This is a genomic window from Streptomyces sp. NPDC051963, assembly GCF_044593495.1.
Classification (GTDB): domain Bacteria; phylum Actinomycetota; class Actinomycetes; order Streptomycetales; family Streptomycetaceae; genus Streptomyces.
The window spans coordinates 1,367,675-1,424,492 of the sequence record NZ_JBIUCC010000001.1; the positions used below are offsets into that span (position 1 = coordinate 1,367,675).

Annotated in this window: 48 protein-coding genes and 1 pseudogene (2 of these 49 cut by a window edge); 18 read left to right on the forward strand and 31 right to left on the reverse strand. The window is 70.7% G+C overall.

Annotated elements, in window-relative coordinates; translation table 11 throughout:
- The 5 genes from ACIHFB_RS05875 to ACIHFB_RS05895 form a co-directional block, all read right to left on the reverse strand.
- Positions 1-852 carry the 5' portion of a low temperature requirement protein A gene (locus ACIHFB_RS05875; RefSeq protein ID WP_400125437.1) on the reverse strand. The gene continues 360 nt to the left of window position 1, outside the view, so 852 of the gene's 1,212 nt are visible here — the first part of the coding sequence; it begins with the start codon at positions 850-852; its stop codon lies beyond the left edge, outside the window.
- A gap of 17 nt (positions 853-869) precedes the next feature.
- The gene (locus ACIHFB_RS05880; protein ID WP_400125439.1) at positions 870-1,826 is read right to left on the reverse strand and encodes an SDR family NAD(P)-dependent oxidoreductase; all 957 of its coding nucleotides are present in this window, start codon (positions 1,824-1,826) and stop codon (positions 870-872) included.
- Positions 1,827-1,991: 165 nt separating this feature from the next.
- Positions 1,992-2,444, reverse strand: coding sequence for a MarR family transcriptional regulator (locus tag ACIHFB_RS05885; RefSeq protein WP_365270658.1), 453 nt, complete (start codon positions 2,442-2,444; stop codon positions 1,992-1,994).
- 32 nt (positions 2,445-2,476) lie between these two features.
- Positions 2,477-3,781 (reverse strand): glycosyltransferase, encoded by a 1,305-nt coding sequence (locus tag ACIHFB_RS05890; protein WP_400125441.1) that lies wholly within the window; start codon positions 3,779-3,781, stop codon positions 2,477-2,479.
- 142 nt (positions 3,782-3,923) lie between these two features.
- Complete coding sequence (locus tag ACIHFB_RS05895) at positions 3,924-5,351, reverse strand: aldehyde dehydrogenase family protein (RefSeq protein ID WP_400125443.1); 1,428 nt, start codon at positions 5,349-5,351, stop codon at positions 3,924-3,926.
- Between the two features lie 104 nt (positions 5,352-5,455).
- On the opposite strand from ACIHFB_RS05895, the gene ACIHFB_RS05900 reads away from it, so the two are divergent.
- A complete protein-coding gene (locus tag ACIHFB_RS05900) occupies positions 5,456-6,079 on the forward strand; it encodes a TetR/AcrR family transcriptional regulator (protein ID WP_400125444.1) in 624 nt (207 codons plus the stop codon).
- Between the two features lie 16 nt (positions 6,080-6,095).
- On the opposite strand, the gene poxB is transcribed toward ACIHFB_RS05900, so the two are convergent.
- The 3 genes from poxB to ACIHFB_RS05915 all read right to left on the reverse strand — a co-directional run bounded on the left by poxB (position 6,096) and on the right by ACIHFB_RS05915 (position 9,263).
- Positions 6,096-7,829: a ubiquinone-dependent pyruvate dehydrogenase gene (gene poxB / locus ACIHFB_RS05905; protein WP_400125446.1), complete on the reverse strand. Its 1,734-nt coding sequence runs from the start codon at positions 7,827-7,829 to the stop codon at positions 6,096-6,098.
- A gap of 66 nt (positions 7,830-7,895) precedes the next feature.
- Entirely contained in the window at positions 7,896-8,687 is a 792-nt protein-coding gene (locus ACIHFB_RS05910) for an acetoacetate decarboxylase family protein (RefSeq protein ID WP_365270671.1), read from the reverse strand.
- Positions 8,688-8,759: 72 nt separating this feature from the next.
- Positions 8,760-9,263, reverse strand: a complete 504-nt coding sequence (locus ACIHFB_RS05915) for a MarR family winged helix-turn-helix transcriptional regulator (protein ID WP_365271089.1) — start codon at positions 9,261-9,263, stop codon at positions 8,760-8,762.
- Between the two features lie 176 nt (positions 9,264-9,439).
- Here ACIHFB_RS05915 and ACIHFB_RS05920 point away from each other — a divergent pair.
- Positions 9,440-9,916: pseudogene (locus ACIHFB_RS05920) on the forward strand (YceI family protein); the annotation flags it as partial.
- A gap of 87 nt (positions 9,917-10,003) precedes the next feature.
- Positions 10,004-10,606, forward strand: coding sequence for an NAD(P)H:quinone oxidoreductase (gene wrbA / locus ACIHFB_RS05925; RefSeq protein ID WP_365271092.1), 603 nt, complete (start codon positions 10,004-10,006; stop codon positions 10,604-10,606).
- Between the two features lie 113 nt (positions 10,607-10,719).
- Here the strand turns inward: wrbA and ACIHFB_RS05930 are convergent, their stop codons facing one another.
- Positions 10,720-11,925, reverse strand: a complete 1,206-nt coding sequence (locus ACIHFB_RS05930; protein WP_400125447.1) for a PucR family transcriptional regulator — start codon at positions 11,923-11,925, stop codon at positions 10,720-10,722.
- Positions 11,926-12,025: 100 nt separating this feature from the next.
- Complete coding sequence (locus ACIHFB_RS05935; protein ID WP_400125448.1) at positions 12,026-14,905, reverse strand: AAA family ATPase; 2,880 nt, start codon at positions 14,903-14,905, stop codon at positions 12,026-12,028.
- 277 nt (positions 14,906-15,182) lie between these two features.
- Here ACIHFB_RS05935 and ACIHFB_RS05940 point away from each other — a divergent pair, with 277 nt between their 5' ends.
- The 3 genes from ACIHFB_RS05940 (at position 15,183) to ACIHFB_RS05950 (ending at position 19,900) form a co-directional block, all read left to right on the forward strand.
- Entirely contained in the window at positions 15,183-15,665 is a 483-nt protein-coding gene (locus tag ACIHFB_RS05940) for a DUF1003 domain-containing protein (protein ID WP_400125450.1), read from the forward strand.
- 99 nt (positions 15,666-15,764) lie between these two features.
- On the forward strand, positions 15,765-18,452 hold the full coding sequence (locus ACIHFB_RS05945; protein ID WP_400125452.1) for an MGH1-like glycoside hydrolase domain-containing protein: 2,688 nt from the start codon (positions 15,765-15,767) through the stop codon (positions 18,450-18,452).
- Positions 18,449-19,900 carry an alpha-amylase gene (locus ACIHFB_RS05950; protein WP_400125454.1) on the forward strand — a complete coding sequence of 484 codons (1,452 nt, stop codon included), beginning with the start codon at positions 18,449-18,451 and terminating at the stop codon, positions 19,898-19,900. Before ACIHFB_RS05945 ends, ACIHFB_RS05950 begins: the two co-directional genes overlap by 4 nt.
- A gap of 41 nt (positions 19,901-19,941) precedes the next feature.
- On the opposite strand, the gene ACIHFB_RS05955 is transcribed toward ACIHFB_RS05950, so the two are convergent.
- From ACIHFB_RS05955 to ACIHFB_RS05985, 7 genes are all read right to left on the reverse strand, one after another.
- A complete protein-coding gene (locus tag ACIHFB_RS05955) occupies positions 19,942-20,409 on the reverse strand; it encodes an SsgA family sporulation/cell division regulator (RefSeq protein WP_365270685.1) in 468 nt (155 codons plus the stop codon).
- A gap of 29 nt (positions 20,410-20,438) precedes the next feature.
- Positions 20,439-20,675, reverse strand: a complete 237-nt coding sequence (locus tag ACIHFB_RS05960; protein WP_365270688.1) for a hypothetical protein — start codon at positions 20,673-20,675, stop codon at positions 20,439-20,441.
- A gap of 127 nt (positions 20,676-20,802) precedes the next feature.
- Entirely contained in the window at positions 20,803-21,456 is a 654-nt protein-coding gene (locus ACIHFB_RS05965) for a BON domain-containing protein (protein ID WP_400125456.1), read from the reverse strand.
- A gap of 146 nt (positions 21,457-21,602) precedes the next feature.
- The gene (locus ACIHFB_RS05970; RefSeq protein ID WP_400125457.1) at positions 21,603-22,628 is read right to left on the reverse strand and encodes a LysR family transcriptional regulator; all 1,026 of its coding nucleotides are present in this window, start codon (positions 22,626-22,628) and stop codon (positions 21,603-21,605) included.
- A 93-nt stretch (positions 22,629-22,721) separates the two neighbouring features.
- On the reverse strand, positions 22,722-25,376 hold the full coding sequence (locus ACIHFB_RS05975; RefSeq protein ID WP_400125458.1) for an AAA family ATPase: 2,655 nt from the start codon (positions 25,374-25,376) through the stop codon (positions 22,722-22,724).
- Between the two features lie 82 nt (positions 25,377-25,458).
- Positions 25,459-28,149 (reverse strand): AAA family ATPase, encoded by a 2,691-nt coding sequence (locus ACIHFB_RS05980; protein WP_400125460.1) that lies wholly within the window; start codon positions 28,147-28,149, stop codon positions 25,459-25,461.
- A gap of 104 nt (positions 28,150-28,253) precedes the next feature.
- Complete coding sequence (locus tag ACIHFB_RS05985) at positions 28,254-30,698, reverse strand: lysylphosphatidylglycerol synthase transmembrane domain-containing protein (protein WP_365270700.1); 2,445 nt, start codon at positions 30,696-30,698, stop codon at positions 28,254-28,256.
- 336 nt (positions 30,699-31,034) lie between these two features.
- On the opposite strand from ACIHFB_RS05985, the gene ACIHFB_RS05990 reads away from it, so the two are divergent.
- From ACIHFB_RS05990 to ACIHFB_RS06015, 6 genes are all read left to right on the forward strand, one after another.
- Positions 31,035-32,033, forward strand: a complete 999-nt coding sequence (locus tag ACIHFB_RS05990) for a 3-hydroxyacyl-CoA dehydrogenase family protein (protein ID WP_400125461.1) — start codon at positions 31,035-31,037, stop codon at positions 32,031-32,033.
- A gap of 147 nt (positions 32,034-32,180) precedes the next feature.
- Entirely contained in the window at positions 32,181-32,642 is a 462-nt protein-coding gene (locus ACIHFB_RS05995; RefSeq protein WP_400125463.1) for an STAS domain-containing protein, read from the forward strand.
- Between the two features lie 104 nt (positions 32,643-32,746).
- On the forward strand, positions 32,747-33,298 hold the full coding sequence (locus ACIHFB_RS06000) for an HdeD family acid-resistance protein (RefSeq protein WP_400125464.1): 552 nt from the start codon (positions 32,747-32,749) through the stop codon (positions 33,296-33,298).
- 105 nt (positions 33,299-33,403) lie between these two features.
- Positions 33,404-33,811 carry a CoA-binding protein gene (locus tag ACIHFB_RS06005; RefSeq protein ID WP_365270711.1) on the forward strand — a complete coding sequence of 136 codons (408 nt, stop codon included), beginning with the start codon at positions 33,404-33,406 and terminating at the stop codon, positions 33,809-33,811.
- 44 nt (positions 33,812-33,855) lie between these two features.
- A complete protein-coding gene (locus ACIHFB_RS06010; RefSeq protein WP_400125466.1) occupies positions 33,856-34,806 on the forward strand; it encodes a formylglycine-generating enzyme family protein in 951 nt (316 codons plus the stop codon).
- 70 nt (positions 34,807-34,876) lie between these two features.
- Positions 34,877-36,100, forward strand: coding sequence for a 4-hydroxybenzoate 3-monooxygenase (locus ACIHFB_RS06015; protein ID WP_365270714.1), 1,224 nt, complete (start codon positions 34,877-34,879; stop codon positions 36,098-36,100).
- A gap of 12 nt (positions 36,101-36,112) precedes the next feature.
- Here ACIHFB_RS06015 and ACIHFB_RS06020 read toward each other — a convergent pair whose 3' ends face one another.
- On the reverse strand, positions 36,113-36,472 hold the full coding sequence (locus tag ACIHFB_RS06020; RefSeq protein ID WP_365270717.1) for a metalloregulator ArsR/SmtB family transcription factor: 360 nt from the start codon (positions 36,470-36,472) through the stop codon (positions 36,113-36,115).
- A gap of 62 nt (positions 36,473-36,534) precedes the next feature.
- Here ACIHFB_RS06020 and ACIHFB_RS06025 point away from each other — a divergent pair, with 62 nt between their 5' ends.
- Positions 36,535-37,572 (forward strand): cation diffusion facilitator family transporter, encoded by a 1,038-nt coding sequence (locus ACIHFB_RS06025; protein ID WP_365270720.1) that lies wholly within the window; start codon positions 36,535-36,537, stop codon positions 37,570-37,572.
- Positions 37,573-37,575: 3 nt separating this feature from the next.
- On the opposite strand, the gene ACIHFB_RS06030 is transcribed toward ACIHFB_RS06025, so the two are convergent.
- Together ACIHFB_RS06030 and ACIHFB_RS06035 are read right to left on the reverse strand one after the other, a co-directional pair.
- Complete coding sequence (locus ACIHFB_RS06030; protein WP_365270723.1) at positions 37,576-38,136, reverse strand: YbaK/EbsC family protein; 561 nt, start codon at positions 38,134-38,136, stop codon at positions 37,576-37,578.
- Positions 38,137-38,159: 23 nt separating this feature from the next.
- Positions 38,160-38,732, reverse strand: coding sequence for an XRE family transcriptional regulator (locus ACIHFB_RS06035; RefSeq protein ID WP_365270725.1), 573 nt, complete (start codon positions 38,730-38,732; stop codon positions 38,160-38,162).
- 115 nt (positions 38,733-38,847) lie between these two features.
- Between ACIHFB_RS06035 and ACIHFB_RS06040 the strand changes: the two genes are divergently transcribed.
- Positions 38,848-39,705: an EamA family transporter gene (locus ACIHFB_RS06040; RefSeq protein WP_400125468.1), complete on the forward strand. Its 858-nt coding sequence runs from the start codon at positions 38,848-38,850 to the stop codon at positions 39,703-39,705.
- Positions 39,706-39,868: 163 nt separating this feature from the next.
- Here ACIHFB_RS06040 and ACIHFB_RS06045 read toward each other — a convergent pair whose 3' ends face one another.
- Entirely contained in the window at positions 39,869-40,633 is a 765-nt protein-coding gene (locus ACIHFB_RS06045) for an acyltransferase (protein WP_400125470.1), read from the reverse strand.
- Between the two features lie 110 nt (positions 40,634-40,743).
- Here ACIHFB_RS06045 and ACIHFB_RS06050 point away from each other — a divergent pair, with 110 nt between their 5' ends.
- The gene (locus ACIHFB_RS06050; RefSeq protein ID WP_365270734.1) at positions 40,744-41,274 is read left to right on the forward strand and encodes a gamma carbonic anhydrase family protein; all 531 of its coding nucleotides are present in this window, start codon (positions 40,744-40,746) and stop codon (positions 41,272-41,274) included.
- Between the two features lie 68 nt (positions 41,275-41,342).
- On the opposite strand, the gene ACIHFB_RS06055 is transcribed toward ACIHFB_RS06050, so the two are convergent.
- The 3 genes from ACIHFB_RS06055 to ACIHFB_RS06065 form a co-directional block, all read right to left on the reverse strand.
- Positions 41,343-41,987, reverse strand: coding sequence for a DedA family protein (locus ACIHFB_RS06055; protein WP_365270737.1), 645 nt, complete (start codon positions 41,985-41,987; stop codon positions 41,343-41,345).
- Between the two features lie 136 nt (positions 41,988-42,123).
- Positions 42,124-44,604 (reverse strand): beta-glucosidase, encoded by a 2,481-nt coding sequence (locus ACIHFB_RS06060; protein WP_400125473.1) that lies wholly within the window; start codon positions 44,602-44,604, stop codon positions 42,124-42,126.
- Positions 44,605-44,825: 221 nt separating this feature from the next.
- A complete protein-coding gene (locus ACIHFB_RS06065) occupies positions 44,826-46,352 on the reverse strand; it encodes an RICIN domain-containing protein (RefSeq protein ID WP_400125616.1) in 1,527 nt (508 codons plus the stop codon).
- Positions 46,353-46,982: 630 nt separating this feature from the next.
- Here ACIHFB_RS06065 and galU point away from each other — a divergent pair.
- Entirely contained in the window at positions 46,983-47,936 is a 954-nt protein-coding gene (galU, locus tag ACIHFB_RS06070; protein ID WP_400125475.1) for a UTP--glucose-1-phosphate uridylyltransferase GalU, read from the forward strand.
- Between the two features lie 105 nt (positions 47,937-48,041).
- Here the strand turns inward: galU and ACIHFB_RS06075 are convergent, their stop codons facing one another.
- The 4 genes from ACIHFB_RS06075 to ACIHFB_RS06090 form a co-directional block, all read right to left on the reverse strand.
- Complete coding sequence (locus ACIHFB_RS06075; protein ID WP_365271104.1) at positions 48,042-48,479, reverse strand: DUF4442 domain-containing protein; 438 nt, start codon at positions 48,477-48,479, stop codon at positions 48,042-48,044.
- A gap of 461 nt (positions 48,480-48,940) precedes the next feature.
- Positions 48,941-49,786: a fused MFS/spermidine synthase gene (locus tag ACIHFB_RS06080; RefSeq protein ID WP_365270746.1), complete on the reverse strand. Its 846-nt coding sequence runs from the start codon at positions 49,784-49,786 to the stop codon at positions 48,941-48,943.
- Positions 49,787-49,882: 96 nt separating this feature from the next.
- Entirely contained in the window at positions 49,883-51,052 is a 1,170-nt protein-coding gene (gene tuf, locus ACIHFB_RS06085) for an elongation factor Tu (protein ID WP_365270749.1), read from the reverse strand.
- Positions 51,053-51,305: 253 nt separating this feature from the next.
- Entirely contained in the window at positions 51,306-52,028 is a 723-nt protein-coding gene (locus ACIHFB_RS06090; protein WP_400125478.1) for a DNA alkylation repair protein, read from the reverse strand.
- A 49-nt stretch (positions 52,029-52,077) separates the two neighbouring features.
- On the opposite strand from ACIHFB_RS06090, the gene ACIHFB_RS06095 reads away from it, so the two are divergent.
- Positions 52,078-52,854, forward strand: coding sequence for a TVP38/TMEM64 family protein (locus ACIHFB_RS06095; protein ID WP_365270754.1), 777 nt, complete (start codon positions 52,078-52,080; stop codon positions 52,852-52,854).
- A 255-nt stretch (positions 52,855-53,109) separates the two neighbouring features.
- Here ACIHFB_RS06095 and ACIHFB_RS06100 read toward each other — a convergent pair whose 3' ends face one another.
- Together ACIHFB_RS06100 and ACIHFB_RS06105 are read right to left on the reverse strand one after the other, a co-directional pair.
- The gene (locus ACIHFB_RS06100) at positions 53,110-54,036 is read right to left on the reverse strand and encodes a PmoA family protein (RefSeq protein ID WP_365270757.1); all 927 of its coding nucleotides are present in this window, start codon (positions 54,034-54,036) and stop codon (positions 53,110-53,112) included.
- Entirely contained in the window at positions 54,033-55,211 is a 1,179-nt protein-coding gene (locus ACIHFB_RS06105) for a Gfo/Idh/MocA family oxidoreductase (RefSeq protein WP_365270760.1), read from the reverse strand. The genes ACIHFB_RS06100 and ACIHFB_RS06105 overlap by 4 nt, the downstream gene beginning before the upstream one ends.
- Before the next feature lie 260 nt (positions 55,212-55,471).
- On the opposite strand from ACIHFB_RS06105, the gene ACIHFB_RS06110 reads away from it, so the two are divergent.
- Positions 55,472-56,347 carry an undecaprenyl-diphosphate phosphatase gene (locus ACIHFB_RS06110; RefSeq protein ID WP_365270762.1) on the forward strand — a complete coding sequence of 292 codons (876 nt, stop codon included), beginning with the start codon at positions 55,472-55,474 and terminating at the stop codon, positions 56,345-56,347.
- On the opposite strand, the gene ACIHFB_RS06115 is transcribed toward ACIHFB_RS06110, so the two are convergent.
- A protein-coding gene (locus tag ACIHFB_RS06115; RefSeq protein ID WP_400125481.1) for a carboxymuconolactone decarboxylase family protein crosses the window boundary here: on the reverse strand, positions 56,247-56,818 show its 3' portion. 91 nt of this gene lie beyond the right edge of the window; the window shows 572 of its 663 coding nt (coding positions 92-663); its start codon lies beyond the right edge, outside the window; the stop codon is at positions 56,247-56,249. The genes ACIHFB_RS06110 and ACIHFB_RS06115 overlap by 101 nt on opposite strands.

A 56,818-nucleotide genomic window follows, 5' to 3' on the forward strand; every position in this document is an offset into this window, starting at 1 on the left:
CAGCATCCACTGGACGGTGCTCGCGCGGGTGGGCTTCGACTGCCGGTGTCCGACGAAGTCGAAGTACGTCCACCACGCGCCGAAGCCGACGACGACGGCGACCAGTCCGACGGCGAGCGTGAGTGCGTTGGTCGGCTCGTGGGCCAGTCCGTTGACCACTCCGGTCACGGTCTCGCCGAGCACGATGATGATGAACAGCCCGAACCGTTCGGTGAGGGCGTCGGTCACGCTGAGCGCGACCGTCTGCACCGGAGTGGCCGTACCGACCATGACCGCGAACCCGACCAGGTAGGCGACGGCCAGGAGGCCCCAGGTCAGCACGCGGACGTCGGCGGACAGGGCGGCGCTCGCGGCGAGCACGAGCGCGCAGAGGGCCGTCCCGGTCACGAACAGCGCGCTGGGACGGCGGAATTCGGGGCTGTCACCCCGGGCGGCCAGCAGCCACAGCACCGCCAGCACCGCGAACAGCACCCCCGCGTCCACGGCGAAGGCGACTCCGCGTGCACCGCCCGCCTCGGGGATGAACGCGCCCAGCGGCACGAGCACCAGGATCTGGAGGAGGAACATGCTCCGGCCGCGGGCATCGTCGTGCCCGTGCAGTTCGTGGTGGAGGCTGCCGTTGAACCAGGCGATCCACACCAGCGCGAACACCGCGGCGAACTCACCCAGACCGCGCCAGGTGAGGTGCTCGGCGAAGTGGTGGGCGGCCTGGGCGACCAGGACGACCACGACCAGGTCGTAGAAGAGTTCCAGTGGCCCGACGACCCGCTCGCGAGGCTGCTCGCCGTGTGCGCGCGGGGGCCGCCACAGCTGACGGCGCAGCCGGGTCCACTGCTCGTGTCGTGAGGTCATGCCGCGAGGAGGGATGTCTAGCGGACGAGAGCGTCGGACACGGTCCACAGCCGGGCCGCGTTCTCCGGACTCTGGGCGTACGGCGCGACACCGGAGACGGCACCGGCACGCTCGGCGACCGGTTCGGCCTGCGCACAGTCCTCGAAGTAGCGGCCGGTGATGCCCTCCACCGTCGGCGAGGCGGCCAGCAGCACCGAGGTCGCGGCGCCCTGCTCCACCGTCTTCTGCGGTGGCAGTGCGAGTTCGCCCGAGGCCATGAAGGCGGCGACCTGCTCCATGTCCATGTGCCGGGCCAGTGACGTGTCCCCGACGTTGCCCGGCATCAGTGCGTTGGCGGTGATGCCGTCGTCGGCCCAGCGCTCGGCGGCGCCGACGGCGAACAGGGCGTTGGCGGTCTTCGACTGTCCGTAGGAGGTCCAGGAGTCGTAGGGGCGGTAGCGGTAGTCCAGGTCGTCGAAGACGACCGGTGAGAAGAGGTGGCCGATGGAACTCACCGAGACGACCCGTGCGCCGTCCGCCGCCGCGAGGGCCCGGTGGAGGCCGGTGGCGAGGGCGAAGTGACCCAGGTGGTTGACGCCGAACTGCCATTCCTGACCGTCAGGTGTGCGGGTGAGTTCCGGTGTGGCCATCACTCCGGCGTTGTTGACGAGGATGTGCAGCGGGCCCTGCCAGGCCGCGACGAACGCCGCGACCGTCGACCGGTCGGCGAGGTCGAGTCGCCCGACGGTCAACTTCCCCGACTCGGGCGGCAGTTCCTTCTCCAGACGCGCGGCCACCTCGGCACCCGCGTCGGTGTTCCGCACCGCCAGGGTGACATCGGCGCCCGCCGCGGCGAGCGCCCGGGCGGTCTCCACCCCGATGCCGGAACTGGCTCCGGTCACCACGGCCCGACGGCCGTGCAGGTCTACGCCGTCGATGACCTCGGCGGCAGTGGTGCTTGCCCCGAAGGTGTGGGGCGCGTGGGGTACGGACATGAGGTGGTCTCCTGAGGTGAATCGCTCATTCCCGTGCAGCCGAGGCCACAACTATTTGACACTTGTATATTAGCACCGCGTGCGGCAGTACCCCGGCACGCACAAGGTCCCGGACACGAGAGGCGTGTCCGGGACCTTGTGCGTTCGGGAAGTTGGCGAGGGATCTCAGTCGAGCTTCTCGACCACCGCTTCGAACTGCCGCACCATGGCCGGCAGCGACCGGCCGTCGAGATGGTCCATGACCCGCTTCCGGGCACTCGCCAGGTGTACGGGGTACGCCGACTGAAGTCGCTTCAGCCCTTCCGGGGTGAGCGTCGCGACGTTCCCCCGGGCGTCCCCCTCATAGCGCCGCTTGACGACCTGGCCGCGGTTCTGCAGCGCGTCCACGACACGGGTGATCCGGCTGGCGGACAGGGCGGTGGCCGAGGCGAGATCCGCCATGCGGAGCTCTTGGTTCTCGGCCTCGGAGAGGTTCATCAGTACGACGTACTCGGTGAGCGTCAGCCCTGTGGATCGCAGCAGATCGTCGTCCAGCGAGCGCGGCAGCGCAACGATGACGCGCATCAGGGCGCGCCAGAACTGCTCTTCCTGTGCGGTCAACGGATCTTCTGCGGTCATCAGAGCAGAATAGCGTGCTCAAGCAAGGAATCTCAACCTACGGCGGCGGCCCGCTCGACGATCTCCGCGATGGCGTCGAAGGGGCGGTACTCGGCGTACTGGCGCTGGATCTCGCCCGCACACTTGCGGTACTGCGGGTCGTTGAGCACCTCGTCGACGGCTATACGGACGGCGGCGACCTCCGGGCGGGCGGTGTGCAGGTTGACACCGGTGCCGGACCACTCGACGCGGGCGGCCACCTCCGGCTTGTCCTCGGTCTCACCGGCGACGACGAGCGGGACGCCATGACGCAGCGCGGTCTGGACGCCGCCGTAGCCGGCGTTGGTGACCAGGACGTCGGCGAGCGGCAGCAGCTGCTCGAAGGGGACGAAGCCTGCAAGGTGGACGTTGGCGGGTATCTCGTCGGCCATCTCCGTGCGCACCGCGTCGGGCCCGTCGGCGCGTCCGGTGGCGGCGACGACCGTGACGTCCGCGTCCGCCAGGGCGCGGAGCGTGGGGACGACCAGCTGGGACAGATCGTTGTTCTCCGCGGTGCCCTGGGTGACGACGACGACCGGCCGGTCCGAGGACAAGTCCGCCCACCAGTCGGGGCGTTCGAAGTCGCGGTCGGGGGCCGCCGGGAGGGAGCCGATGAAGCGGAAGCCCTGCGGCGCGTCGCTGCGCGGATACTCGAAGGCGGGAACGGTCAGCTGGAGCAGGTGATCGGGGACCGTGGCCATGGCGTTGAAGAAGAAGCCGGGCAGCGTGACGCCCATCGAGCTGAAGACGGCCTCGATGTGCTCTTGCGCGTCGGCGAACATCGCCCCCATCTGGACACGCATCCCGTTGTAGCGGGCGCGTTCCTCGTCGGTGGTGGGCGGGAGCAGCCCCGGCCCGAAGGGGGCGGTGTCCACGCTGTCGAAGGGCGGCGGCGCCATGCCGATGTACACCAGGAGCGGGCGCTCGCCCCGAGGGGCACGCAGGGCCAACGGCATCGTCCCGAAGGAGGTGAGGTCGCTGATCACCACGGTCGCGGGGAACTCGGCGAGCAGTTCCTGGAGGCGCTTGTCGTGGACCGGCGCCGGGTCGGCGCCGAAGCGTGTGAGGTCGAAGGTCATACGGTCGAAGGGGGCGAGCTTCTCGCGCTCGAGGAAAGCGGCCTGGAATTCGGCGCTGGTGGGTTCGACCTCCGCGGGGTACGGGGCGAAGCGCGCCCCGGTCCTGCGGGCCTGCCCTTCGAACTGGGCGCCCGTGTAGAAGAGCACCTCGTGCCCGCGCTCCGTCAGGTCGGCCGCGACCGCCGCGAGGGGCACGACATGGCCCGGCACGGGGCCCGCTGTGACAATGATCTTTGCCATGATCCTGATTCTGGATAGGCCGGACTACGGTCCGGGTACGAATCGGCCGGCGCCCGGGCAACGTGCGGCCGCGGGCAACACGGTGGGGCGGTGATCCGCCGGACTGGCTCTGGCAGCCGCGCTCCGACGGGCTCGTCCCGCGTCACCACACCTGCTGGTCCTCCTGGAGCCGCACGGCGACGAACTTCGTCTGCGTGTAGTGGTGCAGCGCCTCGAGCCCCTTCTCCCGGCCGTACCCGCTGTTCTTGTAACCGCCGAAGGGGCCCTCGACCAGCATCCCGGGCGGGTAGGCGTTGACGTAGACCTGACCGGCCTCCAGCCGGGCGGCCACCCGGTGGGCGCGGGTCACGTCGCTGGTCCAGACGGCGGCGACCAGGCCGTAGTCGGAGTCGTTGGCGATGGCCACCGCCTCGTCCTCGTCCGTGAAGCGCAGCACGGCGAGCACCGGCCCGAAGATCTCCTCTCGGGCGATACGCATGTCCGAGGTCACGTCCGTGTACACCGTCGGCTCGATGACCCAGCCGCTCCCGGTCGGCCGGCCGCCGGTGACGAGAGTGGCGCCGTCCTGCTCGGCGACCTTGAAGTACTCGTTGACCTTGTCGAACTGGGCGCGGGTGATCTGCGGCCCGTAGGTCTCCCCCGGTGTCACATGCGTCAGCACCGTCTTCACCGCCGCCACGAACTCGTCGTGGATCGCCGCGTCGACCAGCAGCCGGGTGCCGGCCATGCAGGACTGGCCCGCGTTGGGCAGGAACGCCTCGACGGCGACGCGGGCGGCAGCAGCCAGGTCGGCGTCCGCGAAGACGATGTTGGGGGACTTGCCGCCCAGCTCCAGCGTCAGCGGGATGATGCGTTCGGCGGCGATGTGGCCGATCTCGCGCGCGGCACGGGTCGATCCGGTGAACGACACCTTGCGCACCTTCGGATGCCGGACGATTGCGTCGCCGACGGTGCCCCCCGTGCCGCACACGACGTTCAGGACGCCGTCCGGCAGGCCCGATTCGGTGGCTATGCGGGCCAGTTCGAGTGTGGTCGCCGAGGTGAACTCGGAAGGCTTGGCCACGACGGCGTTGCCGGCCGCGAGGGCCGGGGCGATGGCGCGGGCCGCCTGGTTGAGGGGTGCGTTCCACGGGGTGATGACACCGACGACACCGAGCGGCTCGCGCCGGGTGTACGCGTGGAAGGACGGCCCCATGTTCACCGACTCGCCACCGGGCAGGTTCACCAGGCCGGCGTAGTACTCGAAGTAGTTCGCCGCGCCCTGTACCTCCAACGGGGACTGCCAGGCCGGCTTGCCGGTCTCGACGGACTCCAGCTCGGCCAGGCCGGCGGCCTCCTCACGCAGCCGCGCCGCGATGGCCGACAGCACGCGGCCCCGTTCGACGGGCTGACGGTTCCACCAGCCGTCGACCGCCCCGGCCGCCGCCTCGACGGCGCGGTCCACATCGGTGGCGTCACCGAGGGCGATCTCATGCACGACCTCATCGCCCCCGGGGGACCTGGAAGGCAGCCAGCCGTCCAGGGCCGGTTCGACTTCCCCGCCCGCGATCCAGTGCCCATAGCGCCTCACGACACACTCCTCCTCATGGGTCAGCCTGTGAATGAATTTTCATTCACGCGCCGAGCCTACCCCCTCCGGTTGACAGGATCGAGAGACTGAACGAAGTTTCACTCATGCCGATGCCACCCTCCGTGACGCACGACGACACCCCACTGCGCAGGAAAGTGATGGACGCTGCGCTGGAGTTGTTCGACGAGCGCACCTGGGAGGGCACCAACGTGCCGGCGATCGCCACTCACGCCGGGGTAGCGGTGGGCACGATCTACCGCTACTTCCCCAACAAGCAGGCGCTGGGCGAGGCGGTCTTCACCGAGGCGAAGGCGGCGTTCGCCGACGCCGTGATCACCGACGACGTGCGCCGGGCCGATCCCGTGACCGCCATCGGACTCATCTGGCGGCATCAGGTCGCCTTCGCCATCGCCCATCCCCAGGCGTTCTCCTTCCTCGAACACCAGGTGCACGGGGCGTATCTGCGTCCGCAGGCCTATGAGGTCGTCGATCGGCTCAACGCCGAGCTGGTGGGGATCCTGCGGGAGGCGCAGGCGATCGGTGCTGTGCGCCCCGGTGACCCGCAGGTCCTGCTGTCGATGGCGTTCGGTGCGTTCGTAGGCGTCACGAAACACTCGCACGCCTCGGGGGTCCCGCTGGCCGAGTACGACCTGGACAGCGTCGGCAGGGCCGTGATGAGCCTGATCGGGCTCGCTGACAGCAACTCCCCCGCGGCCACGCCTTCCTAGGAGAAGAGGGGTCCTCTCAGGAGGTGAGACGTCGTACGACGTTGGTGTGGGCCAGTTCGAGGAGTTCGTCGCCGCGTCCGGACAGCACGGCACGGGCGGCGTAGAGGGCGAATCCCTTGGCCTGCTCGAACTTGATCGTCGGCGGAATGCTCAGCTCCTGCCGGGCGGTCATCACTTCCACCAGTGCCGGCCCGGGATGGGCGAACGCGGCGCGCAGGGCCTCGGGAAGGTCGTGCGGGCGCTCCACGCGACGGCCGTGGATACCCAGGGACGTGGCCACGTCGGCGAAGTTCGGGTTGTCGAGGTCGGTCCCGAAACTCACCATGCCCTCGGCCTTCATCTCCAGCTCCACGAAGCTGAGGGCGCCGTTGTTGAAGACCACGATCTTCACCGGGTGGCGCTGCTGCTTCAGCGTGATCAGGTCGCCGAGCATCATCGCGAGTCCCCCGTCACCGGACAACGCGACGACCTGCCGTTCCAGGAAGGCGGACTGCACACCGATCGCCTGGGGCATCGCGTTCGCCATGCTGCCGTGGGTGAACGAACCGATCAGTCTGCGCCGGCCGTTCATGGTCAGATAGCGCGCGGCCCAGATCACCGGAGAGCCGACGTCCGGAATGAACACCGCATCGTCGGAGGCCAGTTCGTCGACGACCTTGGCGACGTACTGCGGATGGATCGGCGTGCGGTTCCGGTCGTCGACGGCGAGCCGGTCGAGGGCGGCGCGGGCCTTGACGTAGTGATCGCGCATCGAGTCCAGGTGCCGGGACCCGGTCCTCGGTGCGAGCTTCGGGAGCAGCGCTTCGGCGGTGTCGCGTACGGTGCCGACGAGCGCCAGGTCCACGTGTGTGCGCCGTCCGATCTGCTCGCCGCGCAGATCCACCTGCACGGTGGTGGCGTGGTCGGGCAGGAACTGCCGGTACGGGAAGTCCGTGCCGAGCATCAGCAGCGTGTCGCACTGCTCCATCGCGCGGTAGCCGGAGGTGAACCCCAACAGCCCGGTCATCCCGACGTCGTAGGGGTTGTCGTACTCCACGTGCTCCTTGCCCCGCATGGTGTGCACGACCGGTGCCCGCAGCGCCCCGGCGAGCCGGACGAGTTGGTCGTGTGCGCCCGCGCAGCCCGCGCCCGCGAGGATCGTGATCCGCTCGGCGTCGTTCAGGACGGCCGCCGCACGCTCGATCTCCGCGTCACCGGGGCGCACGACCGGCGTGGTGGGCAGCACCGTCGCCGCCTTCGGCAGATGACCGAGCCGGTGCAGGAGCACGTCGCCCGGAACCACCAGTACGGACACGCCGCTGCGCTCGACCGCCGTGCGCAGGGCGATGTCCAGGAGGTGGGGGAACTGCTCGGGCGAGGAGGCCAGTTCGCAGAAGACGCTGCACTCGCGGAACAGCTCCTGGGGATGTGTCTCCTGGAAGTAGCCGCTGCCGATCTCCGAACCGGGAATCTGCGCGGCGATCGCCAGCACCGGCACGCGGCTGCGTTGCGCTTCGAACAGCCCGTTGACCAGGTGCAGGTTTCCCGGCCCGCAACTGCCCGCGCAGACCGCGAGCGAACCCGTGGTCGCCGCCTCTCCCGCGGCGGCGAACGCCGCGGCCTCCTCGTGCCGGTAGTGCTCCCAGGTCACCGACGGGTTCCTGCGGAGGGAGTCGGTGAGTCCGTTGAGCGAGTCCCCGGGCAGTCCGTGGATTCGGGAGACGCCCGCATTCTGCAGGCTCTCCACGATGAGGTCGGCGATCGTGGGCATCGGAATCCTTTCATTACGGCATTGCAGGCGCCGTCGGGGTGCTCGAAGCGGGCAGCGCCCGTAGTGCTACGCGCTCAGCGGGCGTACGTCCGTCACGCTGTAGGACATCGAGGCGCGGAAGCCGGCGCCGGTGCGCACGGGGGCCAGATCCGCCAGTTCCTCGCCCCGGGCGGCGAAGAGGCTGATGTCGCCGGTGCCGGTCCACACGTCGGCGAGCTGCCGGTCGTTGAACTCGGCCATCACCAACTCGTGCACGGCGGGCTTTTCGTACTGTCCGGAGACCAGCCGCGGGAAGTGCCGCAGGTTGACCGTGGGCCGCCCGAACAGGGCCGCGGGGTCGCTCGCCGGCTCCTGGAGCGTCACCCTCGCCTCCGCGAGGGTGTGCCCGGCCGACGACATGGACGCGCCGAACCGCCCACCGGCCGCCAGCGTGGGCGACGCGCTGCCGGGCGCCGCGAAGACCCGGGTCTGGTGCACCGCTCCCAGCTTCTTCGGGAAGCCCTGCACCCATCCGCGGGCCATGGCCAGGTCGTTGTCGACGTAGATGTACGGGCACCACGACACGGGCTCGTCGCCCCATCGGGCGTCCACCAGCGCCATGAACTCGCGGTACTGGCTGCGCACCGGGTCGAGGTACTCCTCGTGCTCCGCGGAGAACTGCCAGTCGATGAAGAGCGCCACGACGCGCCCGCCGGACTCCGGGTCGGGGCTCAGGCCCTCGGGAAGCGTCGCCGCGGCGGCGGCCGGGTCCGTCCAGAACTCGACGCCGATGATGTCGCCGGCGTAGCGCCACGGCGGAGCGGGGGCGAGGTTTGCTTCTCCGCGCGGTGACAGGGGGTAGGTGTAGCCCTTCAGCATGGTTGCCTCCGTGGGAGAAGGTCGGACTCGGACATCACCATGGTTCGCGCGGGAGCGCCTGCCCGGCTTGAGTCAGATGACTGGTTCCCTGTCCCTGGGGCTCGGCTCGCACTGGGCGAGCAGCGGATCGGCCACTGCCTGCAGCTCATCGGCCAGTCGGTGGACCAGAGCGGGATCGAGCCGGTCCATGACGCGTCTGCGAGCGCTGGCGAGATGCACCGGATAGGTGCTGCGCAGCCGCTGGAGACCGGCCTCCGTGAGCGCGGCCACGTAGCCACGGGCGTCCGTGCAGTGACGTCGCTTGGTCACCAGGCCTTCGGCCCGCAGGTTCTCCACCACCCGGGTGATCCGGCTCGCGGACAAGGCCGTCGCCGTGGCCAGGTCGGTCATGCGCATGCTTGTGCCGTCGGCCTCGGAAAGATGCATCAGGACGATGTAGTGCGTGACCGACAGGCCCGCGGCGCGCAGCAGATCCTCGTCGAGCGCCCGGGGCAGGGCCACCAGCAGCCTCTGGAGCGAACGCCAGAGACGCTCCTCGTCACCGTTGAGCGGACACGCGGGGTCCTTTGACGGCATGGACACGTTCTGGCCTCCCTTCCCTTGGGTCCGGGCCACGCCCGGGCAATGTCACACAAGCACACACTGTACTTGCTTGACAAAGCATTTTGGACGAGGAAAAGTGATTGCCCGAGCAAGCAAACAGCAGCGCTGCGGGCCGCCCCGCACGACGACGAGCGAGAGGCCAGAAGGGCATGAGCGTTCAACTGCCCCCCGCCGGGAACTACGAGGTCGATCCGGCGCGATCGTCCCTCACCTTCACCACCCGCCATATGTTCGGCCTGGGCAAGGTGACCGGCACGTTCCAGGTGGAATCGGGGAGCATCACGGTCGCCGAGCCGATCACCCGCTCGACCGCACAGGCCGTCGTCGAGGCGGGCAGCTTCCGGACGGGCACGCCTCGCCGCGACGATCATGTGCGCTCCCCCGCCTTCCTCCACGCGGACCGCTACCCCGACATCGGGTTCGAGTCGGCCGGGGTGGCCCGCGGTCAGGACGGCGCCTGGGTCGTCAAGGGTGTGCTCACCGTCCGCGGACACCGAGCACCGGTCGATCTGACGGTGGACTCCCTGTCCGTCGAGGACGGATCCCTGCGCATAGCGGCCTCGGTGACCGTCGACCGCTTCCACCACGGACTGACGGCGGCGAAGGGGCTCGCGGCGCGTCGGCTGCGGCTGTCCCTGACCGCCACGGCCCATCCCGAACCCGACACGACGGCCCCCGCCGTCGAGACCGAAGAACAGCGAGAGGAACTCCCCATGTCTCCCAAGATCGCAGTGATCTACTACTCGTCGACCGGCACCGTTCACGAACTGGCGGAGTCCGTGGCGGAGGGCGCCCGCAAGGAGGGTGCCGACGTACGGCTTCTGCGCGTGTCCGAGCTCGCTCCCGAGGAGGCCATCGCCGGCAACGACGCATGGTCGGCGCACGCAGCGGCCACCAAGGGCATCCCGGTGGCGACCGCGGCCGACATCGAGTGGGCCGACGCGGTCATCTTCGGCAGCCCCACCCGGTTCGGCAACATAGCCAGCCAGTTGAAGCAGTTCATCGACACGCTCGGCGGGCTGTGGGCGCAGGGCAAGCTGGCCGACAAGGTCTACAGCGGCTTCACGGCCACCGCCACCGCGCACGGCGGGCAGGAGTCCACACTGCTCGCCCTCTACAACTCCGTGCACCACTTCGGCGGCATCATCGTCACCCCCGGCTACACCGACCCGGTGAAGTTCGCCGACGGCAACCCCTACGGCACCAGCCACGTCAACGGTCAGGGCGCGATCCCCGTCGACGACACCGCCCGCGCTGCCGCCCTGTACCAGGGCAAGCGCGTGGCGGCCGTCACCGCGCAGTTCAAGGGCGTCTAGGTCGGCGGCGGATTCGGGGTCGCCGCCCGCACGCACCCGGGGCGAGGTCCGGTGTTCAGGCCTCGCCCCGGGTGCTTCGGTCACGCCACTTCACGTGACCTTCGCCGAGCGGCTCAGTCGCTCGCTGTCTCCGTGGTGCCGGTCGGCTTCGGCGTCTGCCGTACCGCGCGCAGGGCGAGGGAGAGTTCGGTGATGCCGCGGGGATCGGCGATGGAGCGGCCGGTGTGCTCGGTGATACGGCGCAGGCGGGTACGCACGGTGTTGGGGTGGACGTAGAGACTCTTGGCGGCCTCGTCGGCCGATCCGCCGCAGGCGAACCAGGCGTCCAGCGTGTCCAGCAGCAGAGCGCGTTCGCCGGCCGGCAGGGCCTCGATCGGACCGAGGACGTTGGTGGCGACGAGGGCCATGACATCGGGGGCGCCGGCCGACACGACCGCGATCGGGGAGTCGTCGAAGACGGTCACGGCGCCGCTGTCCGCGTCGCCGCCGCGCATGGCGACCTTGGCGAAGCGCAGGGCGTCCGCCGTGCGGTACAGGTCGTCGTAGGAAGGACTCACCCCCACGCGCCGCTCCGCATGTTGCCGCAGCACCTCGGTGAGGTCGGTCCAGTCCCGGGCGCTGCGCAGGCACACGATGCCCAGCTGGAGGTCGGGGCGCAGCCGCCAGGCGGACCAGATGCCGCGCCGGCTCAGCAGGGTCGCGACCTCCGGCAGGGCGTACCGGCCGATCTGCGGTACCTCCGCGGCGACCACGGCGAACGGACCGTTGCGCGGCACGCCCAGGATCTCCGCCGCCGACCACACGGCGTCGGTGTCCATGCTCCGGCCCTCAAGCAGCGCCTCCACCAGCGCCGAACGCTCGTGCTCGTGGGCGAGGAGCCGATCGGCCACCGCTTCGTGGTAGCCGGAGACCATGGCCTCGGTGATGCCGTCCTGGAGGGCCCACATGGCCGAGGCCGCCTCGATCAGTACGTCTCTGCCGACCAGTGGGTTCCGGCCGGCTTCGGCGGCCACTGCCTCCCAGAAGAACGCCACGCCGATGCGGTAGCCCGTCATCACGGCGGGCAGCGGCACATTCTGCACGGCGCGTCGCCGGCCGATGTCGGCCGCGGCCCCGGTGTCCAGAGGCACCTGCCCGGTCAGGGCCCGGAGTGCGTTGCCCAGGTGGGTACGGCAAGCCTCCTCCAGCTCCTCCGCGGGCACCACGTCGTAGTGGTGTTCCCGCGCGCCGGCGCGGATCCGCGTCGCCATCTCCTTCGCCAGCTCCCCGACGCGTTCGAGCAACACGGCCGCCAGGGCGTTGACCTCCTTGTCGACCAAGGTCTTCTCCGGCTCACCGATCAGCGGGTGTTCCCCCTACGTTACCGCCGCGGCGACAGCCCGCCCCGTGGCGCGCAGCCACCGCCTGAGCGGACCGCCTTCAGTCGTGCCCGACCCTCTGGTCGACCTCGCCGGGTTGCATCCCCTCCAGGGCGGCGCGGAGCGCGGCGCGTGAGGTGATGCCCAGCTTGGGATAGAGCCGGTGCAGATGGGAGCCGATCGTGCGGTGGGACAGGAACAGCCGCTCGCCGATCTGCTTGTTCGTCAGGCCGAGGGCCGCCAGCTCGGCGATCTGCCTCTCCTGCACGGTCAACGCTGTCGTCGGAGCGTCGGGCCCGGCGGTGGTGGCAACGCCGGTGGCGCGTAGTTCGTTCCGGGCCCGCTGGGCCATGGATTTCGCGCCGATCCGGTCGAAGGTCTCGACGGCGGCGCTCAGGTACAGCCGGGCGCGAGGGTCGCGGACGCGGCGCAGCCACTGACCGTAGGCGAACTGGATGCGTGCGTGTTCCCACGGCCACCGGGCCGCCTGGGGCAGGGACAGCGCAGCCTCGAACAGGGGGCCGGCGTCCTTCTCGTCGGCGGCGACCGCCGCGGCCCCCGCGGTGATCATCGCGATACGCGGCGAGATGCGGTGGAGGCCTGTCTCCCGCGCGACGGCGAGGTGGGCGCGGGCCTGGTCCGTGCGGCCGGTGCGAATCGCCGCCTCGACCAGGTCCAGGACCACCCACCGGCCCGGGATGCCGGGGCTGGGTGCGCCGGACGGGTCGATCCTGGCCACGTGGACATGGGCCTCCTCGTAGTCGCCCTGGCCCAGGGCCGCGAGGTGGCGGGCCGACCGGGCGTACGCCTCCGTCACCTCGATGCCGCGCGGCGCCGCCCAGGTCGTGGTCTCCGCGCTGCGCGTCCGGGCGAGGTCCACATCGCCGCGCAGACCCGCGCCCGATGCCAGCAGGGCCCGGATCTGGCGCTCCCAGAAGTGGTAGCCGTAGACCGCTGCCAGGTCCAGCCCCTCCTGTGCCAGGCTCTCGGCCTCGTCCCACTGTCCGTGGACGTAGGAGTCCTGGCAGAGCAGCATCAGGGCGGGAATGACCATGGCGATCGCGCCACCGTCACGCTCCCGTTCGATCATGCGGGAGACCAGGTACCTGTAGTCGGACAGGGCGTCCACCGCGACCGCCGCGAAGGCCAGGGGGATCAGCTCCCAGGGCGCGGCGTCCTCGGACAGCGCCGCGAAGGCGTCGGCGAGGCCCTTGCGCAGCGCGTCGGGGGCGCGAGTGGGGTCGACGTACGCGTCGTAGCACAGCCGGAACGGTGCCACCGCTGACGGTTCGAACCGGGCCATCGCGGTCTTGAGGAGCTGCCAGGGCTCGGGGCGAAGCGCATAGAGGCTGACGAGCAGGAGCGCGTACAGGATGCCGTAGTCGTCCCAGCCGTGGTGCGTGCCGGTGTCGGTGATCTCGTCGAGTGCCCGGGCCAGCAGCCGGTAGGCGGCGTCGACGTCGCCCTCGTCGTTGGTGAGGAGGTGGGCGGTGGCCGCGAAGACCAGCCCGGTCGGTCGGTCGGGCGCATGTCCGGCGTCGGCCAGCAGCCTTGGCACGTCCTCGAGTTGACCGGTGATGGTCGCGAGGAAGGCGGCCTCGACCAGTCGACGGGACCGGTCGCCCGGATGCGGGCTGAGTTCACCGGCACGCATGAGCGCCGCCACCGCGGCGGACGCGGCGACGCGCCGCCGGTCGCGGACGGCCGCCTCGTCCGACGTACGGGCCGCCGCGCCGCGCCGCCAGGCGGACAGGGCAGCTTCGTCCAGCGCCCGGGCCACGGGCTCGTCCGGTCCCGTCGCGGCCTCGGCCAGATGCCACGCCCGGCGTACGGGGGACCCGGACAGGGCCGCGGCCAGGGCGCGGTGCGCGCTCCGGCGTTCGCTCGGAGATGCCAGGTGCACGATCGCGGAGCGGATCAGCGGATGGCGGAACGACAACTGTCCGACGGCCGCGACGACATCCACCAGCTCCGCGCGCTGCGCCGGGGCGAGGTCATCGACGTCCACGGAGTCCTGCGCGGCCTTCCGTACGGTGGTCAGGCCGGCGTCGGCTTCCAGTGCGGCCAGCAGCAGCGCCCGCCGGGTCGCCGTGGGCAGGCTTTCGACGGCCGGGGCGAAGGTCGTCTCCAGCCGCCCGGAGAGCGGCAGGAACGCGGGCAGCGGGTCCTGGCCCGAACGCTGGCGGCTGCTCAGTGCCGCCGGCAGCTCCCGCAGCGCGAGCGGGTTGCCCGCAGCCTCGGTCAGCAACCGGCGGCGTACCGACGGCCCCAGACCGGGCCATCGGGCGTCGAGCAGCTCGGCCGCCGTCTGCGCGGCCAGCGGCCCGATCTCGCGCACGGACAGCCGGAGTTGATGGAACCATCCGGTCGCGCCGGTCCGGGTGGCGGCCAGGAAGACGATCGGATCGTCGCCGATCCTGCGGACCACGAACCCCAGGGCGGCCGCGCTGGCCCGGTCGATCCGCGGCACGTTGTCGGCGATCATCAGCAGCGGACCCTCGACGGTCACCTCGCCCAGCAGGGCGAGCACGGCCGTCGAGGCGGCCTGCGGGTCCGGCGGCGGTCCCGGCGCGTGACCGAGGATCCGGTCGAGGACGTCACGATGCCGGTCGGCGAGCCGGTCGGCGTGCCGGCGCAGCGGATAGAGCATCTGGTGCAGAGCCGAGAAGTCCATCTCGGCCTCGAAGTCCACCCCGGAGGAGCGCACCACCCGCATTCCGGCGTCCGCGGCCCGTACCGCGGCGGCATCCAGCAGCGCGGTCTTCCCCACCCCGGGAGCGCCCCGCAGCAGCAGTCCGGTGTCGCCCTGATCGTGCCCGGCGAACAGCGAGTCCATCAGTTCCAGCTCGGCCGTGCGCCCCGCCAGGTCCGTGCCGGGCCGTGGGTTCGCAGGCTTCCCGCTGTCGAGCGGGCTGCCGGAAGGATCTTGATGAGTTGCCAAGAATGAGCATCCTCTACGCAAGGGAGGACGTGTGCCGGCCCCGTGGCCGAACGTCTGCTTCGGATCGACACTTCGATCGTCACCGATGCGGCGTACCGCGGTCCATGTTCCCCGCCACAGCATCCGGCGCCCACGACAGTGGCCGGCCACACGACCGCGGCGAAGCGCCTCGGACGGACATGCAGCCGCGTTCTCAGTCGTTTGACCCAGGGGGAGGCACCTCCCCCGCACATACGCTCGGTCCCCGTTCCCGTGTACGACGGATCAAGGAGTGGCCGTGGCCCCCAGAACCAACGGGTTGGACCCAAGTCGGTGGAGCGAGCAGGCCGTTCTCGCCCGGATGCGCGGGACCCAGGACCGGATCGCGGACGCGATCACCACGTTCGCCGGAACGATGCAGTTCGTCTACCTCCACGCGGCGTGGTTCACGGTCTGGATCACAGTCAACGAGGGACTGTTCGGCCACTCGGCGGTCTGGGACCCGTACCCTTTCGGGCTGCTCACCATGATCGTCAGCTTGGAGGCGATCTTTCTGTCCACGTTCGTGATGGTGAGCCAGAACCGCCAGGCGGTCCGCGAGAAGGTCCGCGCCGACCTGGACTTCGAGACCAATGTCCGCTCCGAGGTGTGGTCGGCGCGCATCGGACACGCCCTCGGCGTCGACCCCAAGCAGGTCGAAAAGGATGTGCAGACCCTGCTCGCGCACAATCAGGCGGCGATGAACGGCCGTGCGCAGTCCGCTGATGAGCCGACCGGCTGAAGCGGGGAGGCGGACGCAGATGTGGTCCCGCAGGATCGTTGCGGCCGAGTCCCGGACGCCGGAGTCTGGGTGCAGGTGCCGGACCGGGGAGGGCGCGCGATGACTGACATCGGTGGCGGGGCGGACGCCGAGCGGATGCGGCTGGCGGACGCCGATGCGGGGCGGGCGGCGTGGCGGCGCTGGGGGCCGTATCTGAGCGAGCGGCAGTGGGGCACGGTGCGCGAGGACTACAGCCCGGGTGGTGACGCCTGGTCCTACTTCACCCACGATCAGGCCCGTGCCCGCGCCTACCGCTGGGGCGAGGACGGTATCGCCGGCGTCAGCGACGACAAGCAGCGGCTGTGCTTCGCGCTCGCGCTGTGGAACGGCCGGGATCCCATCCTCAAGGAGCGGATGTTCGGCCTGACCAACGCCGAGGGCAATCACGGGGAGGACGTCAAGGAGTACTACTTCCACGTCGACTCGACGCCGACCCACTCGTACATGAAGTACCTCTACAAGTACCCGCAGGAGCCGTTCCCCTACGACGAGCTGGTGGCCGCCAACGGCGCCAGGGGCCGCCGGGACCGCGAGTACGAGCTGCTGGACACGGGAGTCTTCGACGAGGACCGCTATTTCGACGTGTTCGTCGAGTACGCCAAGGCCGGGCCCGAGGACCTGCTGATCGAGATCACCGCTCACAACCGGGGTCCCGACGAGGCCGCCCTCCACCTGCTGCCGACCCTCTGGTTCCGGCACACCTGGTCGTGGGCGGGCGGCGCGGCCGTGCCCGGTCTGCGGCGGGCCGACGGCGCGATCAGGGCCGACCACGAGGAACTCGGCCCGCACTGGCTGTACTTCGCGGACGGTCCGCAGACCCTGTTCACCGAGAACGACACGAACAACGAGCGGATCTTCGGCAGCCCGAACGCCACCCCGTATGTCAAGGACGGCATCGACCGGTACGTCGTCCACGGCGAGACCGACGCCGTCAACCCGGGGCAGACCGGCACCAAGGCCTCCGTCCACCACGTCCTCACCGTGGCCGCCGGCGACAGCGCCACCGTACGACTGCGCCTGACCGGCACCGAACTCCCGGACCCCTGGGCCGGGTTCGGCGAGGTGCTCGACGCGCGACGGACCGAGGCCGACGGGTTCTTCGAGGGCGTCGTCCCCGACGGCCTGGCCGAGGACGAGCGGCGTGTGGTGCGGCAGGCGCTCGCCGGGATGCTGTGGAGCAAGCAGTACTACTACCTCGATGTGGAGCGCTGGCTCTCCGAGCACGGCGTCGATCCGCTCGCCGCCGATCCACGCGTCCGCAACAGCGCCTGGTACCACATGATCAACGACGAGATCATCTCGATGCCGGACACCTGGGAGTACCCCTGGTTCGCGGCCTGGGACCTCGCCTTCCACACCATCGCCCTGTCCATGGTCGACATCGGCTTCGCCAAGTCACAGCTGGAGCTGCTGCTACGGCGCCTGTATCTGCACCCCAACGGCCAGATCCCGGCGTACGAATGGAACTTCGGCGACGTCAACCCGCCGGTGCACGCCTGGGCCGTCCTCTTCGTCTACGAGCTGGAGAAGCACCGCACGGGCCACGGTGACCGCGTCTTCCTGGAGAACGCCTTCCAGAAGCTGACGAAGAATTTCTCCTGGTGGCTCAACCGCAAGGACATCGACGGCAACAACGTCTTCCAGGGCGGCTTCCTCGGTCTCGACAACATCGGCGTCTTCGACCGCAGCGCCCCGCTGCCCACCGGCGGCCACCTCGACCAGGCCGACGGCACCGCGTGGATGGCCCTGTCCTGCCAGAACCTCCTGGAGATCGCCATCGAACTGGCCGCCGACAACCCGGTGTACGTCGAGCACGCGCAGACCCTGTTCGAGCATTTCGCCTGGATCGCGGTCGCGATGAACCGCATCGGCAACGACAACCAGAGCCTGTGGGACGAGGAGGACGGCTTCTTCTACGACGTCCTGCGCCTGCCCGACGGCAGCGCGACCCGGTTGAAGGTCCGCTCCCTGGTCGGGCTGATCCCGCTCGCCGCGACCAGCGTGATCGGCGGCTGGACGGATCAGCGTTTCCCTGAACTGGTCGAGGGAGCACGGGAGTTCGTGCGCAGGCACCCGGCCGTCGAAGCCCTGGTCTCCTCCCACCACGGCCTCGGGTCGAGTGCGGCGGGGCGTCATCTGTTCGCCCTGTTCGACGAGGACCGGCTGCGGCGCATCCTGGCCCGCATGCTCGACGAGGACGAGTTCCTCGGCCCGCACGGCATCCGCTCGCTGTCGCGGTACCACGCCGAACACCCGTACGGCTTCGAGGTGCACGGCGAGCGGTACGGGGTCGGCTATCTGCCCGCCGAGTCGGACTCGGGCATGTTCGGCGGCAACTCCAACTGGCGTGGCCCGGTGTGGTTCCCGGTCAACGTCCTCCTCATCCGCGCCCTGCTGAACCTGCACGCCTACCACGGCGAGGAGTTCACCGTGGAGTGCCCGACCGGCTCGGGCCGGCGGATGAACCTCTACGAGGTCGCGCGTGAGATCTCGGACCGGCTCACCGCCACCTTCCTGCGCGATGCCCAGGGCCACCGGCCGGTGCACGGTACCCAGCCGAAGTTCGCCAAGGACCCGCACTGGCGCGATCTGATCCTGTTCTACGAGTACTTCCACGGAGACGACGGCGCCGGCCTCGGCGCCTCCCACCAGACCGGCTGGACCGGCCTGGCCGCGGTCACCGCCACCTTGTTCCATCTCGTCGGCGACGGTGACTGGGGCCCGCTGCGGGAGGAGCCCCTGTCATGACGGTGATCCACGAGATCAACACCCTTGTCTGGTTGGGTGAGTTGAGTGAACGCCACGGACGTCGCGTCACCCTGGGCGACGTGCCCGGTGAGGTCTGGGACGAGGTCGCACGGCCGGGTGTGGACACCGTCTGGCTGATGGGCGTGTGGGAGCGCAGTCCGGCGGGGCTGAGCATCGCCCTGCGCGACGACCGCCTGCTCGCCTCCTTCCGCGACGCGCTGCCCGACCTCACCCCGGCGGACATCGCCGGATCCCCGTACTGCGTACGGAACTACGTCGTCGACGCGAGCCTCGGCGGCCCCGAGGGACTGGCCGCGGCACGGGCCGAACTCGCCGCGCGGGGCCTGCGCCTGATCCTGGACTACGTCCCCAATCACGTGGCCCCCGACCATCCTTGGCTCACCGAGCGCCCGGACTGCCTGGTCAGCGGCACACCGGACGACCTGGCCCGCGCACCCGAGGCCTTCCTCGATGCGGGCGGGCGGGTGTACGCGCGTGGCCGCGACCCGTTCTTCCCGCCGTGGCCGGACGTCGTCCAGCTGAACGCCTTCAACGACGATCTGCGGGCGGCCGCGGTCGACACCCTCGCGGCGATCGGCGACCAGGCGGACGGTGTGCGCTGCGACATGGCGATGCTGCTGATGAACGACGTGTTCGCGAAGACCTGGGGAGACCGGGCGGGACCGGCACCCGTCGAGGACTTCTGGCCGTACGTCATTCCGCGCGTGCGCGCCCGCCACCCCGGCCTCCTCTTCGTCGCGGAGGCGTACTGGGACCTCGAATGGGCCCTTCAGCAGCAGGGCTTCGACCACTGCTACGACAAACGGCTCTACGACCGTCTGGTCCACGAGGACGCCACCTCCGTCCGCGCCCACCTCGGCGCCGACCTCGCCTACCAGCGCCGACTCGTCCGCTTCCTGGAGAACCACGACGAACCGCGGGCCGCCGCCACCCTGTCCGCCGGACGGGCCCGCGCGGCGGCCGTGGCCGTCGCCACGCTGCCGGGCGCGACCCTGTGGCACGAGGGCCAGTTCGAAGGACGCCGCGTGCGCCTGCCCGTCTTCCTCTCGCGTCGGCCCCAGGAACCGGACGACGAGTCCCTGCACGACTTCTACGGCCGTCTGGTGACCACCGTGGTCCCTGTCCGCGAAGGCGACTGGCAGCTGCTGACCTGCACGGGCTGGACGGACAACGACACCCACCACAACCTGCTCGCCTGGTCCTGGACCACCGGCCAGGAGCGGTACCTGGTCGTGATCAACTACTCCGGTCTGCCGGCCCAGGGACGGGTTCCGCTGCCCTGGACCGACCTTCACGGGCAGTCGTGCGAACTGACCGAACTCCTCACCGAGAACGCCTACCGACGAGAGGGCGACGAACTGGTCGACCCGGGCTTCTTCGTGGCGCTCGACGCCTGGCACTGGCACCTGCTCTCGCTCCGCCGGTAGGCGACGCGGGTCCCGGCCACGAGCTGATGTGCCCAGGACGGTCAGCGGTCCCCCTGTGCCAGAACGTGCGTGAACGCCTCGTCCCAGTCCATCGAATGGCCTTCCGTGCCGAACGGAACGGATCTGAGCGTCCCTTCGAGCCAGGCACGCAGGGGTTCTATGGGGCCTTCCACCAGCGCCGCGCCGGTCCGACCCTGGAGAAGCATCCAGAGGCTGTCCCCGCCATGGCGCTGACACGGAGGCCAGACCCTCACGTCGCCGACCCCGCTCGGTCGGTGCAGGCCCGCCAGGAGCAGGTCCCGCGAGAGCACCCAGGTGACGGCGCCGCCGATGCCGTTGAAGAATTCGACGCGCACCTCCAGGGGCCGGGTGTGGTCGTAGCTGAAGCGGGCCTGGATCGGCAGTGCCTCGTGCAGGGAGACGTGCCGCCACATCCTCAGGAGGAGGTCGGCGGAGTCGTGTTCCGAGGAACGTACGTCGTTGGCCGGTTCGTCGGGCGAGCGATCCATGCGCTTCCCTTTCTGCGCTGCTCCGCGCTTCAGACGGCCGGGTTCTTCAGGCTCCGCCGCTGGTGGACGACGATGTATCCGAGCAGTGCGTAGCCGACCAGATGACCCGCGGAACGGGCGAGCCGGTGATGCCGGGAAGGTGTGCGGGAGGCCGCCTTGGTACCGGCGACCAGTGCGAGTGCGTCCCGCAGCAGGTTCTCGAGTTCGACGCCCGGCTCGCGGAATCGGCCGGTGCCCTTCTTGGTGGATCGAGTTGTGTCGGTCATGGCGTGCTGTGCCTCTCGGTCGGGTTCGGTGGTCCTCGGAATTCGGGTTCCTGAGGAGCGGAGCGGGCCGGTCCTGCGGGGTTTCCCGGAGGACCGGCCCTGGTGGAACTCCTGATGGGGCTTGGTGTCAGCCGGTGATGAACAGGTCGTCGCGCACGTCGTAGACGCCCTGGGCCATCCAGGCGGCCCCGATCACCGCGTCGTGCTCCGCCCAGGTGCGGACATGTCCGGTCAGGACCACCGTGTTGCCGTCGGTGGTGACGTCGACCTCGCTGTCGTCGAGGATCAGCGCGTTGCGGTCCAGGGCGTCCGACACCAGGAGGGTGACGTCGACCGGGTCGGCGTCGTCGGAGATCTCGATCTTGTTCTTGATGCCGCGGACCCCTGTGAGTCCGGAGACCGCCCGCTCCGCGGCCTGCCGCTCCGAGCCGTACCGGACGACGCCGGTCAGCGTCAGATTGCCGTTGGAGGCGGTCGCCTCGACACCGACCGGGACGGCGATGTTCATCAGCAGCACGTTGTTCGCCGTCTCGGCCAGCGTCGCGTCGTCCCGCTCGTGCGCGGGCGGCAGCAGCACCTCCAGGTTGTTGTGGACCCTGGTGACGCCGGCCACCCGCTGTGCGGCGGCGGAGGCTTCCAGGTACTGGAGGTAGCTCTGGACGGTGCCGGTGAGCCTCACTTCGCCGCCCAGGTTGTGCACGGTGATGTCCGTCGAGTTCACCAGCGGATCGAAGACGAGCTCCGCCTCGACCGACTGACGAATGTCCTTTGTCTTGCTCATCGGGGGGATCCTTCCATTGCGGCGAGAGCGGCGAATTTCCGCTTCACCATCAGTTCACCGCGGAACTGCGCCCTCAGTAAAAGCGATGCGGATGATTCTGGTATTGGCCTGTGCCATAGATTCCGTGACGGAGGTCCGGTAGGAATTCAGGCAGAGATTTTTTCGGCGGTCTCGAAAAGCACCTGCTGCAATTCACGCGGAAGGTCCGTGCTCCACACCAGACCGGCGATGGCGGTCAGCGGAGCCCCCTCGACGCGAACGGGCACCATCTCGTGGCGGCCCGCGTCCGCCGTCGCCTGCGGCGCGATCCCGCCGGGGCGGCACGGCCCCGTCAGGACGGCGCTCGGCCGGCTCGCGGTGGCGGCGAAGGCCAGCGTCATGGGCAGCGACTGCTGAAACGGCGGGTCGGTGAAGTCGAAGGACGGGTTCCTGGTCCGCAGCACCGAGCGCCAGGCGTCGTACGTTCCGGGGTCGGCGTGACGAGGACCGTGGATGATGTCCATGCGGGCGAGTTCGTCCAGGCCGATGGCCCCGTTCGCCGCCCTCGAGTGCTGTGCCGGTACCCAGACATCGGGTTCGAAGGAGCCGATGTCCATCACGTCGAGGGGGTCCGGCAGCGCACGGTCCGTCGGGCTCATCCAGCCCAGAGCGGCGTCGGCCCGCCGCTGGAGGATCGAGGAGAAACCGGCGTCCAGCGCCGTCTCCAACCAGGTCACGTCGACCTCGGGGGCCGCCGATCGCAGCCGCGACACGGCCGCCGCGGCCAGCGTGGGCGGCAGATACGGCTGAACGACGAAGCGCAGGCGCGACCGGCCGAGCCCCGCCGCCTGCCGGGTTCGGCTGACGCCATGGTCGACCAGGGAGAGAACGGCGCGGGACTCCTCCAGCAGTACCGTGCCGGCTTCGGTCAGCCGAACTCCGTCACGCCGACGCTGCAACAACGGTGTGCCGACGAATTCCTCCAGACGCCTGATCTGCTGGCTCAGTGTCGGCTGCCCGACATACATGCGCTCCGCGGCATGGGTGAAGGTGCCCGCTTCCGCCACCGCCACGAAATAGCGCAGATGACGTAGTTCGACACCCTGGGGTGCCGAATCATCGAAATTCAGCGAGGAAATCGAACCGCTGGAAATCGAGTCGCTGGAAATCGATCCGTTCTCGGCTTCTTCCATGAAATCCCATCCGGCCACTCGAGAGAAGCGGACCATGTCATGGTGCCGCGGGTCCCGTCGGCGGGCTTGAGTCATCCGACTGCTGCGATGTCCTCACCGGGGAGTGTCGGGCCGTGCCCTCTCGCGGTACATCGCCACGACCGCCGCGCGCAGGCCGAGCCGCTCGGCGATCTCGTCGTCGACAAGGCGCAGGGCGGACAGCTCGGTGATCTGCCTCCACCGCTCGGCGGACGACTCGGGCCAGTCGATCGGGGCGCCCATGGCCCGCAGTTCGAGTCGCGCCTCGTCGCCACCAGGGAGCGCGCCGATCCGGTCGAAGGTGGTCTGCGCCGACGTCAGCAGCGGCCGCGCCTGACGGACCCGCCCCTGGCGGCGCAGCCAGGAGCCGTAGGCCAGCTCCACCTTCGCGTGCGCATAGGGCCAGTTGGACAGATCCTGCCGCAGCGCCGCCAGGTAGCAGTCCTCGGCGTCCTCGTCGGCGGCCAGCACGGCGCGGGCGTACGACAGATTGATGAGGTGCAGCGGCGACAGCGTCTCCCGTGCGGTCACCTCCAGCTCGGCCACCAGCCCGCGGGCGTCCTCCCGGTGTCCGGCGCGTACGGCCGCGTCGGCGAGGAACATCAGGCTGATGAACCGCTCGGCCCGGTGGAAGCTGGGATCGGCCAGGTCGAACACGCCCCGCAACGTCCGGTAGGCATCTCGGTTCCTTCCGGCCGCCAGTGACACCAGTCCACGGGCGAGTTGGAGCAGCGAGAGCATCGCGTTCCGGCCGCGGGCATCATGCAGTTCGGCCTCCGTGGCGCGCCGCAGTGCCCCCTGCGTATCGCCGACGAGAGCTTTCAACAGGACGTCGCACACCAGCGTTCCGGTTTCCCACAGCGGCTGTCCCGTCTCCGCGGCCAGCCGCTTCCCCTCCTCTGCCGCGTCGGCCGCCCGCACCAGGTCCCCCCGCAGCACATGCGTCAACGCCTGCATGGTCAGCACATGCGAGAGCAGTCCCAGCCGGCCCTGGCTCCGCAGTATCGCCTCGGAGCGGGCCAGCAGGTCGGCCGCCAGCGCCAGGTGCCCCACCGCGTGCGCGGCCATGCTCATGACCCGCAGTGCGTCACCGTCGTCGGCGGGAGACGTCCGGGTCAGTGCCTCGATGACCTGACGGGCGCGCAGCACCGGTTCCGCCAGCGCCAGGGTCGCGAGGTGACGCGGGTCGTCCGCCGTCTCGGGCAGCCGGTCGACGCAGGCAAGGACACGCGCCCGGGCGGCCGGACCGGTGTCGGCCATGTAGCAGCGGAAGGCGGCTCCCAGGAGTATGTCGAGCGCCAGATCGGGATCGGCACGGGCGGACCGAACCGCGATGTCGCACAACTCGTCCACGCGCGCGGCGTCCCTGGGCATGCCGTGGTCGAACATCTCGCCGAGCCATTCCATCCGCGCCCGGTCCAGGTCGGTCAGCTCGGTCCTGGCGGCCGACTGCAACAACACGTGGACGATGTCGTCCCGGCCCATTCCGAAGGCGTGCCCGGCCGCCACCAGCAGCCGGTGGCCGCGCAGCGCCGACCAGCTCGTCAGTTGTGCCGACCGTTCGAGGTCGTTGATCGCGGCGATCACCGCGCCCCGGCTCAGCGCATGCGCGGCGTTGGCTTCGAGAGCGTCGGCGATCCGGTCGTCGGGACCCACGATGGACTGCGCACGGTGCCAGGTCCTCCGGTACACATCGGTCAGCGTGTGCGCCAGTGCCCGGTGGGCCGCCTGGTGCCGGGCCAGGCTCTCGGCCTGGAGGATTCCCGAACGCATCAGGGGGTGCAGGAAGGTGCACCGTCCCTCCTCCACCGTCACGAGTCCCACCGCCCGCGCCGGGTCGAACACCTCCGTAGCGACCGGTTCGCCGCGCAGGGCCGAGGTCCCGGCGATGATTTCCGCGAGGTCGTCGACCGGGTCGACGGCCGCGACGAGCAAGGCGTCCCGGGTCGACGAGGGCAGTTCGGCCCCACGCCCCGCGAACGCGCGTTCCAGCCGATCGGACAGGGTCAGCGGACGCAGTCCGCCGGAGTGCGGGACGGTCGTCATCCCGATCGGCAACTCGCGCAACGCGAGCGGGTTGCCCTGCGCCTCTCGCTGGATGCGCCGCTGCTCGGCCGGACTCAGGCCAGGTGCATGGGCGGACAGGATCTGCGCTGCCGCATCCTCGTCCACGCCGCCCACGGTGAGCTCCGGGAAGCCGGCGTCCAGCAACGGGCCCGTATGGCCCCGGCGCATCACGGCGATGATCACCACGGGTCCGTGCACGCGCCGGGCGACGAACGTCAGCACCTCGTGCGACTGCCGATCCAGCCACTGCACGTCGTCGGCGAGGACCAGCACCGGCCGGTCGGCAGCGACGGCCGCCAGAAGATCCACGACTGCCAGATCGATCAGACAGGGCTCCGGTGGCGGACCCTCGACCAGCCCGAAGGCCGTCAGCAACGCGTCCCTCTCGGGTCTCGGAAGCTGCGAGGCCCGATCGAGCACCGGAGCGACCATCTGGTGCAGTCCCGCGAAGGGAAACGTCGTCTCCGACTCGACACCGACCAGTCGAAGGATCCGGAAACCCCGGGCCCGTCCTCTGGACTCCGCCTCGTGCAGCAGTACCGACTTGCCGATGCCCGGGTCCCCGAGCATCAGCAGTACCGCACCGCTCGGCGGCGTACGTTCGAGGAGCCTCGCCAGCACGGCGATCTCCCGCTCCCTTCCGACCAGCCCCGCCGCGCCCATGGATCCTCCCTGCTCACCCGTCCACGCCGGTCACGCGAGGCCGCCGGTGGCTTGCGTCGTTCGACTGATCCCGCCCGCACTCTCAGTGGTCGATCACGGCCGGTTCCGGGAGGTTCAACAGCGGCGCCAGCTCACTGCGCGAGGTGATTCCGAGCTTGGGGAAGGCCCGGTACAGATGCGCGGCGACCGTGCGGTGCGACAGATGCACCCGCTCCGCGATCTCCCGGTTGGACAGCCCTTCCGCGGCCAGCCGGGCGACCAGTGCCTCCTGGGCCGAGAGCAGTTCCGTGACGGACGGCAGCGGGTGGTCGGCGGCTTGAACAACGCTGCGGCCCTCCCAGTCGGAGGCCCCGATGAGCTCGAAGGCGGTCCGTGCCGAGAGCAGCATCGTGCGCGACCGGGCGGCCTGCCGGTGGCGCCGCAGCCACTGCCCGTACGACTGTTCCGTCCGCGCCTTGACCAGCGGCCAGCGGGTCAGGTCCAGGCCCAGCGCGACCATGTGCAGTTCCTCGGCCGCGGAGTCGTCGGCGAGCACGGCTCGTGCGTACGGCAGTTGGACATGCAGCAGCGGGGCGGGTGTCACGCGTGCCGCTTCCTCGATGACCTCGAGGATGCGGGCGGCTTCGTGCCGGCTGCTGCCGCGATCCGCCGCGACGGCGAACGGCATCACCGCGGCGAAGCCCTGCCACCGCAGGCCGTCGTAGGGCTGGTCGAGGAGCGGTCGCAGCTCTTCGTAGGCTTCGGTGTACCGCCCCTCACCGAGCCGCGCCACACCGCGTGCCAGCCGTAGCGTGGGGACGAGATCGGTACGGTGCCATGCGGCCACGGCGTCGGCCAGCTCCCGTGCGCGTTCGGCTTCCCCGCGCAGTGCGGCGGCGACCGCGTCCAGGCCGGTGAGCGCGGCGGCCATGGCCGGCTGTCGCGTCTCGGCGAGGATCCGCCGTGCTTCTTCGGTGAGATGAGCGGCGCGCCGCCAGTCCCCGAGCAGCAGCAGGTCGGCGGCTTCGGTGAGGAGTGTCTCCGACAGCAGGCCGAGTCGGCCCTGCTCGCGGAGGATCGCTTCTGCCCGGCCGAGCAGGTCGACCGCGCGGACCGGATCGCCGATCGCATGGGCGGCCAGGCCGCACAGCCGGAGGCCGTCGGCGTCAGGGCGGTACCACACCGTCTTGTGCGAAGGCAGCCGCTCGGCCACCGTACGGCCGTAGCGCACGGGTTCGGCCAGTGCCAGGGCCGCGATGTGGCGTGGGTCGCTCGTGTCGGTCAGCCGCTCGGCCGCCGCGACGACGTCGGCCCGCAGGGCGGGGTCGGTGCCGGTCCGGTGAGCACGGAACGCCCGGCTCAGCAGCAGGTCGAGAGCCAGGTCGGGCTCGCCGGACGACAGTTCGGGGATGTCCCGAGCCTGTGTCCGGGCCGGACCGGGCTCCGGGTCCGCCTCCGAGATGTCCCGCACCCACCACGCCTTCGCCCGGTCCGCGTCGCTGAGCTCCTGGCGTTCGGCCTCGTCGATCAGGGAGTGGGCCATGCTGGTGCGGCCGAGGCCGTAGGCATGCTCGGCCGCACGCAGCAGCCGGTGTCCCCGCGTGGCCGAGTCCGTGGTGAGCTGCGCCGATCGTTCGAGCGCCCAGATGGCCGCGACGACTCCATGTCGCCGGAGCAGGGACGTGTGGGCATCCGCCAGTTCGTCCGCGAGGTCGTCGTCGGGGCCGTTGACCGACTGGGCGCGATGCCAGGTGCGCCGGTCCGGGTGCTCGGCCAGCACCTGCGCCATGGCGGCGTTGGCGGCCTGCCGTCGGGCCGGGGTCTCCGCCTCCAACACCGCCGACCGGACCACGGGATGGAGAAAACGCAGCGTCGTCCTGTCGACTCGGATCAGGGACGCGGCGGCCGCGCTGTCGAGATAGTGCACCGCCACGGCGCCCTCTGCCAGAACGGAGGCGGCTGCCAGGATCTCCGCGAGGTCCCCGACATGGTCGACGGCCGCGACCAACAGGGCGTCCCGGGCCTGCGCCGGCAGCTCGCCGAGCCCGCCCGCGAACGCCGTCGTCAAGGCGGCGCTCACCGGCAGATGGGTCCACGAACCGGACGGTCCCGTCGGCCGCCACGCCGCGGGGAGTTCGACCAGCGCGAGCGGGTTGCCGAGCGCTTCCCTGCGTATCCGCTCCCGAACGGCGGGCGACAGCGTGGCCGCATGACGGGCCAGCAGCCGTCGTGCCGAGGGCTCGTCCAGCACAGGCACGTCCAGTACGTCGGTACGCGACCGGATCCGTCCGCCGCGGATCGCCGCGAGGACGACGATCGGGTTGTCGCTCGCCCTGCGCGCCAGGAACGCCAACACGTCCCGGGTGGGCACGTCGAGCCACTGCGCGTCGTCGACGATCAGCACCACGGGCCGCTCGGCCGCGCTCGTGGTGATCAGGTTGAATGCGGCCAGGGCCACCTTCGGCGTCTCGGGCGGTGCCCCGGAACCGATCCTGAGCATCGACCGCAGGATCCCGCCCGTCGGTTCCGCGAGCAGGGCGTCCGCGGCGCCGAGCAGCGGCCGCAGCAACGCGCACAGACCGCTGAAGGGGGCGTCGTCGTGGCGTCCGGCAACCTCCAGCGTCTGCCAGCCCAGCGTCCGGGCGCGTTCGGCCGCGGCCCGGAGCAAGGCGGACTTTCCGACGCCCGGGCCGCCCTGGAATGCGATGGCGCCGCCGGCACCGGGCAGCCTGTCCAGCAGTTCACGCAGGACCGTCAGCTGCTGGTCACGGCCAAGGAGCCCGGCTTCATACACGCGTCACCCCAGTCTCCCGGTACGCCCATGCCTTCTTGGTCCGACGGTAGGGGAAACCACGGCGGCGGGGCTTGAGTCATGTGACTGGTTCCGGGACTCACACGTCAGACGTAGCCTCGCCGCTGCACCAGGCTCAGGGCCAGAGCACCCAGCGGGACGTTCAGCCAGAACGTGAGGAGCCGGTAGACGAGTACGGCCGACGTGGCCGCTCCGGCCGCCACGCCGAGGGCCGTCAGACCGCCGATGAGTCCGGCCTCCAGCGCGCCGAGACCGCCGGGCACCGGAGCCGCGTTGGCGATGAGGCGGGCCGCCATGTACACGGCCCCGACCTGGACGAAGGGGAGGCCACCGCCCAGCGCGTGCAGGCTCATGGCCAGGCCGACGATCTGGATGAGAGGCAGGCCGAGCGCGCCGGTGACACCCACGAGGACCTTGGCCGGGTCGGCCGCGATCCCGGCGACGGTCGCCCCGGCCGCACGCAGGAACGGCCACACCTTGTCGTGCAGGAAGCGCCGGCCGGGCGGGGTGAGGACGAGCAGGCCCCCGGCGGCGAGCGCCAGGGCGACGGCCCACAGCAGAAGCCGGCCCGCAGGCAGATCCGGATGCACTCCGGCGTGGCGCCGTCCCGCCCAGGCGAAGAAGGCCGCGGCGATCACGGCGTTGGAGAGCGCGCCGGCCAGGCTCTGAAGCCCGACGGAGGCCGTGGCGGCCCCGGTTTCGATGCCCGTCTTCTGCAGGTAGCGCAGATTGAGCGCCATGCCGCCGACGTTGCTCGGAGTGATCCGGTTCAGCAGTGAACTGGCGAACTGCACCTGGTAGGTGGGGCCGAACGGCAGCCTGTCCGGGATGGTGCCCCATTGCAGGCAGGTGGAGAAGGCCTGCGAGAGGAAGGTGACGGGCAGTACCGCGAGCACCCACCACCAGTTCGCGTCGCGCAGCGCGTCGGCGGCCTCCGGGGCATGGGCCAGCTGCGGAAGCACAAGGTGGAGGACCAGAAACGCGCTCACCAGTCCCAGGGCGCTCTTCCAGGTGAAGCGCGCCAGATGCGCGGGCGGTACTGACGGTACGCCGGCGGCCGTTTCGACCTCGCCGGCGAGATCGCGCAACAGACTGGGGCGCCCGCCTGCGCGCAGGGTTCGCCGCCGGGCGCCCTGGCCGGCGGTCCGTGCGCGGGCCTGGTCGTACCGGGCGACCTCATGCCGCGCGGGGCCGATCAGCGCGAGCGGCTGGAGGTACGGCAGCGCGGTGGCCAGCCGTTCCGGTCCCAGGCCGGCCAGTGCGCACGCGACGGCGCGCTGGGTACCGACCCGCATCGCGGTCGTGGTCAGCAGTTCGGCGATGTCGCTGCCGAGCACGTCGGGCGGCGCATTGAGCTGGGCGTGCGCGAACGCGGAGAGGCGGCTCGCACCGCCCGCCTCGACGAGGACGTGTTCGGGGTGCAGCTCCCCATGTCCCAGCCGGTGCTCCTGGAGACGGGCCACGGAGGCCCACACCCCGACGAGGACCTGGTCGGTGACCTCCTCGTCCGTCAGCGTGGACAGCGCACGGGCGTCGTCGTCGACGGTCGCCACGAGCGCGCCGCCCCCGGCCACCGGATACGCCATCACGGGTTCGTCCACCCGGGCACCGGTACGGGCCGCGAAGACGAGCATGAGCAGTTCGTGCTCGGCGGCTCCGAGCGGTGACTGGGCGGTCGAGTCGGCGGGGTGGCGCAGCAGCGTCCGGCGGGCGAGCCGGTGGAACAGATCACGGTTGTGGTCCTCGGCGGCGAGCACCCGCACGGCCAGCCGGGAACCGGCGGCGGTTTCGGCCCGGTAGACGGTCCCCTCCCCCGGCCGCTGTTCTTCCGAGGGCAGCTCACTCAGGGTGGCCACCGGGATTCCGGAGCCGACGAGCGCGTCGGCGACCGCCTGCGCCGCCGGGCGGTCGGCCGGGGCCCCGGCCAGCAGCAGCACGGCCGACCCGGCCGCACCGCCCACGGCGAGTGCGGCGACGGCGTCCAGCGGCACGATCGCGGCGGCGACCACGCTCAGCACGGCACATACGGCGTTCACCGACCACAGCGCCCGCCGCGGGCGTGCCCCGAACCACGGCCCCGCCGCGCAGGTCGCCGCCGTGCAGGCCGCCAGGTACACGGCCGACGGCCAGCCCGCCTGCACCAGGCCGCCCCGGCCTGCCAGCACCTCCGGCCACGCATCCGGCCTGCTGCGCACGAACGCCAGATGCGTCAGCGACCAGGCGACCAATGCTCCCAGCGCCGCCGCGGGCCCCACCCGCAGCACCGGGGCGACCCGCCGCCGCAGCGCCCACACCGCCAGGGCCGCGATCGGCGCGAGCACGGCGACCACCTGCACCGCTCCCACGAAACCGTCACGCAGAGCCGGCGGCAGCGCCGTCACCGAGCTGAGCAGTCCCTGCTGCACCGTACGGGCAGTGTCGCGCGTCGCGACCGCCAGCAGCACCGTCACGAGAAGCGCGGCCAGGGACACCACCAGCCGCCACAGATCGGCCGCCCGGCGGACGGCACGTCGAGGCGGAACATCGATCACGGGCGCCAAGGAGCGTGCCGAGCCGACAGCGACAAAGCCAGGGTGCGACACCGGCGTCGACCTCCAAGCATCCTCGCCCATTCGTGCGGCATCGATGCTCTCGTCGGCGTTTGGTCCGCGCATCCGTCAGATGACTGCATGGCGTCATGTGACGCTCCGCCGCCACGCGTTCGCGAACCGATCCGCCTGCGGAACCCGGTGATGAGGTACCGACTTCAGTCGCATGACAGATCACCGTCCGGCGGACCGTTCCTAGCGTCGGCAGCCGGCGCTCGTCTGAGCCCGACCCCCCTCCTGACGCACCATCACCTCGCACGTCCCCATGGAAGAGCCAACATGAACGACATACACGTCGCCACCCACGGCACCCCGGACACCCATCGACACGTCGCCGTGGTCGGCGCCGGGGTCATCGGTTCCTCATGGACCGCCCTGTTCCTGGCCAAGGGGCTGACCGTCACGGTCACCGACCCCCTGCCCGACGTGGCTCGGCAGGTGCACGACCAACTACAGGCGGCCGTACCTACCCTGCGCGCGCTCGGCCTGCCCACCGACGACCTCGAACGCAACCTGTACTTCGAGGCCGACCTCGGCAAGGCGGTCGCGGACGCGGACGTCGTGCAGGAGAACGGCCCCGAACGCCTGGCCGTCAAACAGGACGTCTTCGCCCGGATCGAGCAGGCCGCACGTCCCGACGCTCTCCTGATCAGCTCCACCTCGGGCATTCGCGCCACCGACATCGCGCAGGCGCTGCGCCGGCCGGCGCGCCTCGTCATCGGCCATCCCTTCAATCCGCCGCATCTCATCCCGCTGGTGGAGGTGGTCCCCGGGGAGAAGACCGACCGGGAAGTGGTCGAGCGTGCCGTCGCCTTCTACACGGCGCTCGGCAAGAAGCCCCAAGTCCTACGCAAAGAGGCCCCGGGATTCGTCGCCAACCGGCTACAGGCCGCGCTGTTTCGCGAGGCCGTCAACCTCGTGGTGCAGGGCGTGGTGACCGAGTCGGAACTCGACGAGATCGTGACCTCCTCCATCGGCCTGCGCTGGGCCGTGGCAGGCCCCTTCCGCAGCTTCCACCTCGGTGGCGGCCCCGGCGGCCTGCCCCACTTCCTCGAGCACCTCGGCCCCGGCCTCGAAGGCCTCTGGCACGACCTCGGCACCCCGGAACTCGACGAGCCGACCGTCCGACTCCTCTCCGGGCAAGCCCGCTTCGGCGCGAGTGTCGAGGAACTGGACGCCGCACGGGACGAGGCACAGGTCAGGGTCATGCGGGCGGTGTCCGGGTCGCCCGACCCCACCGTCCGAGCGGGTCGGGCGGAGCGCTCAGCTGGCAACTGAGCGCGGTACGGCGGTCAGTCACATTGCAGAAGCGCCGAACGGCAGCCACTCGGCATGGTGCTCTCATCGTTCAGCGCCTTCCCGGTTGGCGGCCCTCCAGAGGCAGCCACGGTGGTGCGCTCCCAGCAAGCACGAACGGGATTCTCCATGACCGATCGCCGATCGCTCCGTCCGCTTTCCGGCGCCCTTGCGGCTTCTCCTACCCTCGAACGCCTGCTACGGGACGACCCTCTCCTGCATGTCATCCCGACGATCTGCCCGTCCGGGCTGCGGTTCGAAGGAGAAATTGACCTTTGTTCCCGGGATCTACTGGCCGCAGCCCTAAATGAAGAGGTCCAATTCGGCATCGGCGATCTGCACGTCGATCTGACGAGCGTCACCTTCATCGATGTCGCCGGCATTCGCATCATGACGACCGCTGCCAGGAGGCTCAGCCGCGACGGCCGCCGTCTCCTGCTGCACGGCATGCCCCCCTGTGCACGCAAAGTGCTCCAGCTTCTGCGGTGGGAAACGACCCCCGGCCTGATGCTCTGCATCGGCGCGCTGCAACGAGCCTGCAGTACCGGCAGCAGTCGTATGACAGATCGCAACGGGACGCGACGTCTCTAGCGTTCAAGGCGAACGCCACGGCCTCGGTCGGGGTCGGGCACCGCACCATGCATTCCCGCCTCGTGTCGGTAGCGAGGCGACACCCTCGTATGCGGAAGGTCACCATGTTCAGTTCGTCCAACGCACTCCTCTGGCGCGGCCTGCTGGCCCTCGTCATCGGCATAGTCACCGTCTCCTGGCCCGGCATCACCGTCGGCGCCTTCGTCGTCCTCTTCGCCGTCTACGCGTTCATGAGTGCGTTCACGGACGGTGCCCGTGCTTTCGCCTCCGACAGGGTGGGGCCCGTCCTCGGCTGGCTGCTGCTCGCCCTGCTCTCGCTGGCGGCCGGTGTGATCGCGCTGGCGTGGCCCGGCATCACGGCTCTCGCGCTCACGATCTGGGTCGCCGCCTGGGCACTGACGACGGGTGTCATGGAGATCGTCCTGGCCTTCCAGCGCGGCGAGACGGCGGGCGAGCGGGCCCTGTTCCTGCTGACCGGCCTGGTGTCGATCGTGCTCGCCTTCGTGCTGTTCGTCCGTCCGGACATCGGCGCGGTCTCACTCGCCACCGTCTTCGGGCTGTTCAGCATGGTGTACGGCGTCTCGGCGGTCTTCGCCTCGTTCGAGGAGCGACGCCGTCGTAGCGACACGGGCCGTCCCGAGCCGGTCACCGCCTGAGCGGTCGGCGGCGCGGTTCGACCGCAAGGGGAATCACCACGCTGAGCGCACTGTTGTCCGGCACAGCAGCCCTCGTACGAAGTACGAATCCCAAGGAGGCCGAGCGTGTACGGCGACTCAGCAACGGTCCGCAAGATCCTCACCGAGCTCGGCGACACCTGGGCGATCGTGGGGCTGTCGGCGAACCAGCGGCGTGCCGCATACGGCGTCGCCGACGTCCTCCAGCGCTTCGGCAAGCGCATCGTGCCAGTGCACCCGAAGGCCGAGACGGTCCACGGTGAACAGGGATACCCCTCCCTGGAGGCGATCCCCTTCCCCGTGGACGTCGTCGACGTGTTCGTCAACAGCGACCTCGCGGGCGCGATCGCCGACGAGGCGGTCGCGAAGGGTGCCAAGGCGGTCTGGTTCCAGCTCGACGTCATCGACGAGGCGGCGTACGACCGCACCCGCGCGGCTGGCCTGGACATGGTGATGGACCGCTGCCCGGCGATCGAGATTCCCCGACTGGGTTAGGGTCCGGACGCATACCAAGGCGCCTTTCTCCTCGAGGAACACAGATGCACGACTCCCCCTGCTGCTCGCCGTCGGGACGCGGGCCGGCCCGGCCTGTGCCGCTGTCCGCACCGCCACCCACGGTGACCTCGGGCGGCTCCACCGAGGGAATGGTGCTGCTTCCCGGGGGCGAGTTCCTGATGGGGGCGGAGGACAGCGAGGGGTTCCCGGCGGACGGAGAGGGTCCGGTGCGGGCGGTCGCCCTCGACGCGTTCCGCATGGACGCCTGCGCGGTGACCAACGCCGAGTTCGCTGCGTTCGTCGCCGACACCGGGCACCTCACCGACGCCGAGCGGTTCGGCTGGTCGTACGTCTTCGCGGGCTTCCTGCCCGGCGCCCTGCGGCGCGACGCCCCGCGTCCCGAGCACACGCCCTGGTGGTGCGGGGTCGAGGGCGCGTCCTGGCTGTTTCCGGAGGGACCCGGCAGCACGGTGGAGGAGCGTGGCGACCACCCGGTGGTGCATGTGTCGTGGCAGGACGCGGCGGCGTACGCGGTCTGGGCGGGCAAGCGGCTGCCCACGGAGGCCGAGTGGGAGTACGCGGCCCGCGGTGGCCTGGAGCAGCGGCGCTATCCCTGGGGTGACGAGCTGAACCCTGACGGCGAGTTCCGCTGCAACATCTGGCGCGGCACCTTCCCCACCAAGAACACCGCCGAGGACGGCTATCGCGGTACCGCGCCGGTGGACGCCTTCGAACCCAACGGCTTCGGCCTGTACAACCTGTCCGGGAACGTCTGGGAGTGGTGCGCCGACTGGTGGAGCACCGACCACACGGCCGCGGACCGCAGCAACCCGGCCGGACCGGGCTCCGGCACCGCCAAGGTCATCCGCGGCGGCTCGCACATGTGCCACAAGTCCTACTGCAACCGGTACCGCGTCGCCGCCCGCAGCGCCAACACCCCCGACAGCTCCAGCGGCCACACGGGCTTCCGCTGCGTGCAGGACATGCGTCCATGAGGCCAGGACATACGTCCGCCATTCGAATCGGCACTCCCCCGCAGCGCCCCGACGCCCCCATAATGCACGGGTGACCTTCGCCACCCCCCACCCCAACTCCCCCGCCCCGCAACGCTTTCCGGTCGTCATCGTGGGCGCCGGGCCCGCCGGGCTGACCATCGGCAACATCCTGCGCGCCGCCTCCGTCGACTGTGTGGTCCTGGAGACCGAGACACGGGAGTTCATCGAGCGACGGCCGCGGGCCGGAGTCATCGAGGAGTGGGCCGTACGCGGTCTCGAACGGCGCGGTCTCGCCGTGAACCTGCTGGAGCGGGCCCAGTTGCACACCGAGTGCGAGTTCCGCTTCGCCGGCGAGCGATTCCGGTTCTCGTACGGCGAGCTGACGGGACAGCATCACTTCGTCTATCCGCAGCCGTTGCTCGTGACGGACCTGGTGCGCGAGTACGCGGACGTGCGGGGCGGCGCCATCCGCTTCGGCGTGCGGGACGTCGAGCTGCACGACCTCGACTCGGACCGGCCGTCGGTGTCGTACCTCTGCCCCGAAACCGGTCAACGGCAGGTCCTGCACTGCGATTTCGTCGCGGGCTGCGACGGGGCTCGCGGCGTGACCCGGACCGTGCTGCCGCCCGACCGGGCCCGGATCTCCCGCCACGACTACGGCATCGGGTGGCTCGCGCTCCTCGCCGAGGCACCGCAGTCCGCCGACTGCGTCGTGTTCGGCATGCACCCGGGCGGCTTCGCCGGACACATGGCACGCAGCCCAGAGGTCACCCGCTACTACCTGGAGTGCCCGCCCGGAGACGACCCGGAGAACTGGTCGCAGGACAGGGTCTGGACCGAACTCCAGGCACGGCTCGGCGCGTCCGGCGCCCCGCCGCTCACCGAGGGACGGCTGATCGAGAAGCGCGTCCTCGACATGCACAACTACGTCGTCGAACCCATGGTGTTCGGCCGACTGTTCCTGGCGGGCGACTCGGCCCACCTCACCGCGCCGATCGCCGCCAAGGGCATGAACCTCGCCCTGCACGACGCCTTCCTGCTCGGCGACGCGCTGGTCGCCCACCTCACCAAGGGCGACGGCAGCGGGCTGGACGGCTATTCGGCGGCCTGTGTGAACCGCGCCTGGGACTACCAGGAGTTCTCGGAGTGGCTCTCCGAGGTCTACCACGGCACCTCGTCGGGCAACCCGTACCGCGCGGGCACCACCCGCGCCCGTCTGCTCCGCCTCTTCGAGTCACCCGTGGCGGCGGCCGCGTTCGCCGAAGGGTACCTGGGGCTGAACACCGGCGGCTGACGGCTCCCGGCGTCAGTCGTGCACGGGCCGGTCGCTGAGCCGGTGGTCGGCCACGTTCAGCGCCTCGTCCACGAGCCGGCGCAGGTGCCCGTCCCGCAGCGAGTAGATCACCCGGCGCCCTTCCTTCCGCGTGGTCACCAACCCCGCGAGCCGCAGCCGGGCCAGGTGCTGGCTCACCGCCGGCCGCGCCGCCCCGCACGCCTCCGTCAGCGTCGTGACGTCGGCCTCGCCTGCCGTCAGGGCGTGCAGCAGCGTGAGGCGGGTGCGGTCGCCGAGCAGCGCCAGGACCTCGGCGGCGAGTGCGAACTGTTCCTCGCCGGGGGTGTGCGGATGCGCATGGTGCGCAGATGACAGGTGCATGCGTGCGCTCATACGCACATAATGGCGCCGTGGGCGGGAACGTGTCCACCAAGACGCACCGGAAGGGGACCCACGTGAGCGACGGGCACGACCACGGGCACAAGCACCACCACGCGCACCCTCCCCACAAGCACTCCCTGCGCCACCGCCTGAGCCACCTCCTCACTCCGCACTCCCACGAAACCGCCGACAAACTCGACTCCGCATTGGAGTCCTCCGCACACGGCATGCGGGCGCTGTGGGTCTCGCTGGCGGTACTGGGGGCGACGGCACTGGCGCAGGCGGTCGTGGTGGCCATGTCCGGTTCGGTCGCGCTGCTCGGCGACACGGTGCACAACACCGCGGACGCGCTGACCGCCGTACCGCTGGGGATCGCCTTCGTGCTGGGCCGGCGTGCGGCCACTCGGCGCTTCACCTACGGCTATGGACGCGCCGAGGACCTGGCGGGCATCGCGATCGTGCTGACGATCGCCGCGTCGGCGGCCTTCGCGGGGTGGACGGCGATCGAGCGGTTGATCGACCCGCGCCCCGTCGAGCACATTCCGGCGGTCGCCGTGGCCGCGCTCGTCGGCTTCGCGGGCAACGAATGGGTGGCCCGCTACCGGATCAGGGTGGGCCGGGAGATCGGCTCGGCCGCACTGGTCGCGGACGGACTGCACGCCCGTACGGACGGATTCACGTCACTGGCGGTGCTGTTGGGCGCCGGCGGCGCTGCGCTCGGCTGGCAACTCGCCGACCCGATCGTGGGGTTGGCGATCACGGCCGCGATCACGCTGGTGCTGCGCGACGCGGCACGCGAGGTGTTCCGGAGGGTGATGGACGCCGTCGACCCGGCGCTGGTGGACCGGGCCGAGCGGGCGCTCCGGGACGTGCCGGGCGTGCGTGAGGTGGGTGAGCTGCGGCTGCGCTGGATCGGGCATCGGCTGCGCGCCGAGGTGGCGGTCGTCGTGGACGGAGAGGCGACGGTACGTCAGGCTCACCGCATCGCCGTCGACGCCGAACACGCACTGCTGCACGCGGTCCCGCGTCTCACCGCGGCCCTGGTCCACGCCGACCCGGCGCCGGTCCCGGGCGAGGCCGATCCGCATCTGACGCTGGCCCACCACGCCTGAGGGTCAGACGGGAACGCCCAGCCCCTCCAGGACGACGGCCCCCGGCAGCTCCGCGAAGGCCTTCCCCGGCACCAGCAGCTTGCCCCGCCGACGCCCGCTGCCGACCAGGACGTACGGCAGGTCGACGACGGCCGAGTCCACCAACAGCGGCCAGTCGGCGGGCAGTCCGATCGGGGTGATGCCGCCGTACTCCATGCCGGTCTCGCCGGTGGCGGTGTCCATGGACGCGAACGAGGCCTTGCGCGCTCCGAGTTGGCGGCGGACGACGCCGTTGACGTCGACCCGGGCGGTGGACAGGACCACACAGGCGGCGAGCGTGGTCTCGCCGCCGCGCTTGCCCGCGACCACCACGCAGTTCGCGGACTGCTCGAGCAGCTCCTGGCCGTAGTGCTCCACGAAGACGGCGGTGTCGGCCCACTGCGGGTCGGTGTCGACGTAGACGATCTGGTCGGCGGGGACGCTGCCGCTCCAGTGGCGTACGGCGTCGGCGACCGGCCGGGTCAGCTCGTCGAGGGAGTCGGGGGCCGGGGCGGCGCTGTCGAAGTGTCCGATGGGTGCGTCCATGACCGTACGGTAACAGGGCCGCCTCAGTGCACGGGCGGGACGGAGACGGCCATGACCATGCGCATCGGGGCGTCGCCCGTATTGCCGTACGTGTGCGGGGTGTTGGCCTCGAAGGAGGCGCTGGAGCCGGCCGGGACGCGGTACTCGACGCCGTCGACGGTGAGCGTCAGCTCGCCTTCCGTGACGTGCAGCAGCTCGACCGTGCCGGTGGGGTGCGGATCCGAGGGGCTGCTCTCGTCCGGCATCAGGCGCCACTCCCACATCTCCAGTGGGCCGGGGGCCTCGGTGCCGGCGAGGAGGAGGTTGTAGCTGCCGGCGTCGGTGTGCCACAGCCGTACGGCCTGCTCGGCGGGGACGATGCGGACCTTCGGGCCCTGCTCGTAGTCGAGCATGGTGGTGATGCTGATCCCGAGGGCGTCGCCGATCTTGACGACCGTACCGAGGCTGGGGTTGGTGCGGGCCTGCTCGATCTGGATGAGCATGCCGCGGCTGACGCCGGACCGCGCGGCGAGCACGTCCAGGGTGTAGCCGCGCACGGAGCGCCAGTGCTTGACGTTGCGCGCCAGGGACTGGGTCAGCAGGTCGAGGTCCGACACATTCCGTCCAACATCTAGGCCAATATTCTGCATGACATCGTTCACTTCATTGAACTACGGTGGGGTGCAACCGATGCACCTGATGTGTTCACCGAACTGTACTGCGAGGCTACCCGTGACAGCGTTCTTCGCCCTGGCCACCAGCCTGCTGTGGGGGCTGGCCGACTTCGGCGGCGGACTGCTGACCCGACGCACCCCGGCACTCACGGTGGTCGTCGTCTCGCAGACGATCGCGGCGGCCGTGCTCGGCGCGATCGTGGTGGCCACGGGCGCCTGGAGCGAGGCCGGTCCTCGCCTGTGGTTCGCCGTCGCGGCCGGACTGGTCGGGCCCGTCGCCCTTCTCTGCTTCTACAAGGCGCTCGCACTCGGCCCGATGGGCGTGGTCTCCCCGCTCGGCACGCTGGGCGTCGCCGTCCCGGTCGGTGTCGGGCTCTTCCTCGGTGAGCGGCCCGGTCTGATGCAGGTCGCGGGGATCGCGGTCGCCGTCCTCGGTGTCGCCCTCGCCGGCGGACCGCAGCTCAGGGGCGCGCCGGTGCAGCGTCGGGCCATCCTGCTCACGCTGGTCGCGGCGGTGGGCTTCGGCACGGTGTTCGCGCTGATCGCGGAGGCCTCGACGACCGTCACGGGCCTGTTCCTCGCCCTGTTCGTACAGCGCGTGACCAACGTGGCGGCGGGCGGCCTCGCCCTGTACGCCTCCGTGAAGCGCGGCGCGAACGCCCTGCCGGAGGACGGCTTCCCGTGGGCCTCGCTGCCGGCGCTGGCCTTCGTCGGCCTGGCCGACGTCGCGGCGAACGGCACGTACTCGGTCGCCGCCCAGCACGGCCCGGTCACCGTCGCCGCGGTGCTCGCCTCCCTCTACCCGGTGGTGACCGCACTGGCCGCCCGCGGCTTCCTCAGCGAACGGCTGCGAGCGATCCAGGCGACCGGCGCGGGCCTCGCCCTGGTCGGCACACTGCTGCTGGCGACGGGCTGAGCGGCCGCGGCGAGGTCCGGGTGCGTTCCCGCGTCGTTCGGTGCGCACGCTGGAGGTCCCGCCGATCGAGCGAAGCCGAGTGGGGGAAGAGCCACTTGGCCCTCCGGCCGGTGCGGCGAGAGTGCGTGCCGGCCGGCGTCGGGGCGTGCGTGCCCCCGGCCCCTCAGGCCTCGGCGTCGAGTTCGGCGAGCCGGGCCGCCGTCGCCTCGTCCAGGTCGGCGAGCGCAAGAAGTTGGTCGGGCGTGACCCCGTCCGGTATCGGCACCGGAGCCGGGGTCCGCAGCGGCGGCTGCCAGCCATCGCCGGGAGTCCAGCGTCGTACGACCCGGGCGGGCGCGCCCGCCACCACGGCATGGTCGGGTACGACACCTCGTACGACCGCCCCTGCCGCCACCACGACGTTCCGCCCGATCCGGGCGCCGGGCAGAATCACCGCGCCGGTGCCGATCCAGCAGCCCGAGCCGATCTCCACCGGCTCCATCCGGGGCCACTGCTTGCCGATGGGCTGGTGCGGATCGTCGTAGGAGTGGTTGGTGGACGTGACATAGACGTACGGCCCGAAGTAGCAGTCGCTGCCGATGGTGACCGTCGTGTCGGCGATGACGTGGCTGCCGCGGCCCAGGACGACACCGTCACCGATGCGCAGGATCGGCTCCGGGCCGAGGTCCAGGTCGGGCATCAGACCCGCGGTCAGTGTGACCTGTTCGCCGACGATGCAGTGGGCGCCCAGGTGGATCCACGGCTCGCCGAAGACCGTGCCGAGCGGGAAGGCGAGCCGGGTGGCTTCGCCGATCGCGCCGAAGTGGAATCGGCCGGGGTGGTCGGCCGTCACCGAACCCGTGCGCTGCACCCAGGCCCAGCCCGCGTGGACGCCGCGCTGCGCCAGTCGACGCCGCCAGGATGAGAACGTGTTCTTGCGCTTCGGCACGGGCTCACCGTACTCAGCGTGCGGCGCGCTCACGTGGTCGAGGGCCTGTGATCTTCGCCCTACCGGGTGGCGTACGGTTCGCCCAGGACATCGGCGGCGAGGAGAGGGCGATGACGCAGAGGGCGCTGGTCATGGGTATCGGGGGCAGGGAACCCAAGATCGACGGGGATGCCTTCGTGGCACCCACCTCGTCGGTGATCGGTGAGGTGACGCTGGAGGCCGGTGCGAGCGTCTGGTACGGGGCGGTGCTGCGGGGCGACGTCGAGCGGATCTCCGTCGGGGCTCAGGCCAACATCCAGGACAACTGCACGCTCCACGCCGACCCGGGGTTTCCCGTCAGCATCGGTGAGCGCGTGTCCGTGGGGCACAACGCGGTGGTGCACGGCGCGACCGTCGAGGACGACTGTCTGATCGGCATGGGGGCGACCGTGCTCAACGGCGCAGTGATCGGTGCGGGTTCTCTTGTCGCCGCGCAGGCCTTGGTGCCACAGGGGATGCGGGTGCCGCCGGGGTCGCTTGTCGCGGGCGTGCCTGCGAAGGTCAAGCGGGAACTCACCGACGAGGAGCGTCAGGGCGTCACGCTCAACGGAACCATGTACGCGGAGTTGGCCAAGGCTCACCGGGCAGAGCACGGGGACTGACGGCCGTAGCCGGTCTGCGGGTTGGTTGCAGCTGGTCGCGCAGTTCCCCGCGCCCCTGAAGGGGCGCCTCAGTCACCGGCGGGTACCGGCTCCGCCTCCTGCTGCACGGGCATTGCCTTCTTCGCCTTGCGCTTCAGCACCAGCATCGACGTCAGGCCGATGAGGACCGCCAGGACCAGACCCAGCCACGAGAAGCGCTTCAGCCAGGACTCGGCGACCACGCCCACGTAGTAGATGACGGCCGTCGTGCCGCCCGCCCAGACGATGCCGCCGAGGACGTTGGCGATGAGGAACTTCCAGTACGGCATCCGCAGTACGCCGGCGAGGGGGCCGGCGAAGATACGGAGCAGGGCGACGAAGCGGCCGAAGAAGACGGCCCACATGCCCCACTTCTCGAAGGAGCGCTCAGCGGTGGCGATATGGCCCTCGCTGAAGTGCTTGGGGAACTTCTTGCCCAGCCAGGCCAGCAGGGGGCGTCCGCCCTTGCGGCCGATGGCGTAGCCGATGGAGTCGCCGATGACGGCTCCCGCGCTGGCGCACGCGCCGAGGATGACCGGGTCGATGTCGCCGTGCTGGGAGGCGAGCAGCGCGGAGGAGACCAGGATGATCTCGCCCGGCAGCGGGATGCCCAGGCTCTCCAGGCCGATGACCACGCCCACCAGTGCGTAGATGGCGACCGCGGGTACCGTCTCGAGCCATTCCTGGACGTGCAACGCCGGTTCCTCCCCTTGCATCCTGCATGTCTTCCCGGCGTGCGCCCGGCTGCCGGGCGCACGCCGGGAAGCCTACCGGGTCACGCCGACACCTCTGCGCCCCACAGGTAGCAGTGGCGTCACCGCACGCCCCGCTCTACCCGCGCACGTCCCCTCGCCCGCGCAGCCGAAGATCCCGCGACGACGCCCCGACCCAGACCGTCCGCGGGCCCGTGCCGAGCGCCCAGTCATGGACCGTCGGGTCCCACGAGGAGAGAGTGCGCGCGGCGATGTGCACGGTGACGTGCCGCTGCTCGCCCGCGCGCAGGGAGAGCCGCCGGTATCCGCCCAACACCCGTACCACCTGGTCGAGTCGGAGGTCGGGGGACTTCCCGACGTACACCTGCGGCACGGCGACACCCGCGCGCCGGCCGGTGTTGCGGACGGTGAAGGCTACGTCGAGCCCGCCGCCGGCGGTTCGCACGGACAGGTCCTCGTAGGAGAAGGAGGTGTACGACAGCCCGTGTCCGAAGGGGAACAGCGGCGGCACGCCCTCGGCGTCGTACCAGCGATAGCCGAGGCGGATGCCCTCCGAGTACTCCTCGCGGCCGTCGACACCGGGGTAGCGGGCGGCGTCGCCGGCGACCGGGTGACGGTCGTCGTCGACGGGGAAGGACTGGGTGAGCCGGCCACCGGGGTCACAGTCGCCGAACAGGACGGCGGCGGTGGCGGCGGCGCCCTCCTGGCCCGGGTAGTACATCTGGAGCACGGCCCCGGTGCGCGCGAGCCAGGGCATCGACGTGGCGGACGAGGTGTTGAGGACGACGGTGGTGCGCGGGTTCACCGCGGTCACCGCCTCGATGAGCTCCTCCTGGTGCCCGGGGAGCGCGATGCTCGTGCGGTCCTGGCCCTCGGTTGCGTCCTCGTAGGCGAAGAGCACGACATGGCGGGCGGCGCGCGCGACCCGTACCGCCGCGGCGACGTCCTTGGCGCGGGTCGCGCCGGTGGTGTGCCGCAGCCGGAACAACTGGCCGGTGTCCCCGCCCTTCGCGGTGATCTTCAGGGTGTGCGTGCCCTTGGTGAGCCGCACGGTCGCGCGGCGTACGTTCAGACCGTCGGGCGCGGTGTAGATGAGGCCTCCGCTGAACCACTCCCCGTAGCCGGGCTTGACCGGGAACAGTTCCTTGCCGTCGACAAGGACCTTCGGGCGGAGGGCGGCCGACGCGGCCGAGTAGTGGATGACGAAGGTCCATTCGTCGGCCTCGGCGACGGTCAGCTTCCCGTCGTACGTCCATGTCCTCCCGGTGCCGACCCCTTGGCCCTCGCTCGTGAAGTCCGGCGAGAGCGCGGACGCCGGGAGCGGTTTGCCGTAGAGGTCCTCGCCGAGCGCGGACGTCACCTTCGCGCCCCGTCCCGCGCGCACCCTGATCGCGTCGAGGGGGCTGTCGGCGTGGTCGGGGACGACATGGGCGCTGCCGCCGCCGCTGACGAAGGGCAGCGTGCCCGTCGGGCCGATCACCGCGATGTTCCCGGCGGTCAGGGGAAGGGTGCCCTGCTCGTTGCGCAGCAGGGTCGCGCCCGCCTTGGCGACCTCCAGGGCGACGGCCGCGCCGGCCTCGGCGTCGCGGGCCGGGCGCGGCGAGGCCTTGCCGCCGAGCAGGCCGAAGCGGTCCAGCACGGTGAGGACGCGCCCCACGGCCCGGTCGATGTGCTGCTCCAGCACGCTGCGGTCCTGGGCGGCGGTCTTGAGTGCCGCGCCGAAGTAGGCGCCGTCGGGCATCTCCATGTCGAGGCCCGCGGTGAGGGCGTTGACGGTGCTGTGCGCGGCATGCCAGTCCGTCATCACCCAGCCGTCGAAGCCCCAGCGGGTGCGCAGGATGTCGGTGAGGAGGGGCTTGCTCTCGCAGGCGTAGGTGCCGTTGACCTTGTTGTAGGCGCCCATCACCGCGCCGGCGCCGGCCCGCACGGCCGCTTCGAAGGCACGCAGCTCGGTCTCGTGCATGGTCTGCTCGTCGATCCGCACGTCGACCGTCGTGCGGTCCTTCTCCTGGTTGTTCATCGCGTAGTGCTTGACGGTCGCGATGAGCCCCTCGCCCTGGATGCCCTCGATCTCGGCGGCGACGAGGTCGGAGGAGAGCAGCGGGTCCTCGCTGAAGGTCTCGAAGTTGCGGCCCGCGTACGGGGTGCGGATGAGGTTGACCATCGGGGACAGCAGGACGTCCTGGCCGAGGGCGCGGCCCTCGCGTCCGATGACCTGGCCGTAGCGGCGGGCCAGGGCGGGGTCGAAGGCGGAGGCCAGCAGCACGGGGGCGGGCAGGGCGGTGGCGTGCTTGGTGACGCGGACTCCGGCCGGGCCGTCGGCGAGGCGCAGCGGTGGGATGCCGAGGCGTTTCACTCCGGGGACGTAGCCCGCCTGGCCGAGCGTGGCGGGGTCTGTGGCACCGTGCAGCAGGGAGATCTTCTCGTCGAGGGTGAGCTTGGCGATGAGTGCCTCGACGCGTGGAGCGACTCCCGCGTCGGGCTTGTCCTGCGCCCAGGCGCGGGACGGCGGAGTGAGTCCGCCGGTGGCCGCCGTGGCGACGGCGATCGCGGCGCCCAGCAGACGCAGGGTGGATCGCCGGGAGACGGTGTCGGTCATGGGCCGTCACTCCTTCGGTGTGCGGGCACGCCGATGTGCACCGCGGATGCGCCGGGCGCCCTTGGCTGCGTTCGCCCTCTGAACGCACTATGCGACAGAACCGACTTGACACTCCGTTAGGCACCACGGGCGCGGCGGGAAAACTATGCCCGTGGGTGACTCGTGTCAATGAGCTGAGCAGGACCCGAAGACGGGGTCACCCGGACCGGGCGACCCCGTGATCACTGAAGTGCGGCTCCAAGAGTTGCGAGAGCGGACACCGCCGGTGCCGCCGCCGCGTCCACGACATGGACCTGGGCCGAGAGATCGCCGGCGCGCTTGTCCGGCGCCTCGGGTTCGGCCGCGGCCTGAACGGAACGCGGCCGGTACTGCTCCGTCGGAGCGTCGGGCTCCGGCTGCGAGGGCTGGTCCGGAGCCTTGCGCACGTCCGGCTCGGCGGCCCCGGACTCGCCCGGTGCCTCGTCGCCCGGTTCGACCACCCACCTCTGGTCCGCGGATCCGTCCCGGTCGGTGACGACCACGTCGTTCCCCGCGCCGGGCGCGACGGCCTGTCCCTTGCGCCAGCGGAGCAGCAGTTCGCCGTGCACGGTGAGGTCGTACTGCACCTGCCCCGCGTGCACCACACACCCGGCCAGGGCGACCGAACCCCGGTCGGCGTCGGAGCCGAGGCAGAGGGCGGGATCGGCGAGGCTGCGCAGCAGCCCGTCGTTCTCGTACGACCACTGCTGCGACCCGGCGGACGAACACGCCGCCAGTACGGCCGCCGTACCCGACTCGACCCGGCCGTCCCTCACATCAAGGCAGGCGTCGGCGGCCGTGTTGCGCAACCTGCCGCGGCCGAGCTCCGAGGGCCGCTGCGCGGAGGCGGACGACGGCCCGGACGCCGCGTTCGACCGGCTGGAACTGCCGCTGGGCACGCCCCAGGTGGCCTCCGCGCTCGGGACACCGTTGTCATCGGACCAGCCTTTGGCGGTGAGGACGGTGGCCAGCAGCGCGAGGGCGGTCAGGCCGACTCCGACGACGACGGTCTTGGTGTGCCGTCTGGCCGGGGCGAAGGCACCGGCGGGTACGGGCCGGTGGCGTCCACTGCTCCTCGGACGGCCGTGCGCGACGGGCGCGTTCCGGGGGCCGCCGCGGCCCGGCCGCGAGTCGAGATAGCGGACCGCGCCCCAGCCGAGGACCGTTTCGGCGAGCAGCACTTCCAGGCCGCCCTCGAAATGACTGAGCTGCTCGGCGGCGTGACGGCAGTACCGACACTCCATCAGATGACGTTGGACATCGGGCAGTAGGGCACCGCCGCGGCGAATCGGTACGTCGAGGAGGCGGTTGTAGAAGCGGCATTCGGCAGAGGGCGCGAGTTCCCGGTGGGCACGCACGCAGCCCGCCCGGAATTGTTCACGCACTTGCTCAAGAGCGGCCGTCGCGGTGCCCGAATCGACCCCCAACAGACCAGCTGGTACGGATATGGGTTCAGCCTCGGCCTCGGTGTGCCAGAGCAGACATTGCGAGGCCCCCGGAAGGCTACGGAAAGCGCGTTCTGCGAGCCGTCGCCTTTCGGACGTCACAGAGCGCGCGGCAAGCAGCCCACGACCGCCGGTCGTTTTGCGGAGTTCGGGCAGCAGCGCTGAAACGCTTTCCTCGCCGGCCCACTCCTTGACCGTGTCCCGTACGGCCGCGAGGAGACGGGGGCGCAGGGCACCGCCGGTCGGCCGTGCGAGCACTCGATGGAACGCGGCGGTGGCCGCCATCGACGCGGAACTCTCCGCCGAGGCCAGGCAGATGACGGCGTAGTCATAGGTCGCCCGCCAGTGCCGGGCGAGCAGCAGAGCCACAGCACGGCCACCGTCGTCGGGTCCGTTCAACTGGGCGACGAGATTGCGGTCGGACTCCCCCGGACTCGTTCCGGGCCGTGGCGGGTAAGGGGGGCGTGGGGGGTAAGGAGATTGCACTGAACCATTTCCTTCCAAGCCGCTGGACGGCAAAGCGAATGCCCGCCCGTCGGAAAAGCAAGTGCTTGATTGGTGCAGACCACAGAAAAGGACGCTGACCTTTACCTTCTTGCGGGAGGCTCACCTTCGCACAAACAACTCACAGGGAACAAGGAGTTCGAGTGACCAAAGTTCAAAGTGCCGGAATTTCAGAACTGTTACCATCGGTATCCGCACCCGCATTCGAAAAACTGCCGGAGTCGGTCCGTCAAGTTGTGTGCGCTGAAAGCCGGTTGGCACACGAAACCTTCAACTTCTGTTGAGCCGCGGGGAGTCACCACCGACGGCCCGCCTCCCCGGGGATCCCGGGATCCCCGGGGAACCACACCCACAGCCGCCTCCCAAGATTTTCTCGCGGCTTTCCCATCCACGTCCGCCACGATGTCCCGCATGATCTCCCCCCACTCCCACCCCTCCCCCGACGCCGCCCGCCCGGTCCGCAAGGCGGTCGTCCCGGCCGCCGGGCTCGGCACTCGGTTCCTGCCCGCGACGAAGGCCACGCCGAAGGAGATGCTCCCGGTCGTCGACAAGCCCGCCATCCAGTACGTCGTCGAGGAAGCCGCCGCGGCCGGACTCGACGACGTCCTGATGGTCACCGGCCGCCACAAGCGGGCCATCGAGGACCACTTCGACAACGCCCTCGAACTGGAACAGGTCCTCGCGGCCAAGGGCGACACCGTGCGCCTCGACGCCGTGCGCGACCCGGCACGCCTGGCCAACATCCACCACATCCGCCAGGGCGAACCCCTCGGCCTCGGACACGCGGTGCTCTGCGCCCAGAAGCACGTCGGCGACGAGCCGTTCGCCGTCCTCCTCGGCGACGACCTGATCGACCCGCGCGAGACGCTGCTCAGCCGGATGCTCGACGTCCGCGAACGGTACGACGGCAGCGTCATCGCCCTCATGGAGGTCCCGCCGGAGCAGGTCCACCTCTACGGCTGCGCGGCCGTGGAGCCGACCGGCGAGGACGGCGTCGTACGCGTCACCGGCCTCGTCGAGAAGCCGTCACACGAGGACGCGCCCAGCAATCTCGCCGTCATCGGCCGCTATGTCCTCGACCCCGGCGTCTTCGACGCACTGGCGCGCACCGCGCCCGGTCGCGGCGGCGAGATCCAGCTCACCGACGCCCTCCAGGAACTCGCCGCGGGCGGCACGGTCCGCGGGGTCGTCTTCGACGGACTGCGCTACGACACCGGCGACAAGGCCGACTATCTGCGCACGGTGGTCCGGCTGGCGTGCGACCGGCCCGACCTGGGGCCCGAATTCGTCGCCTGGCTCAAGGAGTTCGTGACCGGGCTCGAGGGCGCGGGTGAGGGTCGGCCCGGGGAGCGGTTCGCGGCCTGACCGGCCGGCCTCCTGCTGGAACACGAAGGCCCCGGGGCGCCCCTCCCCCGATGCCGCACGAAGGCCCCGGGACGAACCCGGGGCCTTCGTCTTCACGGCAGGTGCTCAGCCATTGGGCCGGAGCGTCCAGACCACGGTCATCTCGGTGGTGACGGCACCGTCCTCACGCTGGATGGCGACGGTCACCGGGAACTCCGGGCGCTTGCCCTCGTCGAGTTCGGCGACGACCTCGGCGACGGGTCGGCCGAGGGTGGCGGTGGCCGTGACCGGGCCCAGCGCGATCTTCTTGAAGGCGATCTCGGCAGTGACCGGCAGCGGCACGGCCCGCGAGAGCTGGTCCCCGAAGGCGGCCAGTACGATCGCGCCGCTGGCCGACTCACCGAGGGTGAACATCGCCCCGGCATGCGGACCGCCGACGTGATTGCGGTACTCGCTCTGGTCCGGAAGGGCCAGCACGGCCTTCTCCGGAGTGGTCTCCAGGTACTCCAGGTTCAGGGTACGAACCATCGGCACCGTGGCGGCGAGCATCTCGCCGATCGACATCTGGTCTGCGCTCATGACGGGAATGTTACCCACGAGTAGCTCATGTTGGCCAGATCCGTGTGGCCGGAGTGACGCCACGCCGGAAATGGTTCGGCAGGGCGGGGACAGCGCCGGCCGGTGACCTGCGCCGCCGACTCCCTCGTAGACCCAAGTGGGCAGGCTGTTACTACAGCCTGCCCACCGCCGCGTTCGCCGTGATCGAGACCGGCGGCGACGGGGGTGACATGGGCCCGCTGGTCGCGGTGGTGACGGCGGCACGCAATCCGCGGCGCGCCACCAAGCCCGGTGTCCCGGCGGGCGCCGCTCGCGGACAACGGCTCGGCCGATACCGAACGCGCCCTCGGGAGGCTCCGGGGACGGGACGGCGTCCCCATCCCCGACCGGACGCGCATCCCCCATCGAGCGACACAGGCCAGGCCAGGCCCGTGCCCGACGCTGCCCAGGAAGGCGTCGGACGCGGCTCAGCCGATACCGAACGCGCCCTCGGGAGGCTCCGGGGACGGAACCGCGTCCTCATCCCCGACCGGACGCGCATCGCCCACGAAGTGCCGTAGGGCGGGCCCGTGTTCGACGCGGGCCGGGAAGGGGTCGGATGCGGCGAGTCGGGACAGGGGGAGGATGTCGATGGGGTGGTGGGCGGCGACGAGTACGGCGTTGCCGAAGCGGCGGCCGCGTAGGACCCCTGGTTCGGCGATCAGTGCCAGGTCCTCGAACGTCGTGGCGAAGGTGGCGAGTTGGGAGCGTAGGAAGGTGAAAGGGGCGGCGTCGGCGAGGTTGGCGAGGTAGACGCCGCCGGTCCGCAGGACCCGGTCGGCCTCCGCGGCGTAGGCGATCGACGTCAGGTGGGCCGGGACACGGGAGCCGCCGAACACGTCCGCGACGATGACGTCGGCCGAGTCGGCGGGCGCCGCCGCAAGCCAGGCGCGCGCGTCCGCCGGGTGCAGGGCGATGCCGGACCCGTCCGGGAGCGGAAGGTGTTCGACGACCAGCTCCAGCAGCCCACGGTCGGCCTCCACCACGTCCTGCCGGGAGCCGGGCCGGGTCGCGGCCACATACCGGGGCAGGGTGAGCGCTCCCCCACCGAGGTGCAGGACGTCCAGAGGGCGCCCTGCCTCCGCGACGATGTCGAGCACGTGCCCCAGCCGCCGCGCGTACTCGAACTCCAGATGCGCCGGCTCATCCAGGTCGACATACGACTGCGGCGCCCCGTCGACCGTCAGCAGCCAGGCCCGCTTGCGATCGACGTCGGGCATGAGCTTGGCGGTGCCGTGGTCGACGGCCCTGGAGACGGGTATGGCTTCGTTCACTCCTCCATTGTGCGGTGAGCACGCCCACCCAGGGGCGTGGGGGACTGCGCGACCAGCAACAGCGGTCCCGCAGTCCCCCACACACACCGACCCCCCTCAGACAAGGGCCGTGACGGTCCCCGCCCCCACGGTCCGCCCGCCCTCGCGGATGGCGAATCCGAGTCCGGGCTCAAGAGGAACCTCACGCCCCAACTCGACGGTCATCGTGACCGTGTCCCCGGGCCGGGCGACCCCCACTTCACCGAGGTCGACGTCACCCACCACATCCGCCGTCCGGATGTAGAACTGCGGCCGATACCCGGTCGACACCGGCGTCGTCCGCCCGCCCTCACGCGCCGACAACACATAGACCTGCGCCGAGAACCGACGGCTGGGCACCACGCTGCCGGGCGCGGCCACGACATGCCCGCGTCGGACCACATCGCGGGCGACCCCCCGCAGCAGCAGCGCCACGCTGTCCCCGGCCTGCGCCTCCTCCATCGGCTTGCCGAAGGTCTCCAGACCGGTGACCACGGTGTCGACGGAGGCACCGAGCACTTCGACACGGTCGCCAACCCGGACCGTGCCGCGCTCGACCGCGCCCGTCACCACCGTCCCCCGGCCGGTGATCGTGAGCACGTTCTCCACGGACAACAGGAACGGCGCGTCCAAGTACCGCTCGGGCGTGGGCACATACGTGTCCACCGCGTCGAGCAGTGCCTCGATCGACGCCGCCCAACGGGGGTCCCCTTCGAGCGCCTTGAGCCCGGAGACCCGTACGACCGGTACGGCGTCGCCCCCGTAGCCGTGCGCGGTGAGCAGGTCGCGGACCTCCAGCTCGACGAGGTCGATGAGCTCCTCGTCTCCGGCGTCGGCCTTGTTGAGCGCGACGACGATGTGGTCGACGCCCACCTGCCGGGCGAGCAGCACGTGTTCGGCGGTCTGCGGCATGATCCCGTCGAGCGCGGAGACGACGAGGATCGCCCCGTCGAGCTGCGCGGCCCCGGTGACCATGTTCTTGACGTAGTCGGCGTGGCCCGGCATGTCCACGTGCGCGTAATGACGGGTGTCGGTCTCGTACTCGACGTGCGCGATGTTGATCGTGATGCCGCGCGCGGCCTCCTCCGGCGCCCGGTCGATCCTGTCGAACGGAACGAAGGACGCGGCCCCGCGCTCGGCGAGGACCTTGGTGATGGCGGCGGTCAGGGTGGTCTTGCCGTGGTCGACGTGGCCCATCGTGCCGATGTTCAGGTGTGGCTTCGTGCGGATGTATGCCGTTTTGGACATGGCGGTACCTCGAAGTCTCTTTGTGAAGAGCGGGGACCCCATGGACTTGCCGACCCTCCCCCTGCGGGGTCCGCCGGACGATCCGGAGAGGGTCAGCTTCGGGCGCCGTCGGCAGCGGCCAGGAAGATCGCGACGGCAGCCTTCGGAGCATCCGCGACTGCGGATGCTGCAACGACGAAGGCGTACCGGAACATGGACCCGATCATTGCCGACGCCCTGCCCGACGTCGAACGATTTTTCGGGGCAGCGGAGTTCAAGCTCCGATGTTCTTCAGCGCCTCCCGCACCGACAGCGGCGCGAACCGGCCGCGTTCGCGCGCGACGAAAGCGCGTACGGCCTCCGGGTCGGTCTTGGCGTACTCGCGCAGGCACCAGCCGATCGCCTTGCGGATGAAGAAGTCCGGGTGGCCCGACTGCTGCAGGCAGTAGGCGAAGAGGCGCCGGCTGTCCGTGCGCTCCTTGTAGCGCAGTTGGTGGAGCAGCGCCGTACGGGCGATCCACAGGTCGTCGTCGACGATCCAGGCGTCCATCTCGGTCTTCAGCTTCGGGTCGGCCTCGACCAGGCCTCCCACCACGTGGGCGGCGAGTGCGTCGACCGTGTCCCACCAGGGGACGGTGCTCACCAGGTGCCGGGCCACCGGCAGGAAGCCCGAGGAGCAGCGGCCTGCGTGGCGGCGCAGATAGTCGACGGCGAAGTAGTGGTACTCGCGCTCGGGCAGCTCCCAGCAGCGCAGGACGATCGCGGTGCAGTCGGTCTCGGCGGGGCGGGGTACGCCCTCCAGGACGGTGCGGGTCAGGGTCCGTCGCGCCGGCGTCGTGAGGCCCAGGAAGGGAGCCACGTCCTTCATGTACGCCCGCATGGCCGCAGCACGTTCCGGGTTCGCCGCGGCGGCGTAGGTGGCGGTCAGCCGCGCCATGACGGTGTCAGCAATGTCACTGCGGGGTACGTTCTTTGTTCCCCTTCCTGTGACGCTCATGAGACGAACCATACGGCGATCACACACCTGCGTCGGTTAGTGTCGCCGAATGCTCGATGCCACCACCCGCTCTGGGGGCACCGCAACCACGGCCCCTCCCGCGGCCGCCGCCACGGAGCTCACCGTCGCCGTACCCACACCCACTCCGGTGGGCTTTGCCGCGCGTTGCACGAGAGCGCTGCTGTCACCGTGGTCACGGCTGTCCCTGCTGCTCGTGATGCTCGCGGCGGGCGGGGCGTCGGTGCTGCTCTTCGAGCCCCAGAAGCTCATGGCACAGGGCTGGCCGCCACAGGTCGGCGGTGCCACGGCGCTGGTGGTCTTCACCGTGGCGTACGGACTGGTCACCGTGGCGTTCGTGCCGCGGCCCCTGCTGAACCTCGCGGCCGGCGCGCTCTTCGGCTCGGCGCTGGGCCTGGGCGCCGCCATGGCCGGAACCGTGCTCGGGGCCGGGATCTCCTTCGCGCTCGGCCGGATGCTCGGCCAGGACGCCCTGCGCCCACTGCTGCGCGGCCGGTTGCTCAAGGCGGCGGACAACCAGTTCAGCAAGCACGGTTTCCGTTCGATGCTGGCGGTGCGCCTCTTCCCCGGAGTGCCGTTCTGGGCCGCGAACTACGCCGCCTCCGTCTCCCGCATGGGCTACCTCCCGTTCCTCCTCGCCACCGCCCTCGGTTCGATCCCCAACGTCGCCGCATACGTCGTCGCCGGCGCCCGTGCCGGCGCACCGACGTCCCCGGTGTTCCTGATCGCCGTAGCCGCCATCGCACTCCCCGCCCTCGCAGGCGCCATCCTGGCCTGGCGCAAACGCCACCACCTACGCCGCCGCTGAACGCTCCGCTGGGAGTGCCGCCAGTGGGAACGGCCACGCGTGGCCGCCGGCCGACTGCGGCTGCGGCTGCGGCTGCGGCGGGGCTGATCGCTCGCCCGCTCTCGGCTTCTCCCCCGCTCTCGGCCGTGCTCAAGCGGGGAACCCCATCCCGGCGACGCAATGCGCCACACGCACCTCGCAGCACACCCGCAGGCACCCGGCTCCACGATGTCGGGACCGAAGGCGGCGTAGAACTTCAATCCGCCGCCGTCGTCGTCACCAGGGGTGCGCCTCCAGGTACTTGGTGACCTCCGCGCGCTCCCAGGCCCCGTCGGCCACGACGATCCGGTAGCGGCGGGTGAGGGTGTCGCCGGGAGGGAGTTCCAGTTCGTCGAAGAAGGACCATGAGGGGGCGACGCCGGCGAAGGGCTCGTTGCGGACGAACCAGTGGGCGGGGTGGGCGTGTCGGTCGCCGAGGTGGTCGTTCTCGGGGGCGTGGGCGAAGACGAGGGTCGCGTGGCCGTCGGTGCCGTCGTGCTCGCCGGAGAGGGCGAGCCAGGGCGCCTGGGTGCCCATCAGCTCCGGGCCCTCGCCGTCCGGCCCGATGATGCGCCCGTCCCGGAAGGCTCGCGGGCCGCGCCAGAACAGGCCCGTGTAGCCGGCCATCGCACGCCCCGCGGTGGTCGGACTGCCGAACCGCAGCGGCTCGTCGCGCCGGTTGGTGGTGGCGGTCGTCCAGGTCAGCGCCCAGGACCCCGCCCCCGGATCGACGTCGTGCACCTCGATCCGGCGCTCCTCCTCGGCCCACAGCTCACCGCCGTACGGGTGCCAGGTGAGCCGCTCGGCGATGACGACGCGGTCACCGTCCGAGGAGATCTCGTCGAAGCCGACGTGCGCCATCGATCCGACGCGGTCGGGGAGTTCGAGATATCCCTGTCCGTGGACATAGGTGTTGCCGCCCCACAGATTCGCCCCGGACAGATGCGAGGCCGTGAGCGACAGGCCCTTGTGCCAGCGGTGGTCGTTGGGGCGGTAGTCGGTGACGACGTCGCCCGCGAGGGTCCGGATCGGATGGACGTACGGCCTCGGCGCCTCCCAGGCTGCCTCCGGCCGGTAGACGTAGGAGAGAAGCTCCACACCGGTGCCCGGATCGGTCACGGTGATGCGGTCGCCGTGCGCGTGGACGATGCGCAGCCCGGTCATCCGGACACCTCCTCGGCCCCCGCGGGCGCCCAGCCTGCTACGCCCCCGTGCATCGCCACGTAGAACGGGTCGCCCGGGCCGATCTCGCCCGCCTTCACCGTCGTGTCCGTGAACGCCGACTTGTAGAGCGCGGCGATCAGTTCCAGGCTCGTCCGCCCGTCCGCGCCGCTGCTGCGCGGCCGCTCCCCGGCCCGCATGCTCGCGACCAGCTCGCGCAGCTGCGCGAGATGCGAACTGGGCACGTCCTCACCGAAGTCCTGCCAGTCCGCGGCCAGTTCGGCGGGCACGCCGGGGGCCGGAGTGATGCGCCAGTCGGCGTTGCGGTGGCCGTAGAGGTGGGTGAGCTCGACGGTGGCGCGGGCGCAGTCGATCCGGATACGGCTGACCTCGTCGGGCGACAGGACGCTGTTGACGACGGTTGCCAGCGCGCCGTTCTCGAAGCGCACCAGGGCGGTGGAGACGTCCTCCGTCTCCACGTCGTGCACCAGCCGTCCGGCCATCGCCCGGACCTCGCTCCACGGGCCGAGCAGATCGAGCAGCAGATCCATCTGATGGATCCCGTGGCCCATGGCGGGGCCGCCGCCCTCGGTCTGCCAGCGGCCCCGCCAGGGCACGGCGTAATAGGCGGTGTCGCGGTACCAGGTCGTCTGGCAGTGCGCGACCAGCGGGCGCCCGATGGCCTGTTCGGCGAGCAGCCGTCGTACGTGCCGGGCGCCTGAGCCGAAGCGGTGCTGGAAGACGATGGCGGCGTACGGCCCGCCGTCCTCGCCCTCCGCGGCCTCGACGGCGTCGAAGTCGGCGAGCGTCGGCACGGGCGGCTTCTCGCACCACACCCAGGCACCGGCCCGCAGGGCGGCGATGGTCTGGTCGCGGTGGAGCGTGGGCGGGGTGCAGATGGTGACCAGGTCGGGCCGATGCTCCCGGAGCATCAGGTCCAGATCGGTACAGGCGTACGGAATGCCGCCCTCCGCGCAGAAGGCCTCGACCGAGGCGACATCGATGTCGACGGCGGCGACGACCTCGACCTCGCCCTCCTCGGCGAGCCGGGCCAGCGCGGGGAGATGCGAGTCACGCGCGATCGCACCGGTGCCGACGACGGCGACCTTGATACGGCGGCCGGCGAGCGGGGCGGGGCGCGGACGATACGTCCCGGGTTCGGTCTCGGATGCGGGCATGGACGCGATCAGCACTCCTCAGGGGAACGAGCAGGGCTCCCCAGGGAGCCAGCAAGCGCTTTCTCTACCGCTGCAACGTAAGCGCCGCCCCCGCCGCAGGTCAACACCGCGAACCCGGGGCGGCCGCCCGGCTTCGAAACCCCTGTGCCGGGCCCGTCATCCCGGGACGCTACGCTGCCCCTCGACATCTGTGATCACCTCACCCGCGGCTCGGCGTACCCGTCACTCCGGCCCGATCAGCACTTGGACCCCGTAACTTCATGTCTTGGTTTGAATCCCTCATCCTCGGACTCGTCCAGGGGCTGACCGAGTTTCTGCCCGTCTCTTCCAGCGCGCATCTGCGGCTGACGGCGGCCTTCTCGGGCTGGGAGGACCCGGGCGCGGCCTTCACGGCGATCACCCAGATCGGCACGGAGGCGGCGGTGCTGATCTACTTCCGCAAGGACATCGGGCGGATCATCTCGGCCTGGTCGCGGTCGCTCACCAACAAGGCCCTGCGCAAGGATCATGACGCGCAGATGGGCTGGCTGGTGATCGTCGGCTCGATCCCGATCGGTGTGCTCGGCGTAACGTTCAAGGACCAGATCGAGGGGCCGTTCCGCGATCTGCGGATCACGGCGACGATGCTGATCGTCATCGGCATCGTCATCGGCGTCGCCGACCGACTGGCGGCGCGGGACGAGAGCGGCGGCCGCCACCGTGCGGCCAAGCAGCGCAAGCAGCTCACGGACCTGAATGTGAAGGACGGCCTGATATTCGGCGTCTGCCAGGCCGCGGCGCTCATCCCCGGTGTCTCCCGCTCCGGTGCGACGATCAGCGGTGGCCTCTTCATGGGCTACCAGCGCGAGGCCGCGGCCCGCTACTCCTTCCTCCTCGCCATCCCCGCCGTACTCGCCTCCGGCCTCTTCGAGCTCAAGGACGCGATGGAGAACGACCACGTCTCCTGGGGGCCGACGATCTTCGCGACCGTCATCGCGTTCGCGTGTGGATATGCCGTCATTGCGTGGTTCATGAAGTTTATTTCCACCAAGAGCTTCATGCCGTTCGTCTGGTACCGCATAGTCCTCGGCATAGTGATCGTCGCGCTGGTGACGATGGGCGTCCTGAGCCCGCACGCGGCCGAGTCGGCGGGCTGATCCACCCCGTCGGCAGGGCGAGGGCCCAGGGCTCCGGGTCGATGTCCAGCCCGTTGGCGACGTATGCGATCGTGCGGTACCAACCGGCGAGGACGAGGAACTCCAGCGCCTCGGCCTCGCCGAGGTGTTGTCGCAGGTCCTCCCAGACGGTGTCGCTGAGCCGCGAGCCGGCGTGGAGTTCGTCGACGGCACGGAGCAGTGCCGTCTGCCGGGGCGACCAGGCCGGGTCGTCGGGGGTGCCGCTCGCGGTCAGGGCCACCTGCTCCGGAGTGAGACCTGCCGTCTCGGCGTATGCCGCCATGTGGACCCCCCACTCGTACGCACAGCCGCACCGGGCGCAGACACGGGCGATCACGAGTTCGCGGTCGGCGTCGCCCAGCCTGCCGTGGACGAGGAGTCCGGCGCCCAACGCCCGCATGCGGGAGGCCAGTTCCGGATGCCGCTCAAGAACCTTGAAGAGCATCAAGGGCT

Excerpts from the sequence above, each read along its gene's own strand:
- ACIHFB_RS05880 (WP_400125439.1), bottom strand. The coding sequence starts at position 1,826 with ATGTCCGTACCCCACGCGCCCCACACCTTCGGGGCAAGCACCACTGCC.
- ACIHFB_RS05885 (WP_365270658.1), bottom strand. The coding sequence starts at position 2,444 with ATGACCGCAGAAGATCCGTTGACCGCACAGGAAGAGCAGTTCTGGCGC.
- ACIHFB_RS05890 (WP_400125441.1), bottom strand. The coding sequence starts at position 3,781 with ATGGCAAAGATCATTGTCACAGCGGGCCCCGTGCCGGGCCATGTCGTG.
- ACIHFB_RS05900 (WP_400125444.1), top strand. The coding sequence starts at position 5,456 with ATGCCGATGCCACCCTCCGTGACGCACGACGACACCCCACTGCGCAGG.
- poxB (WP_400125446.1), bottom strand. The coding sequence starts at position 7,829 with ATGCCCACGATCGCCGACCTCATCGTGGAGAGCCTGCAGAATGCGGGC.
- ACIHFB_RS05910 (WP_365270671.1), bottom strand. The coding sequence starts at position 8,687 with ATGCTGAAGGGCTACACCTACCCCCTGTCACCGCGCGGAGAAGCAAAC.
- ACIHFB_RS05915 (WP_365271089.1), bottom strand. The coding sequence starts at position 9,263 with ATGCCGTCAAAGGACCCCGCGTGTCCGCTCAACGGTGACGAGGAGCGT.
- wrbA (WP_365271092.1), top strand. The coding sequence starts at position 10,004 with ATGTCTCCCAAGATCGCAGTGATCTACTACTCGTCGACCGGCACCGTT.
- ACIHFB_RS05945 (WP_400125452.1), top strand. The coding sequence starts at position 15,765 with ATGACTGACATCGGTGGCGGGGCGGACGCCGAGCGGATGCGGCTGGCG.
- ACIHFB_RS05950 (WP_400125454.1), top strand. The coding sequence starts at position 18,449 with ATGACGGTGATCCACGAGATCAACACCCTTGTCTGGTTGGGTGAGTTG.
- ACIHFB_RS05955 (WP_365270685.1), bottom strand. The coding sequence starts at position 20,409 with ATGGATCGCTCGCCCGACGAACCGGCCAACGACGTACGTTCCTCGGAA.
- ACIHFB_RS05960 (WP_365270688.1), bottom strand. The coding sequence starts at position 20,675 with ATGACCGACACAACTCGATCCACCAAGAAGGGCACCGGCCGATTCCGC.
- ACIHFB_RS05965 (WP_400125456.1), bottom strand. The coding sequence starts at position 21,456 with ATGAGCAAGACAAAGGACATTCGTCAGTCGGTCGAGGCGGAGCTCGTC.
- ACIHFB_RS05970 (WP_400125457.1), bottom strand. The coding sequence starts at position 22,628 with ATGGAAGAAGCCGAGAACGGATCGATTTCCAGCGACTCGATTTCCAGC.
- ACIHFB_RS05975 (WP_400125458.1), bottom strand. The coding sequence starts at position 25,376 with ATGGGCGCGGCGGGGCTGGTCGGAAGGGAGCGGGAGATCGCCGTGCTG.
- ACIHFB_RS05990 (WP_400125461.1), top strand. The coding sequence starts at position 31,035 with ATGAACGACATACACGTCGCCACCCACGGCACCCCGGACACCCATCGA.
- ACIHFB_RS05995 (WP_400125463.1), top strand. The coding sequence starts at position 32,181 with ATGACCGATCGCCGATCGCTCCGTCCGCTTTCCGGCGCCCTTGCGGCT.
- ACIHFB_RS06000 (WP_400125464.1), top strand. The coding sequence starts at position 32,747 with ATGTTCAGTTCGTCCAACGCACTCCTCTGGCGCGGCCTGCTGGCCCTC.
- ACIHFB_RS06010 (WP_400125466.1), top strand. The coding sequence starts at position 33,856 with ATGCACGACTCCCCCTGCTGCTCGCCGTCGGGACGCGGGCCGGCCCGG.
- ACIHFB_RS06020 (WP_365270717.1), bottom strand. The coding sequence starts at position 36,472 with ATGAGCGCACGCATGCACCTGTCATCTGCGCACCATGCGCATCCGCAC.
- ACIHFB_RS06030 (WP_365270723.1), bottom strand. The coding sequence starts at position 38,136 with ATGGACGCACCCATCGGACACTTCGACAGCGCCGCCCCGGCCCCCGAC.
- ACIHFB_RS06050 (WP_365270734.1), top strand. The coding sequence starts at position 40,744 with ATGACGCAGAGGGCGCTGGTCATGGGTATCGGGGGCAGGGAACCCAAG.
- ACIHFB_RS06060 (WP_400125473.1), bottom strand. The coding sequence starts at position 44,604 with ATGACCGACACCGTCTCCCGGCGATCCACCCTGCGTCTGCTGGGCGCC.
- ACIHFB_RS06065 (WP_400125616.1), bottom strand. The coding sequence starts at position 46,352 with ATGGCGGCCACCGCCGCGTTCCATCGAGTGCTCGCACGGCCGACCGGC.
- galU (WP_400125475.1), top strand. The coding sequence starts at position 46,983 with ATGATCTCCCCCCACTCCCACCCCTCCCCCGACGCCGCCCGCCCGGTC.
- ACIHFB_RS06075 (WP_365271104.1), bottom strand. The coding sequence starts at position 48,479 with ATGTCGATCGGCGAGATGCTCGCCGCCACGGTGCCGATGGTTCGTACC.
- tuf (WP_365270749.1), bottom strand. The coding sequence starts at position 51,052 with ATGTCCAAAACGGCATACATCCGCACGAAGCCACACCTGAACATCGGC.
- ACIHFB_RS06090 (WP_400125478.1), bottom strand. The coding sequence starts at position 52,028 with ATGAGCGTCACAGGAAGGGGAACAAAGAACGTACCCCGCAGTGACATT.
- ACIHFB_RS06095 (WP_365270754.1), top strand. The coding sequence starts at position 52,078 with ATGCTCGATGCCACCACCCGCTCTGGGGGCACCGCAACCACGGCCCCT.
- ACIHFB_RS06100 (WP_365270757.1), bottom strand. The coding sequence starts at position 54,036 with ATGACCGGGCTGCGCATCGTCCACGCGCACGGCGACCGCATCACCGTG.
- ACIHFB_RS06105 (WP_365270760.1), bottom strand. The coding sequence starts at position 55,211 with ATGCCCGCATCCGAGACCGAACCCGGGACGTATCGTCCGCGCCCCGCC.
- ACIHFB_RS06110 (WP_365270762.1), top strand. The coding sequence starts at position 55,472 with ATGTCTTGGTTTGAATCCCTCATCCTCGGACTCGTCCAGGGGCTGACC.